This is a genomic window from Enterobacter cloacae complex sp. 277I4, from assembly GCF_050031465.1.
GTDB classification, from domain to species: Bacteria; Pseudomonadota; Gammaproteobacteria; order Enterobacterales; family Enterobacteriaceae; genus Enterobacter; species Enterobacter cloacae.
The window spans coordinates 224618-267638 of sequence record NZ_JBLGWC010000002.1 but is presented as its reverse complement, the minus strand read 5'-3'; the positions used below and the strand labels follow the sequence as shown (position 1 = coordinate 267638).

Sequence of the window (43021 nt, the reverse complement as noted above, 5' to 3'; positions counted from 1 at the left end):
CTTTCAACGACCTTCAAACGGTAACCTTATTCTTACCCATATACCAGGTTAATTTAAATAAATTGATTCTCACTGATATGAATGTATGCGGTTGCTGTTGTTCTAGCATACATATTTTCCTTTATCGCGACAATAGCGTTACTCAGGGTTAAAGTGTTATATCGATGTTCGGATCGAAAAAGTGATTTATACCATTTGAAATCATCAGGCATCTATCATTGATCACATAAAAACACACATAAGTCTGTCTCAGGAGGATTTATTTCATATTCAAAAAACATCTGACTAACCCATCCGCGATGATAAGTTTTATGATTAATGATATGCAGGAACATGTCACCTCGGGTCATCTCACCAGATTGACCGGAGACGAAGTTAAATTTCAGACATTCGCTAAAAGTTTCAATGGTCTGTTCACCTGCCCAATCGATATACCATTGATTAACCCGAGATTGCGCATCAATTAAATCATTAAATACTGGATGTAGAACATCTCGTCGTGTTGAAAAATTATGTTTTTCCCCAAGCAAATGTGCTCTCCAAATAAGGTCAACAACATAGTTATGGTTTAACGTGCCAACCATAGACTTGAAGAGAGTATTGCTTTTCTGATAAATAGCACCTTCGGGAAGTGATTTCATAGCAGTAAATAAAACTTGGTCTGCCCAGTTGCTGTATTTTGCTAAATTTATTGCTGTTTCGACTTTCATCATGATTTTATTCCTCGATTAAACTACTTACATTAAGATGGCTAATCATTAATCAAATTAAATTTATAACACGACTAAAACTATAAACAAACTTTTAGTTTAGGTGCCGCATTCTGCATTGCATTCGCTAATTCTTCTTCGACCACTGGGTGGTTGAAAGGTATTTCTAACATTCTGGAAATAGTGAGTTCTTGCTGATAGGTCCATGCCAGCAAATGAGCGATATTTTCTGCTCTTGGTCCGGACCACTCAGCTCCAAGAAATAGACCAGTTTTAATATCAGCATAAATATGCATCCTTCCACGGTTTTTTAGCATAACTCAGCTGCGTCCTTGATCTGTGAAATCCATTGCTTCCGTGACAATATTTCTTGGTTCCTGATCCACATAACGCTGCCCTACCATGGCGATCTGAGGGTCAGCGGATACGATGCTAATTGGTGCCCGCCTTGGTAAAACTTCGATATCTGGGTAGTGTGCTGCGTTCCGGCCAGCCATTTTCCCTTCATCAGCAGCCTCATGAAGCAACAGGAGAATATTGTTGGCATCTCCTGCGATAAACACAGGCGCGGTACCACATTGTAAGGTCTTAGCATCGAAAACTAGAATACCCAGCTTATTAAGCTGTAAGGTGGTGTTTTCGAGATTCAGTGAGTCCACATTGGATTTTCTCCCTGTACATGCGAGTACATAGTTGAATCGTCCTGTCACGACAGAACCATCGAGTTCGGTGAAAACAATTACGGCCTCGTTGTCATCAAGCTTCATCTCATGAATGGTTGCATCTGGATGAAGGTAGAACTCCTCGCCAAGGTCAAACTTAACTTGTTCGACAACCATCGGATCAGTTAACAGACCGACAGCTTCCTGTACATCAAATACACGAACCTGTACTCCTAAACGAGCAAATGCCTGTCCTACTTCAAGCCCAATCACTCCAGGACCAAATACGGCAATACGATGCGGCAAGTCTTCCCAGTTGAATACGTCGTCATTTACAACCAGACGATCTCCGAAAACAAGTAATGCCGGTGGAATGTAAGGGCCTGACCCCGTTGCGATGACGACGGAATGGGCTTGGACGGTAGCATAATCACCAATAGCCAGCACTGTATCATCGATAAAACACGCATATCCGGTATATCTGTCTTGTGCAGGAATACTTGCAGCTCGGCCTAGTACTCGGCCGACAAAACGATCACGTTCAGACCAAACCCGCGCCATGACCTCCCGTCCATTAATACGAATTTCACCCTCGATATGAATACCGAATGGTGTGGTATAACAAACTTCGTATGCCGCTTCTGGGGCGGCAATCAATAGCTTGGAAGGCATGTATCCAACACGTGCACAGGTAGTGCCCCCAACTCCGCCCTCAATAATTACGACGCGCTTTCTGGCCTCACGTGCTGCTCTTTAGGATGCAAGCCCGACAGTCCCTGCGCCAATGACTGCAACATCAGTTTCAACCTTCTCCAGTTGCCCATGTTCTTTGATATCAGCAGTCTTGATATTGTTGTTTATATAGCGATGATTACTCATCATCATTTTTCAAACAATTGATTTTTAATGTAAACATGTATGCTATTGATCGGCAAGATATGCTCTCCAGCCTCCGTAGTGAGTAATGTCGGTTGCATGTTCAATAGCGTAAGGTTCGCATACAAAACCTTTGGCCTGGCTGCCGTCTTCCAGTGTCAGAGTGCCTATTCCCAGGGGGGGAGGTATCTCGGCAACAAAATAGCCAAATGCAGTTGCTGACAGTTCCCAGATCTCGACTTCGATATACCCTGCAGCATTCCTGTCGCGGAGCAAACCGGGTTTTGGAGGATTGGAATCATTAATGGCATACAGCGCATAACCGGCGGATGTTTTCGTTGTCGCATGCAGGGTTCCACCGCGGCCGGTCAGCTGGTGATTCAGTGGCTGACCAGACAAATGAGCTCCCACAACAGCGATACGGATAGCGCTTTCCTGTAATGCCTCCCACGGAGATTCCTCCCGGTCCCTGGCCATAAATGCTTTACCCAGGCTCGCGATCGTACCATCTTCGAATGCCTGGCCGATGAAAGTAATACCGAACGGTAGCCCATCTGGACGAAAGCCAGCCGGAACGGCTATTGCTGAGAGATCCATTAAATTCACGAAATTCGTGTAGAAGCCCAGATTGCTGTTCAAGCACACGGGATCGGTTAACATATCTTCAACGGTATAAATCGTCGGAGCTGTGGGTAGCAACATCACATCGATCTGCTGCCAAAGAGCCTGTGTGCGCCGGTTCAGCTCGCTGAGACGGTAGCTGCCCCGGAATGCGTCAGCCGCGCTCATGTCCTGGGCCGACAGGATTATGTCCCGCACTACCGGGTGGATCGCACCAGGGTGTTCGTCAGTAAAACTTTGGATGGCCGCAAGCCGCTCGGCCACCCAAGGGCCGCTATAGAGCAGTTCAGCCGTTTCCTGGAATGGAGTATAGTCGAAACGTACACATTGCCCCCCCATCTTTTCCAGCTTACGAATAGCCTCCTCGAAGAGCCCCTCAGCTTGCATGTCATCAAAAAACTTGAGTTGTGATGCGGACGGCACTCCAAAGGTAAAGCGTGCTGGCCACTTCCTTTCGGTCCAGGTGGATGACTGAACCTGCCGTGAGAATGAGTCAGCCGCATCGTAGGCGGAAGCGATACGTGCAACAGTCAGCGCATCATCTACACTGTGCGCAAATATGGATATGCAATCCAGACTTCTCGCAGCAGGGACGAGTCCTCTGGTTGATATGGTACCTTTTGTCGGTTTGATACCTACCAAATTATTGAAGGCAGCCGGTACCCGGCCAGATCCTGCCGTGTCAGTGCCAAGTGAAAATGGTACAAAACCACTGCCCACTGCTACCGCGGACCCGCTACTGGAGCCACCCGATATGTAGCGCTCATCAAACACACAAGTTGGGATCCCATAAGGCGACCGAGTCCCATTAAGCCCAGTAGCAAACTGATCCAGATTAGTCTTTCCTATAGGAATAGCACCAGCAGCAATCAACTGTTCTACGACAAAGGCATGGCTCTGAGGCATATAGGAGAACTCAGGGCAACCCGCCGTTGTAGGCAGCCCAAAAACGTCAATGTTATCCTTCACTCCGAATGGGATGCCAAACAACGGAAGCTCCTCACCTCTGGCTTTTCGGGCCATAGCTTGTTCTAGCATGTCGAGGGCCACATTTAGTGGAAGCAGACTAATCCATACAGGATGTGTTCCAGCGATATCAATGCGGTGGTAAATTTCGCGCAGAACATCTTTTGGATCAGAACAATATGCATATGCATGTTTGAATGATGCCAGATTAAGTGGAGCCTGCTGTTCGAGTACGGTAGATGTCATTAAAGAATGTGTAATTGTCAAATTCATATTGCAGTTATATCCAACGTTATAGTCTAGAAAAGGTGATTGTTGGTATTTAGCTCGTTTCTTTTCACACTGCTTTGGTGTGTACCACATGGCTTGTTAACATCTCGGTTAACTGCTGACGCACGTCGTTAAACTCCGGCGCAGTAATGCAACGAGGTCTGTCGAGTGGCACACAAAAATCTGTTTCTACCCGTCCAGGACCGGCCGTCATTACCACCACGCGATCAGCCAGCAAGACAGCCTCCTCTACAGCATGAGTAACAAATACCACGGTAAGTCGGGTCCGTTCCCAAATTTCAAGTAGTTCCTGCTGCAGGGCGTCCCGGGTTAACGCATCAAGGGCACCAAAGGGTTCGTCCATAAGCAAGACCTCGCAATCATTGGCTAATGCCCGTGCAATGGAAACTCGTTGTTTCATGCCGCCGGAGAGTTGGCCTGGAAAGTGATCTGCAAATTTTGTGAGACCGACCATATTCAAATAACGATCGGTAATCTCACGTAGCATGGCTTTGGATAGTCCACGCTGCTTAGGGCCGAAAGCAATGTTTTGCCGCACTGTCAACCAGGGGAATAATCCATAATCCTGGAAAACCATACCCCGCTCTGATGCAGGTTCGGTAATCGGGGTGCGATACATACGCGCCATACCTGAGGATACGGATTCGAATCCCCCCATAATGCGTAACAGTGTGGACTTGCCGCAACCCGAGGCGCCAATCAAACAGATGAACTCTCCCTTCCAAATCTGCAGATTCACGTCTTTCAGAGCATGAATAGGACGACCATTCAGGCTGAAGACTTTGCTTACACCTGCGATATCGAGGATGGGCATCCCTTTTTGAGAAGGGGTGGCAAAGGCTGTGATAGTGTCAGGCATTGTGTTGTGGACTCCATTTGAGTAAACGATTATTGAGTGTTACCAAAAGGCGATCGGTGATAAAACCTGTGAGACCGATGACTACCATACCCGCGATAACCACATCGGTGCGTGAAAGCATCCGGCCATCCATAATGGCCGCACCCAGTCCTTCAGGTACTCCGGTCATTTCTCCAACAACAATCAAGAACCAGGCGATAGCATGCCCCATGCGTAATCCATTGAAAATTGATGGCATTGCTGCAGGCAATACAACCTGACGGAACATAGATGGTCCTTTACATCCCAACATTGCTGCCGCTTCGAACAGGCGTGGCTCTACGGACTTCACTCCGAAAGCTGTGTTAATAGCAATGGGGAAAAATGCCCCCAGGCAAACAAGAAAAATGGCTGCATTCGGCCCCACACCAAAAAAGATCATGGACAACGGTAACCAGGCCGTCACCGGAACCGGACGCAACAATTGCAAAGTAGGATCAACAAGCCGGCGAACCAGCGCATTCTTTCCGATAAGAAGACCAGTTGGAATGGCCAACAACACCGCCAAAGCAAAAGCGCCATATACACGCGACATAGATTTAATCCAGTGAATATAAAGAGTGCCACTGAATGCATCGTCGTATACACCACCTACAGCAAAATCCTTGAGCATTAGAGCCACATTTGCGGGGGATGGAACGAGCATGGTGCCACTTAGTCGCACGGCAAAATCCCATAAAAACAGTAGAATCAACGGCAGGAGCACCGGTGCCACCCAGCGCACAAGCCATTCTTTAACCCGACTGGGCGGTGAAGGCATCAGATCCTGATCCTGCTCTAATTTCGTCATCTCCTCAGCTTTGTGTGTCAAAGCTGCCTGATAATGAGGAGGAGTTGCTGCTGAACTGGTCTCATAGGCTGTGTCATCGCCAGATGAACCGGGAATTTTCAGTATTGGTGTGGCCATAACAACTCCTGCAATGAATGGAATTTTTGATGTGGCAATATCATCAATGTGGCCCCAGGTTTGTGACTAAGAAACTATCATTTTCGGGCAGGCGGCGTATCTGCTTACGTTCAAGCATCAGGGAGCCGTAGTTTTTACAATGCTGTAGCCATTCATCATCGGCTCTCCAGACAAATTTGACATTGTCTGCTGCAAGGCTGGCCACATCCTCTGGTAGGCCCAGTTTTGTATTAGCCATCTCCAGCAACTCTTTACGATTAGCCATTGCATATTCAGATGCCTTGCGATGTATTTCCAAAAATACTTTGACGAATTCAGGGTTGTTTTTAAGGGTGTCAGCATGTGTGGTCATGACCATATTCACGGAGCCCACAGAAGTGCTGTAGGGGTATTCCAGTACTTTGCCTATACCACGTGATACGCTAATGGAGGGACCGGGTTCGGCTCCTACGTAGGCATCAATATCACCACGTTCAAGAGCACCGGCCATTTCGCTGAATGACACACGGATCGGTTTCACATCTTTAATGGTCATGCCCTCAGATTTCAGGCGTTCGAGAAACACCGTTTCCTGAGTTGAACCGGTAAGGATACCTATACGTTTGTTTTTGAGATCTTTGAAACTACTGATCCCGGACTTATTGCTGACCACCAGACCCATGCCACCATTACTCATCGGAGAAATAACAACCACAGGCTCACCAGCAGCGCCCCCCAGAACGGCAGCAGCCAGACCATAGCCACCAAAATCAACTGAATGTGTCACTACGGCGTTTTTACCATCTGTAGGGGTTTCAAATGGCACAACCTCGACCTTATATCCTTTGGGGGTGAATTTATCGTAGAAATATGGAGTTATGCCGTGAATAAGTTTGAGGGTCCCTACTCTGATGATAGTGTCTGCGGCCTGAACAGGCATCACCGTACAAAATAATGAAGCAGTTAAAGAGAAAATCATGAGTCTGCGTAAAAACATATTAAGGTTCCCAATTCGACATAAATGATGGATACCATCTTGTGCACAAGAATCAAAACAAGCAAAGCAATTAATATGCCAATATGGAGATAACATGAATTTTAATTAATTAGTTCTTGTTTTCCTTAGTAACAATCCTACTCTGCGAAACACCTCTTTTCTGCCAGCGCGGAACTTATTTATTATCCTTATATGAAATGCACCAATTTAGGGAAATGGAAGGTCAGGATTGGTGCAGTAGAATTTACTGCGATTGCACTCACCGTTTCGCAAAACTGCAATAAACAAAGAGTCCGGGATACTCAAGGTAAAAAATTTGATACAGTGATGGTTAGACACTACTCGTTCTGATAATGTTGACATATGCGTATGATTCATAAGTACAACCTTGCTTCTACAGAGTCGCCATCCAATCGGACACGAGCGGATGACGTTTACGAAAAGATTAAAAACGAAATCTCCGAGTTCAGACTAATCCCTGGCGATCATTTTACTGAAAGTGAAATCAGCAAGCGTTTTAACGTCAGTCGAACACCTGTGCGACAAGCATTGTTTCGTTTGCAATCTGAAGGTTATGTTCAGGTGCAATTTCGGGCTGGCTGGCGAGTACAGCCATTCGATTTTGATATCTTCGAACAACTCTACGATCTACGTATGGTCCTTGAGGTGGCAGCAGTACGCCGGTTGTGTGATCAGGATCGGCGAGTGGATCTGGCACGCCTATCCTCACTTCAGCAAATATGGCTCGTGCCAGCCTCGGAACGATGTACGGACGGGTTACAGGTTGCCAGCTGGGATGAACAGTTTCATACCACACTTGTCGAAGCTTCAGGCAATAATGAAATGGCTCGTATGCATAAAGATGTAACAGCACGTATCAGGATCATCCGAAGACTCGACTTCACCAAAACAGATCGTATCACCACGACATACACCGAACATTCTGAAATTTTACGTGAAATTCTACGAGGCAAAAGCGAAGAGGCTATTTTGCTACTATGTGCTCATATTGAAGCCAGTCAAAAAGAAGTGCAAAAAATTACTTTGCATCAGATTCAATTAGCTCGCAAACAAGGGCTGGGTTTGGTCGAAACTTGATGCTCCACTCATAAAATAAATGCCCAAGTTATACAAAAATTAACATCCTCTTCCTCTAAGGGATGAGGACTGCTACAATCAGGTTATAATGTACTTTCACAAAAATAACCGTTGCAATATTTTCATTACACGGAAAAGAATATTTTTCCAATTCCAATCATTCTATTCATATTATTTATAAATCCGTTCTCTTTTTCTGGTGCTTTAACTGCTCCTCATTGTTATATTTCTGTATTTAGCCGATTATCTTTACAGTTATTTTTATCCGTTCAGAACACTGAATGAAGCACGGGAAATTACAGAGCGCTGGCTGGCTGAATATAACTGTGAGAGGCCCCATGAATCCCTGAATAACCTGACACCGGAAGAGTACCGGCTGATGGCTGAAAACCCGGAAATCTCAAAAAGTGCGTGGAACTAAAACGGGTGTACTTACACCAGCATACGCGATACGCGAGCTGGTACAGGATGGTTCCGCTCCAGCCAGATGGCCTGAAAATAATGCTGGTCGACGTTTTCCCAGCAGGGCGGATTTGATATGCCGAACGGGGATTTCACCCGCAAAAGCGCATCCCTGAATAGGCCATAAATTTCTGCGTCAGGCAGCAGATATAAATCCCACTCCGCTGTCAGTTGTTGTATTTTCTGCGGATTTACAGTATAGGAATTCAGCTGGCCAGTCAGAGAAACCGGCTGACCCAGCTGAATAGCCTGATAACGGGCTGCTACAAAATTATGAACAGTATCGACATTGTTCCAGTAAAGCCGTTCCGGTGCCCAGGAAAACTGGCTGAACACCATCTTCGACAGCCGTGCTGTGTAGTGACTGAGATTTCGCGCCAGCTGTTCGGAACTGACCGGTATTGTCATTTCAGAACATCGTTGTAATGCAAAATCATCCAGGTGAGATATTTTCAGATCATCATCTCCCGACGAGCTCAGCCCCCCGATACTGGAGATATCGCACCGATAATTTTCTGTAATCTCGCAGATTACCAGGTCGGCCAGCTGCGGGATATGGCGTTGCAGGTATTCATAATTACCATCATGGCCGGGTCGCAGGGAGCGAATAGTGTTTTTATCACGGCCGAACCATCTGTGCCAGCTGACAATTGAACGCAACCAGATAGTGTCCAGCCGCTGTGGTTTTTTTATTTCCAGAGCACCATTGTCGATCCGACGACGTAAGGTCGCTGGATATCCAACAGAATTCAGCACCCCATCCTGAATTGCCTGTAGCGGCTGACGCCACAGAAGGGGTCTACTATTGTCTGTCATATTGATAATCCTATGGGTTTTTAAGGGCAGCACCTGCTGCTGCCTATAACAACCAGACTACCGTAGAAAAATTGAGGCCGAAGAGGCTAAGGGGCCCAAAAGTGACTTTTAGATAAATTTATTATTTGGCATGATAATAATCAATTAAGTCATTGATATTTAACATAAAACGCATTAAGCGCAGTCATGATGTAATGGCTCAATAGTAATGTCCGATAATGGCTAAGTTAAGATGTCCGGCGTGTATAATCAAGTAAGGATTACCATGACGGCTCTCGCAGCGGAGTTTTTCACTTTGGATGAAGTTAACAGACTCAAGATCATTCAGGACGTCATCGACCGGCGTCTGACAACACAGATGGCAGCTCAGCAGCTTGGTATCTCCGACCGTCAGTGCCGCCGTCTGCTTGCGCGTTATCGTGAAGATGGTCCGCTTGGCATGACCAGCCGCCGTCGTGGTAAATCCAGCAACAATCAGCTGCCTCTGGGACTGGCCGCATACGCGCTGAATATTATTCGCGAGCGCTACAACGATTTCGGTCCGACACTGGCCTGTGAAAAGCTGTCTGAGGTTCACGGTGTTCATCTTTCTAAAGAAACCGTCCGTAAACTGATGACTCAGGCCAGTCTTTGGGTCCCACGTAAGCAACGTGCGCCAAAAATTCAGCAGCCGCGTTTCCGCCGTGCCTGTGCCGGTGAACTCATACAAATCGACGGCTGCGACCACCACTGGTTTGAAAACCGGGGACCTAAGTGTACGGCGCTGGTTTACGTTGATGACGCAACCAGTCGTTTAATGCAGCTTCTTTTCGTGAAATCTGAGTCTACTTTCACCTATTTTGAAGCGACCCGGGGCTATATTGAAAAACATGGCAAGCCGCTGGCACTGTACAGCGACAAAGCCAGTGTATTCAGGATCAACAATAAAAACGCAACCGGCGGCGACGGCGATACCCAGTTTGGCCGTGCGATGCATGAACTGAACATTCAGACCATTTGTGCAGAAACCAGTGCTGCCAAAGGCCGCGTTGAACGGGCGCACCTAACGCTTCAGGACCGCCTGGTCAAGGAGCTCAGGCTCCAGGGTATCAGTTCCATGGAAGCTGCGAACGCATTTGCCGAAGAGTTCATGAACGATTACAACCGTCGTTTCGCAAAAGCGCCTCGCCAGGCGTTTGATGTTCATCGGGAACTGGATGTCGATGATGATCTTGATATGGTATTTAACTGGCGTGAAGCTCGTAAAGTGTCGAAATCACTCACAGTGCAGTACGACAAAGTCCTTTATCTGATTGAAGACAGCGAATTCAGTCGTCGGGCGATTGGTAAATACATCGATGTCTGGCATTACCCGGATGGACATAAAGAGCTCCGGCTTAATGGCGTGTCACTTCCCTACTCCACCTATGACAAGCTTTCTGAAATCGATCAGGGGGCCATTGTGGACAACAAACGTCTGGGGCGGGCCCTGGAAATGGCGCAGCTGGTCCAGGCCGAGCGGGATAATAACCGGTCGCAGTCCGTTCCATCCGGCGACGGTCCTTCACGCAGGCGTAAAGCCCCCACAACGAAGAAATCTCAGCGCTCCCTTGATCAGGACGATATGTTCAATGCCCTGGTGAAACTTCAGTCACGCTCTGAAGAGATATTTGGAAAGAAACCGATTTAAAGCCCGGTAATCCATCCGGGCATGCCTGGCTGTCAGATTTTGGCCTGATTGACCCGTGCCGCGAGCTCCTGATGACTCTCTTTCCTTTCGCTGTAGCGGTCGGACAGGTAGGCTGTGTGCCCTTTCAGGAGTAACGTCATTTTGAACAACTCTTCGGTAACGTCGACAATCCTGTCATACCAGGGTGAGGGTTTCATGCGCCCTTCATCATCAAATTCCTGCCATGCCTTTGGCACTGACGACTGATTGGGGATGGTGAACATCCGCATCCAGCGGCCAAGTATCCGCATCTGATTGACCGTGTTAAACGACTGTGAACCACCACAAACCTGCATGACGGCCAGCGTTTTACCCTGGGAAGGACGAACAGCACCTTCACTCAGGGGTATCCAGTCAATCTGGGCCTTCATCACCGAGCTCATGGCGCCATGTCTTTCCGGAGAACTCCAGACCATTCCGTCACACCACCTGACCAGCTCGCGGAGTTCAAGCACTTTGGGGTGACTTTCGGGCGCATCATCGGGTAACGGCAGACCGGATGGGTTAAATATTTTCACCTCAGCCCCCATCTTTGCCAGCAACCGCCCGGCCTCTTCCGCTGCAAAACGACTGTAGGACCGCTCTCGTACTGAACCGTACAGGATGAGAATTCGCGGCATGGTTTCGTTGTTGCCCGTAAGTTTGCTGGCAAGCGCATCATCAAAATAAGCCGGTTCGATTGCTGGTAAGTCGGTCATAAAAAATCTCCATTTCATAAGCTATGCTTTAAAAGTTATCACATATGAAATACCATATGTATTGTTATTTTTTTACGAGGTTAAGCATGCTACAGCCTGTTCAGCTTTTTAAACTGCTCGCCGACGAGACCCGTTCAACTATCGTGATGCTTCTCAGGGAGTCCGGTGAAATGTGCGTCTGTGACATCTGTGCGGCAACCGCAGAGTCTCAGCCAAAAATTTCTCGCCATATGGCCCTTTTACGTGAAGCCGAGCTGGTCATCGACCGTCGCGAAGGAAAATGGGTGCATTACCGACTGTCGCCACACATGCCAGCATGGGCTGCGGGTATTATTGATACAGCCTGGAACTGTGAACGAGAAAACATACGCAACAAGCTCAGTAGCGTGGCATCTGTCTCCTGCTGATGGCGATATATATATCCGAATAAACAAATGTGAATGGAGTTTCTGATGTTACTGGCTGGTGCTATCTTTTTATTCACGCTCGTCCTGGTTATCTGGCAACCCAGAGGGCTGGGGATTGGCTGGAGTGCCTCACTGGGCGCAATTCTGGCATTGCTGACTGGCGTCGTTCATCTGGGGGATATTCCGGTGGTCTGGCAGATAGTGTGGAATGCGACCGCCACCTTTATCGCCGTGATCATCATCAGTCTTCTGCTCGACGAATCCGGCTTCTTTGAATGGGCCGCGCTGCACGTTGCCCGTTGGGGGAATGGCCGGGGGCGGCTGCTCTTCACCTGGATCGTCCTGCTTGGTGCGATGGTTGCGGCACTGTTTGCCAACGACGGTGCGGCACTGATCCTGACACCTATCGTTATCGCGATGCTGCTGGCGCTGGGATTCAGCCGGGGGGCAACCTTAGCGTTTATCATGGCCGCAGGGTTTATCGCTGACACGGCAAGCCTGCCACTGATTGTCTCAAACCTGGTGAATATCGTCTCGGCGGATTTCTTTAAGCTTGGTTTCTCAGAATATGCCGCCGTGATGGTCCCGGTTAACCTGGCCGCGATTGCGGCTACGCTGGTGATGCTGCATCTGTTTTTCCGTAAGGACATTCCCGCCGTTTACGACGTTTCTCTGTTGAAAGAACCGAAAGACGCTATACGTGATATGAATACCTTTAAAACCGGCTGGCTGGTTCTGGTGTTGCTTCTGGTGGGATTCTTCGGACTGGAGCCGCTGGGCGTACCGGTCAGTTTGGTCGCAGCCGCTGGTGCATTGCTTCTGTTTGCTGTTGCGAAAAAAGGGCATGCCATTAACACCGGTAAGGTGCTGCGTGGTGCGCCCTGGCAAATCGTTATCTTCTCGCTGGGGATGTACCTGGTGGTCTACGGCTTACGAAATGCCGGTCTGACCCACTATCTCTCTTCCTTGCTGAATCAGCTGGCAGAGCAGGGATTGTGGGCGGCAACGCTGGGTACGGGCTTCCTGACGGCCTTCCTGTCATCAGTGATGAACAATATGCCGACCGTGCTGGTCGGGGCGCTGTCGATTGATGGCAGCACAGCGACCGGTGTTATCAAAGAAGCGATGATTTACGCCAACGTCATCGGCAGCGACCTGGGGCCAAAAATTACCCCTATCGGCAGTCTGGCAACGTTACTGTGGCTGCACGTTCTGTCGCAGAAAAATATCAAAATTACCTGGGGATATTACTTCCGGGTGGGCATTGTCATGACAATCCCCGTGCTGTTTGTCACGCTTGCAGCACTGGCGCTTCGTCTGTCTTTCACTTTGTAATGAGATACTGATATGAGCAACATTACCATTTATCACAACCCGGCCTGCGGCACGTCACGCAATACCCTTGAAATGATCCGCAACAGCGGTACAGAGCCGACCGTTATTCATTATCTTGAAACCCCACCATCACGAGCTGAGCTGGTAAAACTCATTGCGGATATGGGGATCACGGTACGAGCGCTGCTGCGTAAGAATGTCGAACCTTTTGAAGCGTTAGGGCTGGCGGAAGACCGCTTTACTGACGAGCAGTTAATCGATTTTATGTTGCAGCACCCTGTTCTGATCAATCGCCCTATCGTGGTAACGCCGCTGGGTACCCGGCTATGTCGCCCTTCTGAAGTCGTGCTGGATATTCTTCCCGATGCGCAGAAAAGCGCGTTCACGAAAGAGGACGGTGAGAAGGTAGTTGATGAAAAAGGTAACCGGCTGAACTAAACGTGTTCTTGTGACGAAGGGCGAGAGAACTCGCCCTTTTTTATTTAAGATAATCAGTGCTAACGGAGGATAAGAAGCGGTTGTTGCGTCTTTTGCAGCATTTCGGAGGTATGACTACCGATAAAGAACTGCCGCAACCTGGAATGACCGTAGGCCCCCATCACTATCAGATCGACAGCATTTTCCTCGGCGTAACGAATAAGCGCGTCCCCGACTGATTGCCCGGTAAGATGTGTTGTGCTGTTTTCTATATCCGCGTCACGTAAAATTTGCTGTGCGGTCAGCAGCTCTTCCTTCTTACCGTTTACCATGACAAGGTGGCACTCCAGCCCCCTGAGTAAGGGACTCATCGTCAGACGTTCCAGGTTACTCCTGCTTTCTTCACTGCCATCATAAGCCAGCATGACTCTGGAAGGCACTGAGTAGTTCTCCGGAACAACCAGTAGGGGTTTCTTTTGCAGACGAATAACGCTTTCCAGATGAGAGCCTACCGGATGCTGGCTACCCCGACGCCCCAGCACCATGAGACGAAGGTCGCTCAGCTCTGCCAGAACTTCATCCGGTGTACCGTGTTTTTGCATCAAAAGCACATCCGGGCTTCCCTGTTTTTGAAGCAGTTCAGCACAACTTTCCAGTATTGCTTTCCCCTGGGCCATCAGCAGGCGATTACGTTGCCCTTCAATTTCTACCAGCTCATCGGTCAGCAATTGCTGACTGTCTATGCCGAGAGTGCCGGTCAGGTCTGACACTACCGGGGTGCTGTCTTTTTCGATAACGTGCAACAGTGCTAGCTGTGATTGCAAAGTGCGGGCTGCCCACGCCGCATATTCACACACTGACCGCGTTGAAAGTGAACCGTCCACACAGGCTGTAACAGTATTATTCATAGTTTTCCCTCCAGTCTGTTAATGACCGCCCATCAGTTTTTCGACTTCTTCAGGTTTATCGTGAACACCAAACCGGTCAACGATGGTGCGGGTGGCTTCATTCATCCCACGTACTTCAACCCCGGCGCCCTCTCTGCGGAACTTAATGACCACCTTATCCAGGGCGCTGACGGACGTGATGTCCCAGAAATGGGCATGTGAAACGTCTATCACCACATTCTCAATCGCTTCACGGAAATCAAAGTGGCTCGTAAAGCGGTCTGCTGATGCAAAGAATACCTGGCCGGTGACGGTATACGTCCGGCTCGTCCCCTCCAGAACTGAGGTTACACGCATGAACCGGGATACTTTAGTGGCAAAATTGAGCGAAGCAATCAGTACACCGGTCAGCACACCGAAGGCCAGATTATGTGTTGCCACCACAACCGCGACGGTGGCAAGCATGACCACGCTGGTTGAAAGGGGGTGTGTCCGCAGGTTGGCAATGGAGCGCCAGGAGAATGTCCCGATGGAAACCATAATCATCACCGCGACCAGCGCTGCCATCGGAATTTGGGAGACCCAGTTGCGCAGGAACACAATCAGGCAAAGCAGCACCACGCCCGCCGTGAGGGTTGAAAGTCGTCCGCGTCCACCGGATTTTACGTTGATAACAGATTGCCCAATCATCGCGCAGCCTGCCATTCCTCCGATAAAGGATGTGCAGATGTTCGCGATGCCCTGAGCTTTGCACTCCCTGTTTTTGTCGCTTGGCGTGTCGGTCATGTCATCCACGATAGTGGCGGTCATCATCGACTCAAGCAGGCCAACCACCGCAAGCCCCGCAGAATATGGCAGGATGATGAGCAGCGTCTGAAGATTTAAAGGCACGTCCGGGAGCAGGAAGACCGGCAGACTGTCGGGAAGTTTCCCCATATCCCCGACGGTTCGCACATCCAGATGCAGCCACATGGCAATCCCAGTCAGCACCACGATGCACACAAGCGGTGAAGGAATGGTTTTGTTGATATAAGGGAAGAGATAGATGATCCCCAGCCCTGCCGCAGTCATGGCATAAACATGCCATGTCACATTGGTCAGCTCAGGCAACTGGGCCATAAAAATCAGTATTGCCAGTGCATTAACAAACCCCGTGACCACTGAGCGTGAAACAAAACGCATCAGCCCGCCAAGCTTCAGATATCCGGCTATCAGCTGGAATACCCCGGTCAGTATGGAGGCAGCCAGTAAATACTGTAAGCCATGATCTTTCACCAGCGTCACCATCAGGAGAGCCATTGCACCGGTGGAGGACGAAATCATCGCCGGACGTCCGCCAAAGAAGGCCATAACGAGAGGAATACAGAACGCCGAGTAGAGGCCCACCTGGGGATCAACACCGGCGATAATGGAAAAGGCGATCGCTTCTGGAATGAGTGCGAGCGCGACAACAATACCGGCCAGAACGTCACCACGGACGTTACCCAGCCAGTCCTTACGCGTCGAGGACAGCAACATAGTAATTTCTCAGTTTTTAGATACAGTCAGCCCTGGAGGGCTACATTTTTACGTACGGTAAAGCACATCCGCAGACGGGATGTTATTGAGTGCGTGCTGAGGCTTGCTCAGTACGACAGAGGAAGGAAAAACTCAGGGTGGCGTAATACGCATAGCGGTTGTCAGATTCTCCATAGCGGATGTGTATATATTGTCGGCTCTGTTGTCAGGAAGAACTTACAGAACACGTCGCGTTTGAACATGAAACACTTCAAAGCAGCCCAATACTACAAATAAAGCGAATACGGGGTCAACCCAACAAGGTACTCAAACGAAGAGGTTAAGATGCGATTTTTATCCAGGAATTCAATATTATCAAAGGACATTTGAACTTTGCCCCACCCCGGACATCTCTACTTAGCTTTGACAAACATGTGTAACAGCAAAGTTGTAATGTCCGCCTTGGGCTAAGTTAAGATGTCCGGCGTGTATAATCAAGTAAGGATTACCATGACGGCTCTCGCAGCGGAGTTTTTCACTTTGGATGAAGTTAACCGACTCAAGATTATTCAGGAAGTCATCGACCGGCGTCTGACAACACAGGTGGCAGCTCAGCGGCTTGGGATATCCGACCGTCAGTGCCGCCGTCTTCTTGCTCGTTATCGTGAAGATGGTCCACTTGGAATGACCAGCCGTCGCCGTGGTAAAGCAAGCAACCATCAGTTGCCTCAGGGACTGGCTGCTTACGCGCTCAATATTATTCGAGAACGCTATAACGATTTCGGCCCGACGCTGGCCTGTGAAAAGCTGTCTGAGATTCATGGCGTACATCTTTCCAAAGAAACTGTGCGTAAGCTGATGACTCAGGCCAGTCTGTGGGTCCCACGTAAGCAACGTGCGCCAAAAATTCAGCAGCCTCGTTACCGTCGTGCCTGTGCCGGTGAACTCATACAAATCGACGGCTGTGATCATCACTGGTTTGAAAACCGGGGACCTAAGTGTACGGCACTGGTTTACGTAGACGATGCAACCAGTCGCTTAATGCAGCTTCGTTTCGTGAAATCTGAGTCTACTTTCACCTACTTTGAAGCGACACGTGGTTATATCGAAAAACATGGTAAACCGCTGGCACTGTACAGCGACAAAGCCAGTGTATTCAGGATCAACAATAAAAATGCAACCGGCGGCGACGGCGATACCCAGTTTGGCCGTGCGATGCACGAACTGAACATTCAGACCATCTGTGCAGAAACCAGCGCAGCAAAAGGTCGTGTTGAGCGGGCGCATCAGACCCTTCAGGACAGACTGGTCAAGGAACTCAGGCTTCAGGACATCAGCACCATGGAAGCTGCAAACGCATTTGCCGAAGAGTTCATGAACGATTACAACCGACGTTTCTCAAAAGCGCCTCGCCAGGAGTTCGATGTTCACCGGGAACTGGATGTCGATGATGATCTTGATATGGTGTTTACTTGGCGTGAAGCCCGCCGCGTGTCGAAATCACTCACGGTGCAGTACGACAAAGTGCTTTATCTCATTGAAGACAGCGAATTCAGTCGTCGGGCAATTGGTAAATATATTGATGTTTGGCATTACCCTGACGGACATAAAGAGCTCCGGCTTAATGGCATATCACTTCCCTACTCTACCTATGACAAACTATCTGAAATCGATCAGGGTGCCATTGTGGACAATAAACGTCTTGGCCGTGCGCTGGAAATGGCGCAACTGGTGCAGGCCGAACGGGATAATAACCGGTCACAATCAGTGCCATCCGGTGACGGCCCTTCACGCAGGCGCAAAGCCCCCACGACGAAAAAATCCCAGCGTTCTTTGGATCAGGACGATATGTTCAATGCGCTTGTAAAACTTCAGTCACGATCTGAAGAAATATTTGGTAAGAAACAGATATGAAAACCCGGAGGATAACTCCGGGTATATTAACTATCGGGGTAAAATTTTCAAGTTCTCTTCAAAATAATCATCATAAATAGCCTCATTATTCTTCCGCATGAATCTGTGGAGACAATTGGGCACAGGATTCGAGGTCGATCGATGGGCATAAACCTCATCCTGAATCGATCTTAAATCATGAGATAAGATGTCATCGTTTATAATGCCACTTATCTTTATATTCTGTATTTTTTTCTCAATAAAATCTTTAACACGCATAATTCGATTAATAGATTTGTTGTTTTCAACGTATAACATTATCACATGTCTAAAAAACGGGAGCATGAAAACAATATAAAACAAAAAATCTTCCAGCGAGGATTTAGACCATAAACCATATGCAAGAAGTACCAAAAAGGAAAGTAACATAGTGATAAAATATATTTTACTCATTACATCGCGCTGTGCCTTATCCCAGCCAAAATTTTTCGCATGACATAATAATGCCAATATGTTTTCATTAGCATGATAATCTTTATTTAGATACCAGTTAATAAACTCATCATTTTTGTTTCTTTTTTTGTAATACCTTGAAGCCTTAAAGACATTTTCTCTGCCAACCGGCTTCCCTACTTTTAATTCACTCCATGGAATGTGTAAGACATCACAGTCAAACATTTCCTGAATTGTGGCTGCACATTTTTTCATTGAGGAAATCATTGTGGAAAAAATAATTGTGATGACCAACACGATTATACCGTAATAACCGAGATAAGGAGCTATAGTCAAAAGAGGGAATAGCCCCATTTTCTATATCACTGTAGTAAATATTACAATAGCGACAGATATTACGACACTAAGAAAAAACACTACCCAGTTAACAAATTTAACCTGTGAGTAAGTCCGCCTCATTGCCATTAGTAACTCAATGTTTTTACTATCATTTTGGCGCAAAAATATTTGACTCATTTTTCATCCGTATGATGGGAAGTTGACACCAAAAACATCCTGCCATTTGTTAATGGACGCTCTGTGGTTATTTTGACTTTCGTAATTACGGGCTTCCGTTGCTTTTCCTTGGTCAAGATAACAGCGGATAGATATCTTTAATTTATCATCATAACTAAGGTTGTTTATGTTTCCTTGTATGCCTTTGTGATCGTATACCGGACTAAATATAGCAGAGGCTAAGTAACCTAAAACATTGACAATCTCTAAATCGACCCATTGATAACATTCTGATCGACCGTTGAAGTAGTTAAGTAGCATTGTCTCTAACAAGTAACTACTCATTGAAGGCATGGTGGGACGTTTTTGCCAATATTTTATTACACGAATGACATTTAACATGTTTCCTGAGAGTTTAACATTAAGATCAGTAACTTTTTGCTTGTCAATTCGTGGATCTGTCTTCTTCCAATGACCATTCCCATCTGGTATTAAATAATATGTCTTGCCAAATGAATCTGGAGTAGTAATGAATGCAGGAACTATATCAAAATTCCAGTCATAGGATTTTAGCTTCAGAGTAGCTGCTTCCTGATTTCTTTTTACATCAGCCTTATCATACTGCGGAATTTGATTTAGGCTTGAGATAAAACTGTTTATTATTTTTCTAGAGTTAATAAAATTTGTGCCATCATGCTTATAGTATTTTAAACGAACGGTTCCTTCACGCGCAGTGATTATTATTTTTCCATCACTCTCGCTGTATACACAATCATCACCATCGAGACCAAACATAAGATCTATATCATCTAAAGGGCGAATTTTTGTGCGTCTAGCAAAGGAACCAAAACCTGTATGTATATCAGGGTATATTATGGGGAAATAAACATCATTATTTGGAAAAGTGTTCATTCTGCCCAATAACCAATCTCTACTGGCTCTGGCTCGATCAGTCTGAGAGCTATCTAGATTTACAATATTGCGCTGAAACTCGTTAAACGCAGCAGTCACCGTAAGAGCCATAGCATCCCTCTTCTAACAGCTAAAAGCTAATTTTACCATTAGGTTATAGGCTGTCTCCACATGAATTTACTTCTGCAATCTACTGAGTATTGGAGGACATTTGAACTTTGCCCTGCCCCGGACATCTTAACTTAGCCTTGACAAACATGTGTTAGGACCATTTAGTAATGTCACTTTTTATCCAGATAGAAACGTCACCTTAGAGTAAGCTAAACTGAATGCAATTCTAAGGGACTCAACGGATGTTGGTCACCATGTCAGATAAAGAGATCCACCGTTTGCCGGTAATACAGGCAGTTTGCGAAAAGCGTCTACGGCGTCGCGATGCAGCTTCACAGCTTGGCATCTCGGAACGTCAGGCGCAACGGCTTATCAATCGTTACCGGGTTTCTGGTGCTGAAGGACTTGTCAGCCGTAAACGCGGCCAGCCAAGCAACCGCCGGTTGACCGAATCGCTTAAACTACGCGTCCTCAAACTGATACGTGAAAACTACAGTGACTTTGGACCCACGCTGGCCGCTGAAAAACTCAGGGAACGCCATGATATCCGGCTTTCAATCGAGACCGTCCGCAACTGGATGACGTCTGACGGACTCTGGGTCCCGCATGCTCGTCGCAAGTCACGGGTTTATCAGCCCCGACATCGTCGTGATTGTCTCGGAGAGCTTGTCCAGATAGACGGCTCCCATCATGACTGGTTTGAAGGTCGTGCGCCGAAATGCTGCCTGCTTGTATTTATAGATGACGCTACTGGCCGCCTGATGCATTTGCGGTTCAGCGAGTCAGAAACAGCCTTTGATTACATGCTGGCAACCTGGGAATACATTGAGCAGCATGGGAAGCCGGTATCGCTGTACAGTGACAAACACGCAATATTTCGTGTCAGCGGTCCGGAGAACCGCAATACCACCGTTACCCAGTTCGGACGTGTGCTTTATGACATGGCAATTGAGCTCATTTGTGCCAACAGCTCGGAAGCTAAAGGCCGCGTGGAACGTGCTAATCAGACACTTCAGGATCGACTGATCAAGGAAATGCGCCTTGAAGGCATTACCGGCATTGAAGCCGCAAATGCCTGGCTTTCGAATTTCATCGAAGACTTCAACCGTCGTTTTTCGCGTCCGCCAAAGTTCCCCAAAGATTTGCATCGTCCGGTACAGGAAAGCCCCGATGAGTTAAGAGACATCTTTGCCTGGCATGATGTCCGTACCGTGTCGAAATCACTGACATTCCAGTACGATAAGATCCTTTATCTCATGGACCCAACAGAAGAAAATAGCCGTCTTGCCGGTGAAAAAATTAAAGTACTGGATTATCCCGATGGCACCCTCGCCTTCCACTATGGACACCGGATCCTCAAGTGCCAGGCATTTGATAAGCTGGCCTGTGTCGACCAGGGGCAGATTGTCGATAACAAACGTCTCGGGACTGTACTCAGACTGGCTCAGGTAAAACAGGATGAGCGGGAAAGCGAAGGCAAACGGGAACGAAGCAAAAAATCGCCCAGCCGTAAGGCTCAGGTGCGCGTCCAGGAACAGCTCCGGGCTATCAATCCCGTTCTGGCAGACCCGAGCTTGTTTGTGGCAAGTTCAAAGCGGTAGAATCGACCATCAGTGCTACAAAGTACCGGAACAGTGAGCACCCAAAAGGATACTTGAGATGATTAAATTCCCGACTAAAAAGCGCATTGATTTGTATAAAAATGCTGTCAGTTCTGAGCAATTACAGCTGGATCTGGCTGCGGCTCAGGAGTTTATGTTCGATGCCTGGGAAACTGATGACCTGGACGTTGTGCTGAAACTCATCAGAAAAGCTATCAAGAAATCCCCGCTCTGTGCTGACGCATACTCATTCTACTGCGAGATATCTCAAGAACCTCCTGAGTCAAAAATCGTTAATCTGGAGACGGCTTTGTACGCAGCCAGCATTGCTCTGGGCGAGGATTTTCAGGAATTCGCAGGCCGTTTCTGGAGATGTGTCGAAACACGCCCATATATGAGAGCAAAAGCTGCTTTGGCTGATGCCTTGTGGGTGTCAGGTAACTTCCACCCGGCCATGGCTCACTGTCGCGAAATGCTTAAGCTCAACCCAAACGATAACCAGGGGATTCGTCATTTATTAGCGAACTATTACCTTGAGCTTGAAATGGTGGATGATCTGGCCTTCCTTTTAGACGATTATCCTAGGGATATGCGACCGTTCTTTCAGTATACACGCGCCCTACTCGCCTACCGACAGTCATCCCAAGATGCTGATGATATCGCTAAAGCTGCAATTGATTCTAATAGACACATCCCGGGGTTGTTATCGAAGTGCAGATTGCAGCCCAAATCTAACAGTGGATTTATCACGTTAGGTGGAATGGATGAAGCCATTTATTACGTGAATAATAATATAAAGCCTTGGATTCGCACTCCTGGTGCAATTGAGTGGATAGTTGGATATTAACAACTGGAGCGAAAGAGGGCGTTGCTAATGACAGAGTTGGAGGTGTCGCTAAATCGGATTTATCAAAGTTTTTGGATAATGGAAGGCCTCATTGAAGAAACCGAATCCCTAATCAATAAATCCTTGCGCGACTTCGAAAAATCAGGCCCGAGAATATGCTCTTACGACCACGACTTTGGTAGTGATGAGTATTATAAATTTCGAAGTTTTGCAAGTTATAATTTTGACGAGGTTGTTGAAAATTACGCTACCTTAATGCCAAGCAGGCTTAGAGCCTCAGCATTTTTAACAATGTTTGGAATGTTTGAGTGTAATATTGAATCACTCACACAAGCGATTTTAAAATTCAACGATCAAATTTGGAGAGTTTCGGATTTTAACCAAAAGGGCTTAGAACGTTGTAACTTAATTTTAAAAAAGTTACTTCCCATCACTCATTCAGAATCAAGAAACTTGATATCTTGTATTGTTAAATTAAGAAACCTATGTGCACATAACAATCGGTATGTAAGTGATCATATTTTAAAGGATGGGAACATAAAACGGTTAATTTCAGAAAGCGGATGTATTGATACAAAAAGGTTAAATGGAGAGCATGAGTTGATTTTTAAGAGAAGCTCGCTTCACTTTATTTTAGAATGTTTCATAAACTTTCATAATGAAGTAATTAATTCTTTGAATGGCCCCGGATTTATAATGAACTATAAATTCAGACAGCTTTAAAAAATTAATTTTTAAATGGATATGCTATAAAAGGTTAGATTATGAATAATAAATTCAACCGTGCAATTGAGCACTTGATTAAATCAACTTCCAGAGGGTCATCAATGCAATTCAGGCAGTGGAAGATCTTTTTAGCATGGCTGAGTAAACAAGAAGGACATAGACTACAAAAGTTATGGGCCAGGCGGGATGTCCTGTCCACATCTGAATTATACTCTTTAGGGAAATCTATAATTAATTTGAGTGTTAACAATAAGAAATGGCTTGATGGAACTGCTAAAGAGATAAAGAAGGATACTGATAGTTCACATGGTTTGCTTACCGAAATGATAATAATCGGGTCTTTGTCAACAAGCAACGGGACAGTTTCCCCTTGTCCTAAATGATTTAAAATATACGATTATACAGTTGATTTTGAAACTGGATTTAGACATAAGGTCTCTATAAAAAATTATGACATAACCAAACATGAAAAAGACTTCAATACAAGAAGTGAAGTAATTCGGTCCACGTTCAAAAATCATCTTAAAGCTAGGAGGTTGTCTGGAAGATTAACGATTCTACTAGAGCATGATATCCTAACAGATGAACTTACAAGAGAAATATGCTTTTTCATTGCATTTCAAATGAAAGATTATGGTTTTTACCCATTTAGTAATGGAAGCGGAGGTATTGGATTCCATGAAATAACTGAGTTTGATAAGAACAGACTAGTTAGTCCTTCCGATACAATACTTATCATTGCAAAGCACCACTTCAATGAACAGAGGAATATCATCGATAAAATAGATGAAGCAAATGACAAACTCTTATCTGACCCAGACGACTCAAAATCATTAAAACAATTAGTAATTCGGTTGGGTTCGACAGCTAACATAGAATGATCAATGACCACTTGACCAACTTAGGGGCTAATTGGGAGAGATGTGGGTTTGACATGTACTTTCTGTTTCAACCTCAGGTTGTATCCAAATTGAAAAAAATAGCACAATGATCACGACATCAATTAAGAGTGGGGTCAAAGGTTTTTTTCCCTTCAACCTCAGATATTAAAAATAAGCTTGAAAATATGAAATGTCTAAAAATGGAATTTGGCATTGGTGCAATAAGCTCTGAAAGTTCACCCATGATTCTAATGATTAATGATACTCAAACAAATGTTTCGATACAATCACACTATGTATTTCAGAAAGGTGATGTATATCTCCGGGCAGAAAAAAAGGAAGCGGTTATGAAGGCAGTCTAGCTAAGATGGCTCCAGGTATTATCACACATGCTGTATTTGATAATATGACAATATCTCCAATTTGTTACTCACAAGATGATAGAGTATTAATCATATAAACGAATGTTATGTAACAACAAAAATTAATACTTATTGACAGCGATTTGTGAATAGACGACTTCCAATCTTTAGCAAAGTGCCACTTCTATCTTGCAAATATAGGTGACACTTTAAAACCGCATTGACATATTGATTTATAAGGGTAAGTTGCTCATTTTTACATGAAATACGCACTAATGAATGCGTTTAGAGTGATTCAGGAAGGCACCTAAAACCTAATAAAATAGCCCAGCCATAAGGCTCAGGCACACGTCCAGAACATAAATCCCGCAGCAGACCCTGGTTTGTTTGAGGCAAGTTCAAAGCGGTAGAATCGACCATCAGTGCTACAAAGAACTGGGTACACTAAAATTTAAGAGCAATGAATCCGGCCATTGTTAATCTAAGTGCCAGTATGATTAAAATTTACTCGCATGGATAACATCCATTATAAATACAACTAAAGTATGAGATGCATTAACTGCGAGTCTAGCTTCGGCAACTACTATCTGCGGAGGATTTTGACCACGCCCATGAGCACTCCCTATATGTGACCGGAATGCGCCAATACCGTCGATTAGTGATGAAATTCCTTTTAAAATTTTGTGCTGGTCACCCGCTAAAGTGGGATCGGAATTAAGGTCCAAGTCTGGCTGTACGACAGACCAAAGTGGTGCAACATTCAATTTTTGTGGCATAGGTAAATTGAATTTTTCTATGTAGCATTTTAATGCAGATTCAATTATAGCGCATGCGGCAGTGACTGATGCATGTGGATCGGTTTGAATATTCTCCACTGCACGAAGAAACTCATTTTCAATGGATGAATAGTCACCAGACTTTAGATAATCCTCTAACGTCTTAGAAATCGGAGTAGACCCAGACTTAGTTATAAATCCATTGAGTCTGTAGACTAATTGGTTCTTGGATAAAGCATCAATTATTCTTTTTTGTCCACTTTCGACTGTAGACCCAGCTCCTGCCCTAGAGAATGAATTTGGAGGTAAATCCATATATTTTTGGATAATTATCCCCAGTACTGAAATTGCATCTACTGAGTCATCTTCATTGCAAGCTTTAAGCCAATTGCTGCATTTTGTTTCACAGTTTCCTAGAGGCACCTCACCAGGTGCGCCCGATTCCATAAACAGTGAATTTAAAGTTGAATGGCTAAAATAATGCTCACCCAGTACTGAAGACACCGCGCCAATTACATTGTTAGGTATTTTATTATTCATTCTTTCCTACGGGATTATTCTATTGTTAATTTCAATTAATTATTATAACCGAAAAATGAGGTACGATAAATGCCTGGTTTTTTACATAACCACATTGGCAAGCTGTTCCTGATAATTAATGCTCTGGACAAGTCCGATTGTCAGGTGGGGTTTGAGTACCTGGGCAGTCATATGACCGCCCAGGATTTGTTTAGAGATAGCCGAGGTACTTCGTAACAAGAGTCAAAAGACCAGTAATCGACACGATGACCGCCGCTACATCCACTTTTATCTCAATTTTCAAATCGATATTCATCGCTTATGCTCTGATATGATCTGGGGCCCCAGACACGTAATATCTGGCGTATTTATACTGCCGCAGCCTTGGAAAGTTCGTGGTTTACATAACCGGTATTGTTCCCACGTTCCGAGTTTCCTGAAACGCTCTTTAACCCTCACCATCAGCCCTGCCAATGATAGATTTGCCCACAGGGCAGTCTCCGAACGTCTTTTCGACCCATCAGCAACTTATGCCTAAGTCACCGGAGGCATCCAGAGCCACATTTGAACATTACAAATATTCGCCACTTTCACCGGGTGAAGATGTTGAAAGGTTTTGTATTAGTTCGAAGAAGAGGTTTTGATCATGAAAAGATTGGTGGCTGGCGAGGACTCGAACCTCACATCCCCTTCCAATAGATTCAGTACCTAAACCTATTGGAAGGCCCTTCAAAATTGCTTATGAAGGGACCCAGGGAGCTCTACCAACTAAGCTAACCAGCCATTAAATGCATTCCGGATTCTATCAACCTCATCTTTATCTTGCAAGTAATTGTTGATTAATGTCTTTGTGATTGCATTGTCTTTACGAGGACCAGTAAGGTGTTTATATTTTATGCAAAGTGATTTTGCGATTTTTTCAATGTCCAACATTTTTTGGCAGATATGGTGGGCGACCTGTTGGCATACCTGAGAATACAGAATTACATCACGTATTGTTAATTCAGCTTCTTTATTAACTTCATGCTTGTATTTTTTACGCATTTAAATTAAGTCAGATTCTGAAAACATTTCTTCCCAAAGATTAGTGTTTTCTCGGCTATGTGCGTTAATATTACGAACAAGTCTAAAGTAATCCAATAATTTTAAATCAAGTTCATCTATGTAAATTGACAACTCATTATGGTTTAATTTAGGATGCGTAAATCTACCATTTATTTTGTTCACATGAGCATGGTGAATTGCTCTACGTAGTATGTCTACATTATCAATATTGAATAACCCATATTTCCATCACTATATTTTTTTTGACAAGGAAATGTAGTCTTTCAAAAATGATTCTAGGCAGCTATATATAAATGCAATGTGACTTTGTGTTACGTAGAGATGTTTTGTAAATCTCTAAATGTGCAACTTTTAGTTTTGCATTTTTATGCTTTTTAGTTACGTCTTCAATTCGATTAATGTTAATGCGGCCAGATTCATCTTTGCAAAGGAGTTCCTTTACTGCTACATCCAATCAGAATTAAATGTGGTTTTACTGTCCCTAAAAGTTTTCTGATTTTATTATCAAATTCGAATTCGTGGCTGCATATCTTCTGTCATAGGTAACGCCTCCTGTGTTGAGATTGATTTTATAAAATACACGGCAAAGATTAACTATCACTTTGATAGTCAGAGACCGTTTAAGCGAGCTGTGGCTAAAGATAAATTATTAATCGTCTGAATCCTCAGGCCATTGATCTACAACGATATCTTGCTTCACGGAACTTAAATCAATCTCTGGCTGTAAAAAAGCGACCAGTGTAACCCCATACTCACAGGCAATTTCTCAGTTTTGAGCCCGCACTGCTCCAATAATGGAAATATATGCCCATTATAGGAACGCCAGTTACACGCACCCTAAGTGGCAATATAAGATTTCCTGATTCTGTAAATCAGCTATGGAGTTGAGATTTCTGTGTATACACAGCCGATACATCTGTACCGCATTTCCAACCATCCTGCCACTCGGTATCGGATAATAGGTGATCCTCCAGCCCATTGAACGTAGCGTGTCAGATCCATCCCAGGTGAATCTGAACGGCGCAGTTTATGATTGGCTAACTCACCAGAGCTTGCCAGCCAGATATACTCCACCTTGCTGTAAAGCCGTGCTGATGGCCCTTTCAGTTTCCCTTGTTCCTGTAACCAGATTATGTCAGGCGCCAGAGATTTCGCGGAAAAACCTTGCGTTTTCTGAGCTGTTGAAAGCCACTACATTATCAACATGTGTGTTTGAAGAGACGTGAGAGATCTTCCCTCTTTCCGTGCAAGCTTTACCGCTACGATGATGCGCCAGGGGCGGAGATGAGCTAGTTCAGTATCAGGGCGCTTAGTAGTTAGCTCAGTCAATACTTTCTCCACGACTGTTAAGGAAAATTTTAAGGCCGGAGATTATCATGAAATTGGTTGTTGGCGAACCGGCGAAATGAGGTCAAGTTTCAGGTTCGGAGTCGGTAGGGATGAGGTGTATGAAGCCAAACCGGCGCGTCTTCATCATTGCTCGCCTGGGTATTTATAACCCAAAATCTATTTTTGGTTGTTTGACGTGGCCATGATGTTCGGATTATCCAGTTGCCTGAGCTGTAAGATGTCCCCGGTTGAGCAGGTCTCGGGACAGCGGTTGATCCTGCGGGGAATTTTGCAGTTGCCGGATTAATTTCAGAGTTGACACTTTCGTTTAAGGACTTTGATATAGAGAACACAGCCGTTTTAAGCTCACTAACAGGTCAGGTATTTGCCCTTCTTCTCATCAGTCCATTCATGTTCCTGAAGCGTCTGAAGCTCAGATACTCCCCTGTACCAACCTGAGGATGAGGTGGCATTGGGCAAACTGTTGGCTTGCAGGCTTTGATCGCCAGTCCGCCGACAACTCCTCTGCAAATTTGGCGTTAGGGTAAAGATGGCGAGTTTGTCTACCAACTGATTACCGTATTGCAATGGCCAATACGGTGAAAGAGTGCTCAGTTCGTTCAGACGGGAAGTTAATTGTTTGGCGTAGGTATCGCCACTGGATTCAAGCCACGTCGGAGCGTCCTGGCGTAGCTGATGGACCGCCGGAAGAGGCATGCTGGTGGGTAAAGCTGCGCAGAGAGTTGTTCAACGCATCTTCTCCGGGGTGGCTGAATACTATTGGCGTGAAAATATAGGTGACTATGCCCAAGTCCGGCAGCTGTTAAAATACCGCCGAAATAAGCCACTAATGGAGTGACCCTTGAGGCTGATTTTCTGATTACTTCAACTTCAACTGCTGGTTCAGAATTCACCACATATACCCAGCGCTGACTATTCTGCCTTTCTGCCTTAACCGGTAGTGCTACGTCAGTTAGATTGCTATCCGTCTGGCTTGACGTGACATCACTATTTTCCAGCCTGATAATTGTGTTTTGCAGCATCTGACGAAGCAGCTCAAAACCACTTGCTCTGTGCAGTTCGAGCCGTTGCAAGGCTTCACCAGTTGAGCTCAAAAGCCTTATTCCCTGGTTCAGGCCTAAATAGCTGTTCGCGGAATCGTCAATCACTGAAAGGGAACTCCAGCGCCCGGATTGCGCGATCTGATCATTCGCCAAACCAACCAAAACCACCAACCGGACTGAGCGATGCCGATCATAGCACCAATACCCCGTGGCGAACGACGCCTGATGCAGAAAGCTATTCATAAAACGCGCGATAAAAATCATGCCGCAGACTCACGGCCATGCTGATGCTTCATCGGGGTGAACGGGTCAGCGATGTTGCCAGAACTCTCTGTTGTGCCCGTTCATCCGTTGGTCGCTGGATTAACTGGTTCGCCTGCGGTTATTCAAGGCCTGAAATCCTTACCCGCAGGGCGCTCCCGACGCTGGCCTTTTGAACATATCTGCACCCTGTTACGTGAGCTGATAAAGCATTCTCCCGGCGATTTTGGTTATCAACGTTCACGCTGGAGCACCGAATTACTGGCAATAAAAATCAATGAGATAACCGGTTGCCAGTTACATGCAGGAACCGTTCGCCGCTGGTTGCCATCTGCGGGGCTTGTATGGCGCAGGGCCGCGCGACTCTGCACGTACATCGTACCCACATAAAGATGAAAAGATGGCGGTAATCCACAAAGCGCTCAATGAGATCCGAACGCGGGGCACCCAGGATCTATGAAGATGAAGTGGATATTCACCTTAATCCTCAAAATCGGTGCGGACTGGCAGTTGCGCGGACAGCAGAAACGGGTAGTGACGCCGGGGCAGCAAAAATGCTATCTGGCCGGCGCACTGCACAGTGGCACCGGTAAAGTCAGCTACGTCAGTAACAGCAAAAGTTAGCGCTGTTTATCGCTCTGCTGAAGCACCTGAAAGCCACTTACCGGCGGGCGAAAACAATCACGCTGATCGTTGATAACTACATTATCCATAAAAGCCGCGAGAAACACAGCGCTGGTTGAAAGCAATTGCAAGTTCAGGGTAATTTACAGCCGGTTTACGCCATCGTGAGAATCATGTGGAACGGCTATGGCAGGCACTTCATGACACGATAACCCGCCATCATCAGTGTCACTCAGATGGCAGTTACTGAAAAAGGTCCGCCATTTTATGGAAACCGCCAGCCAGTTCCCCGGAGGAAAACATGGTCAGGCAAAAGTGTAGCGGTATTAGGCGCAGCTATTTAGTAAATCCGCCCTATGGAGGGATAAAGTCCGGAACAGCTGCTGAAGACGCTTACTCAGGCTGCTGAGTATTTCTATTCTGGCATGTGCAGAAGCGGGCCACATTGCTGACCATTGATAGCGTATCAGGGCATCCAGAATCGCCATACCTTCATTGAAACCCTGTATACCTGCCTGTTGTGCCCTTGCCAAGGTATACCACGCCGCCGTCTGAAGCTCGACCCCATTGATATCGAAAAGGTTTAACGCCAGTTTTTCAACATTCCCCCAGTTCACATCCGGACGGGCAGGATGGGTGAGTTTAGCTAGTTCTTCACGTAATGATGAATAATCAGGCATTGAGCGCGGATCGTTTCCAGTCTTAAGATGGCGTTCGGTAGTGTAGGACATTGTGAAATCCGTATCGAATGAGGGTATGAGTTGATTAGATAAATTGATGGTTTTCCAGATGCTGCTGTTGTTTCAAGTGCCTGATCATCACTTTTCCCTCTGGCATAAACTCGGTCCCATACCGTACAAGTCCAATACCTCTCAGTTCCGCATCGATGGCGTAACGCAACTCACCTGGTACTTGCTGTTCAAGTAGGGTCACATTGAGTGACTGCAAACGAGGTTCATACTTGAGCAGGACACCGGCCAGCATTTCGATCAGCTCGTGGGCTGTCCCGGGCATGCCTTGCAGAATTTTGGTCATATCCGGCAAACCATAATCTGGTAGATGGGATACGGTACCGGCCCGGGCGTTCAAAATTCGCTGGATGTTATCCAGTACAGATAAAATGACCGGGTCTTCTTCGTTTACAACTTCAAGGGGAAGATCTCCTGTAAAGTTGCCAGTAAGAATTTCATATAATGAAGGTGATTTTCGGTCCATATTGATTTTTTTCCACACTCTATGCTGGTAATGGATAAGGCAAATCAATTTCGGGTGCGTCTGGTAACCAACGGCCTGATTTTTTCATTAAATACCCCAAAATCTCATCATTAGTTAAATTGACGTCAGACATTGAATCAATTTTGAACCAGTATTCAGGATAGTAGAATAGGTCTGAGGCACGTGGCTCTGAGAAATTCAACTCTATCAGGCTAAGAGCATAACCTTGTATCCTCGATGTCTTCAACGATGACTTTGGCATCGCGAAGCGGGTGTGAAGCCTGGAGATCATCGCCCGGATCGGTCATCTCGGTCACCAGACCTTTCACCCAGGTATTGAGCTCCAGCTCAAGCAGGCGACGGTCTTTGGTGGTACCGATATTTTCACGCTGGATGAGCTTCAGGTAGTGCGCGATACGTGACAACAGGAAGATGTATGGCAGACGGGAATTGATGCGGCTGTTGGCGGTCGCATCCGCAGTGTCGTACAACGCAGGCTTCTGGGCGGAGTTTGCGCTAAAGAAACAGGAATAATCTCTGTTTTTATAATAGCTTAGCGGAATGAATCCCAGATTCGAGAATTCAAACTCACGGGTTTCCGGTATCATCACTTCGGACGGGATTTTTACCTGATTACCGGTACCGAGGTCGTACAGATGGATAGGCAGATCCTGAACTGCACCGCCAGCCTGAGGGCCACGAATCTGGACGCACCAGCCATTATTGATAAAACTTTTCACCATATTGGCAGCAAAGGCAAAGGATGCATTCGTCCATAAATACTTCTCGTGATCAGGTCCCTTCACTTCCTCCACATAATTGAAACTGCGCACCGGGACGGTATCCGGACCATACGGCAAACGGCCCAACACACGTGGCATAGTCAGCCCAATGTAGCGGGAGTCCTCAGAGTCACGGAACGCTTTCCATTTGATATATTCAGCTCTGTCAAAATAGTTACCGATGTCTTTGATGGCCGCGACTTCTTCCATGCTGGATTTATGGAAGAATTTTGGTCCTACAGAACCAATAAACGGCATATGAGCGGCAGCTGAAACTTTTGATATATTACGGAGTAACGCTACATCCTGAGCGGAGGAATCGAACTCATACGACGAAATGATTGCGGCAATGGGCTCTCCGCCCGGTTGATCGTATTCCATCGAATAAGTATGGTGATAAAGACCGCTCTGGATAATCTCCGGAGCGTCTTCAAAATCCTGACGCAGATCGTCTTTAGAAACATCAAGTATTTCTATTTTTACATTCTGGCGGAAATCTGTGCGATCAACCGTGTGCTTAAGCCCGCGCCAGAGTGATTCTACGCGTTGAAACTCCGGGTGGTGCATAACTTCATCGAGCTGGCGACTGATTTGATAATCAAGCTCTGCGATATGCGAATCAAGCAATGATTTATCAAGCTTCTCAACTTTTTGGCCTGATTTTGAAATAACCTGCATAAAAACCTGAATGGCTGCGGTCACTCGCTCATCTGCCGAGGCATCGGCCATGACGCTGTCGTCTTGATATTCAGTAATGTCACCCAGGCGAGAAACTGGATTCAGATTAATTTTTTCAAACAGCGAGGCATACACGCTGTCTGGGTTATTCTCAAGTACAGTAGTGTTCCCCTGCACCGATTGTGTTTCAGTATTCACAGACATCAGCATCCTCTCTGTTAATCCATTAAAAAAACATTTTGCTGTTATTCGGCGGGTGCAAGGGCATTCAGCTCTTGTCTTAATTCTTCGCTCAGAGCCGGGTCTTTCAGTATGGTTTCAAGAGATCTGCGGAACTCGGCGTTATCCAGGAGGTTAGACTTTAGGTCTCTAAGGAGATTGCGCATGGCTAACATGGCACGAAGTTGAGGAATTTGCTTTGCTATTGCTTCAGGCTCGAAATCTTTCATTTCAGAAAAGCTGAGTTTGATATTTTCTTCAGAACCATCACCTCTCAGGGTGTTAGCAACATCAATGCTGACCTCTGGGTTAAGCTCGGACAGAACGCTATTAAAGTTGTTTTTGGAAATATTTAACTTACTGCGTTCAGAAAGCGGGAGGGTTTCTTTGCCGTTACTGAAGTCTCCCAACGCGAGAAGTTTTAAGGGCAACTCGACTTTCTTTTGGGCGGAACCCGTGTGCAGGTCAAGCTGGATGTTGACACGTGCTTTTGGCACTTCATTCTGGAAGCTGGAATCTGCCATATCATTCCCTTTGTTGGACAGTGGTGATAGTTACCACAAGGTATCTTTACAAAGCGATGATAGAACATATTGCTCACATAGATCAACTTTGCAGATCAAAGATCTGCAATTGGAATTTTATTAAGAGTTTTCCTCTGTTTTGTAACAGGGTGCACCTCTAGGAATTGGGGAAAAAGTGATCTTGACCCGCCATTTCCGGACAGCTTTTGTATCTTAAGTTAACGATGCCCGCTGCCGCCGGTATTCTCTCGGAGAGTGATATCCCAGCGCACTATGCGGGTGATTTTCATTGTAATGCGTGAACGCCGCTGCAAGGTTTCGCAGGGCTGTTCTCACATCCGGTTTCGGCATGAACGCGATATAGTCTTCCTTCATCGTCTTCACGAACCGTTCGGCCATGCCATTGCTCTGCGGGCTGCTCACCGCTGTTGTACATGGCTCCAGATTCAGCTCTTTGGCGAACCTCCGCGTTTCATGCGCGGTATATGCTGAACCGTTGTCCGTCAGCCACTGCACCGCTGTGTCGGGCAGCCTGTCGCCGAAGCGCTTTTCCACCGACCTCAGCATCACATCCTGCACGGTCGAACTGTCATAGCCTCCCGTGCTTGCTGCCCAGTCTATGGCCTCACGGTCGCAGCAGTCCAGCGCGAACGTTACCCGCAGTTTTTCGCCGTTGTCGCAGCCGAACTCGAAGCCATCTGAACACCAGCGCATATCGCTTTCTGCCACCGCTATCTTGCCCTTATGTTCACGCTTCGGTCGCTCTGGTTTGTGATGCAACAACAACAGGTTATGCTCGCTCATTATCCTGTAAAGCCGTTTGGCATTCACAGGTGGCTGTCCCTCTGTGCGACGTTGCTTGCGCAGGATGCCCCACACGCGTCGATAACCATAACTCGGCATATCGCTGATAATGTTGAGGATAGCCGACAGTATTTCTGCGTCTGCTTCTTCATTACGCCGGTTACAGCGCCTGTCCTGCCAGTCGGCAGAACGGTTAATCCGCAGTGACAGTTGCGCACGCGACACGCCCATGGTCCGGCTGACCATGGCTATTCCCCGTCCTTTGGCAACAAGGGCGCGTGCGCTATCCATTTTCGCGACTGACCGTACTCCACGGCTTCTTTCAGGATCTCAACTTCCATCGTCTTCTTGCCCAGAAGGCGCTGAAGCTCCCGGACCTGCTTCAGAGCAGCAGTAAGCTCAGAAGCAGGAACGACTTCCTCTCCAGCCGCAACGGCGGTGAGGCTGCCTTCCTGATATTGCTTCTTCCACTTAAACAGCAGGCTGGGCTGGATACCATGCAGGCGGGCGACATGGGAGACATTCATACCCGGCTCCATCGTCTGCTGGATAATGGCGATCTTCTCCTGAGGAGTTTTACGTTTACGGACTTCTTGCCCTAACAGGATCCCGGTCATCTCAAAATTGGTGTTAGTGTTAGACATATATTCAAGCCTATCTCTTATCTGGAGATACAGCTACTGTCTGGTGTTTCAGGGGGCTACATCAGAATTGGGGAAAAAGTTGTTTTGTTAACTGCTTATGTCGTCATTTGCAGGGCTATTAACTATAAGTAACTGTCCTGATGGTTGAATGTTGCATATGTGATCTTTTATTGACTTAGATCAATGCAATTGGTGTGGTCCCCACCTGGTGCGGATGTGTGCATTTGTACTGATAACTAACTGTAACAGTTACATTTTTTGTTACATGTCGGTGTGATGAAAAGTCCGAAAACTGACTTATAGGAAAAACATTTTAAGTAATGGAGTGGGCTTTATTTTAAAGATAATTAAGTGTTAAGAGTTGTCTGTCTAACTACCCATGGGTTTTGGCGAACAAAATCACGTACTCCACTTATACATGCGCTTGAGATGATGTCAAAATTCGGGTGATTTGATGAGACCATATTCCCGGTATTATCAAGAAGCATAATAGTACCCAAAGACCGAACCAGTTGATATTCATTAAACTTATGCTTTAGCATAGTTTGTAATCTATAAATTGTTTCACCTGAACTGTTACCTTCTATACCTACAACGGAAACAGTGCAGTTAAGTTCCGCACTATCAGATTGATTGTCGTACCAGAAATTATCGTTATAATTGGTTTTCTTTGCTAAGTCGAGTTTACCAGGCCATTTTACCCAAGCAGAAGAATTATTTTTTGACCGGAAGATTTGCTTCAACTGTTCTATTGGTGCGATCTGTTCAACAGACCATGAAGAATTAAATTCGTTAAGCAATAACTCTGGATCAATAACAGCAATAAAATCAAATTCCTCTTTAGTAATAGAGCTAGCTCGATCTTTAAGATAAAAAAGGCCCAGTTTATAACCCTTGTCACTTTTCCAGTTTGCCCCTACAGGCTGATAGTCTGTATTTATAAATGGCTTAAATGTGTGTGTATCAGGAGAAAAAATCACTGATGGTGCCAGAGTTCGCCCTCGGTTTCGGATTGGACTTACATAAATTTTTTCTCCATCACTTAACATTTCTATGATTGCTTTTGTCACAACTACTGAAATAGAAGGAACACATTTAGTTTGATTTTCGTGCCCGACATGCGACAACCTTCCATCCTCACTCTTCAGTACCTTTGCAAGGCAAGTCGGGCAATACTGTTGGTCTCTATCATGAACAGGCATAGCAAGACGACCGGAATCGTTAAGTACCAACTGAAGTAACGGATGATCCTCTTTCATCATGGTCATTTCTTCTCTTTCACCTTTCTGGGCTTTTCGTTTAACTGTCTCCATTGCCATGGAGGGACAGGGTTGGGGTCTGCCCATAACCCCTTTGCATCCTTGCGTGCTGCGGATTCATACTTGAGGTAGCTCGGGACAATGGCGTTATCTTCGAACCGATATACCCACGCATATCCGCTGTCCACCATAGAAGCGTTAATGTCATAACCATCTAACCAAATGGTCCCTAACATTCGGCCATAGATATCTACACCATGGTCGTTCACGGTAATGATTTTGGTTGCAATAGCTGTGGTTAAGGCCTGCTTTGCTTTTTGCCCAAAAGCTTGTTTGGATTCAGGAGCGTCTATACCATACATCCGTATTTTGATGGTTGTATTTTGAGCATCCAGCGCAGTTATGGTGTCACCGTCAACAATCTTAACCACCTTTGCCTCAAATGTTGTTGAGTTCCCCCAGGACGCCGCAGGGAATACAACGATCATGATTGGCAAAAGTAACTTTTTTAGATAACCCATCATTTCACCTGAATTTGTTGAGTGCAGACATGTATACACAAGGCAATTCACAGGCACTATTTTAACAAGTCATAAATTCCTGGACGGGCTAAAAACATATCATTTTGCAACTTAAAGCCAGAAAAATCACAATGAATTTAGAACCTGTACCAAAAAACAATCCAAATTAAGAGTGTTAATCTATCTCAAAGATATTATTCCTGAGAGAGTTTGGATGAAACGTAACACTCATGATCAAGAAAAAGACCTGAAAGATGTGGGTAAAGCTCCATCTTTGATCCACAAAACATTGTTAATAGCATCGACCATTTATGATCTTAAATATCTGGCTCAGGTTTTAAATGGGCTTTGTTGAATAAATAAGATTTCGTGCGAACGACCCTGTAGCTGGCTGGATTTTCAGGCAATACGCACGCTTTCAGGCATACCTGCTTTCGTCATTTTGTTCAGCGCTCGTACCAGGGCCATAGCTTCCGCTACCTGACCATCGTAGTCACGCAGCGTCAGTGAATCTCCCAACAACTGCTTCATTCTGTACATTGCCGTTTCCGCTATCGAGCGACGGTTATATTCCGTTGTCCATTTCCACCGCGCATTACTCCCGGTCATTCGCTGATTAGCCACTGCACGGTTACGGTCTGCATATTCACCGGGCCAGTAACCTGCACCTTTTCGGGGCGGGATAAGCGCGCTGATTTTCTTACGCCGCAGTTCATCGTGACAGAGCCGGGTGTCGTAAGCCCCGTCTGCCGCGGCTGCCCTGATTTTTCTGTGAGTCTGCCGGATAAGGCCCGGGAAGGCTTCTGAGTCCGTGACGTTATTCAGCGACAGGTCTGCACAGACAACTTCATGTGTGTTGCTGTCAACAGCAAGATGCAACTTTCGCCAGATACGACGGCGCTCTTTGCCGTGCTTTCTGACTTTCCATTCGCCTTCACCAAAGACCTTCAGCCCGGTGGAATCAATCACCAGGTGTGCGATTTCACCCCGGGTGGACGTTTTGAAACTGACATTAACCGACTTTGCCCGCTTACTGACACTGGTGTAATCCGGGCAGCGCAACGGAACGTTCATCAGGGCAAAAATGGAATCAATAAAACCCTGCGCAGCCCGCAGGGTCAGCCGGAATACGCGTTTAATCACCAGAACGGTGGTGATGGCGAGATCAGAATAGCGCTGGGGCCTTCCTCGTGATGAAGGCGTTCCCGACTCATACCAGGCCTGAATCGCCCCATCATCCAGCCAGAAAGTGAGGGAGCCACGGTTGATGAGAGCTTTGTTGTAGGTGGACCAGTTGGTGATTCTGAACTTTTGCTTTGCCACGGAATGGTCTGTGTTGTCGGGAGGATGCGTGATCTGATCCTTCAACTCAGCAAAAGTTCGATTTATTCAACAAAGCCTTTTAAATGATGAAAATGGCAGTAATTGGTCCCGTGCCTCGCTTAAGCGTCAGGTTAAAGGAAAGCCTGAGCATTGTGAGCTGAGTATCACTGATGGACGTTATCTACAGTCTTTAATTCCTTCCCGACCTACTAATTACGAGGACAGGAAATTTAGCTTTATCGATTTGTTTGCAGGGATAGGTGGACTACGAAGCGGATTCGATGCCATCGGTGGAAAATGTCTTTTCACGAGTGAATGGAATACTTATTCCAGCCGTACTTACCGGGCGAACTGGTATTGCGATGAGAACGAGCACCGCTTCAATTCAGATATCCGTGACATCACGCTTAGCAACCGGCCCGAAGTTTCTGATGAAGAGGCATACAAGTTTATCGATACATCTATCCCGGATCATGATGTACTTCTTGCGGGGTTTCCGTGTCAGCCATTCAGCATTGCCGGTGTCAGTAAAAAGAACTCTTTGGGACGCAAACACGGTTTCGAGTGCGACACTCAGGGTACGCTCTTCTTTGATGTGGCCAGGATCATCCGGGCAAAACAACCGGCAATTTTTGTTCTGGAAAACGTTAAAAATCTGAAGAGTCACGATAAGGGTAATACTTTTAACATCATCATGAAAACGCTGGAAGAGCTTGGCTACGACGTCGCAAACAGCGAAAGCATGGGCGCGGATGATCCTAAAGTCATCGACGGCCGTCATTTCCGACCCCAGCACCGTGAGCGTATCGTCCTTATTGGTTTTCGCCGCGACCTGCGCCTGAAAGACGGTTTTTCTCTAAGAGACATTAAAGACTTTTATCCGGACAAGCGCCCTTCTCTCTCCGATTTACTGGAACCGACGGTAGATAGTAAATACATCCTCTCCCCTAAACTCTGGGAGTACTTATACAACTATGCAAAGAAACATGCAGCAAAAGGCAATGGTTTTGGTTTTGGGCTTGTAGATCCTTCCAATGTTAATAGTGTCACCAGAACCCTCTCAAGCCGCTATATGAAAGACGGATCTGAAATTCTTATTGATCGGGGTTGGTCCCATGAGCTGGGAGAGTCTGATTTCCATAACCCGGACAATATGGATCGTCGGCCACGCATGCTAACGCCACGTGAATGCAGCAGGCTTATGGGCTTCGATAAACCCGGGGAAAGTGTTTTCCGTATACCTGTGTCCAATACACAGGCTTACAGACAGTTTGGGAACTCAGTGATAGTTGATGTCTTTGCAGCCGTCGCTAAATTGTTGAAGTCACGAATTGATTATGTTGCTTCCTTGCGATTGCGGAAGTCATACGATGAAGTGTGCTGAACTAAGCTCATTTATCAATTTAAATGCTTAAGATTGTTGTAATAATGTCAGAGGTCAACCATGACGTATTTCGAATCAGCTGAAGGTGAGACGGTATCTAAAGAACGAGCATTACAAGAACTGTCCAGGCATTGCGTTCCCGAAACAGATTTCGAAGAATTCTTTAGCGACATGGGCGTAAAGGAACAGTATGACGCTCAGGAAGTGTTGCTCTGGTTGGGATATTAAACTTCCTGTTTAGGAGACTACTATGAGCCAAAAATTCGCAGTGATGATTGCTTACGACGACGATCCAAACGTCAAAAGGTATTCACCTGACTTTCAAACGCAGGATGAGTTTGCTAAAGGGTGGCAGTCGGCTCTTAAAAAAGCACACCACACCTCAGGTCAAAAATCAGTCATCACCTGCGGATGTCGTGGAAAAGGAGAAAAGCGACTTTATGTTCGTGCTTTACCGAACGGTGATGCCTTTATTCTCGTCAAAGCCGCTAACACGGGCATTGAGCATGATCCTTCCTGTGTATTCTTCTCCCTTGATGCCCGGCATACCGGCCTGAAAGGATATGCGAGTGGTGTGGTCCGGATTACAACCGAAGGTGATATGGCTGTAAGGCTCGGTATCGGTATGACAGAGAAAGATCCTCCTGAAAAATCAGAAGTGCCTCCCCTGCCCCATCTTCAGCGACCAGAAGGTGGTCAGGCCTCAATGACCCTCCTGGGCTTGCTTAGTCTTTTGTGGACAGAGTCTGGTCTGAATGTCTGGTACCCGAAAATGGCAGGGAAACGTAACGATTCACTGGTACGGTATCGTCTGCTTGAAACCGCTAAACAAATTCGTACCGGCAGAGCCTGCATAGGTGACCATTTATTCATTGGTGTACCTGACCCGAAACAACCTGTCGCTCAGTCGCAGATTCAGCGTCTTTCATCACAGGCGATGAGTGATAAACGTCTCATGCTCCTGTCAGTTTTACCTCGCTACGATGCTGAAAAGCATGAGAAGCCACTTAAATTTTTACCCCTGCGGAATTTTGGGGGGCTACCGCTGATTTTTTTCAATTCAGAAGGCCATTGGGACAGCGTAAAGAAACGATTTTCATCGGAGTACGCAGCATGGAAATCCGGAGCGAAAATAGTTGTCTTTGCGTTGACGTCACCAGCTGCGGTAACCGGCAGAGGCCCTTCTGTAAGAGCTCATCAAATTGTGCTGATGCACGTTAGCGAGAACTGGATACCTCTGGACTCCTCCTATGAGGCGGTTGTTGCAGAAAAGCTGGATGCAGAGCACCGGCAGTACGTTAAGCCCATGCGTTATGATGCGAGTATTAGTGAGGTGTTCCCTGACTTCTACCTGCTCGACACAAAAAGCGATAAGCCGTTCCCGATGGAAGTATTTGGTATGGCCACTCCTGCTTATCTGGCCCGAAAGCAACTCAAAAAAGATTATTACAACCGTGAATATGGGCCTTATGGATGGTGGCACTGGGATGCGACCACAGCATCTGAAACTATGGTGCTGCCTCATTTTCCAGATTCACGCAAACCTCTTTCAACTGACACACCTGCTTAAAATGGAGAAAAAATGTCCTACATGCTTTCGCTAAGCGAACAGACAAAACTGAACGCTTTCCTGTCAGGGATCCTAGATGATTACAAGACTGGGGTTATCACTCAGATACAAGCTGTTGGTAAAATCGGTAACGTGTTTTCTGCTCTGGAAAGTGGAGACTCAAAAAAGGTAGTGCATTTGTTGACTGAAGGACGAAAACTCCTGCCGACGGGCTGAATGTCCGCAGAAGTTCTACTGTGCCAGGGGATACAGAGAAGTGTATCAACCTGGCTTCATTTATCATGATGTTTTTCTGCTACGCGGCTGTTTTGACTTTCCAGTACCTCCCCCTGCCATTGCACCAGTCAATGTATCAATGGTGCCTTTTAGGGATTCTGAGATTGTTTTCTCCGCCTCCAGGGAAGCTTCCAGCTTCATTACTTTGGCCTGGAGCGTTTTGAGTTCATTGATTTGTTCAGCCACTTCCGCTTCATAGCCCTGGCTGACCAAAGTTACTTTATTCAGGTCGGCGCTCAGCGACTCGTTTAGTTTATGGAGTTCAGTAAGCTCGGCATTCACCGCCACCAGGTCACCCTCCTTCCCGGATAGTGCACTTTTCAGCTCAGAACAAAGGGTCTGTGCAGCAATAAATTCCTGTTCAAACCTGTCCCTCTCTGCCTTTGTATCTGACACTGTCTGACTTAACTGGTCGCATTGTCTTAAAAGACCAGCATTATCAGAACGCTGAGAGTTGATCTCTTCGTTCAGTTTTTTTTGATATTCAAGGTGACCAGCGATCTCTGTTTTACGTTCAGCCAGTTGCTGGGAGAGTGAGTCATTAGACTGCTGTGCGAGGCTTAATTCATGCCGTGTGCTATCTAACTGGTGATGGCAGGTTTCGAGTTCTGCTTCGGCAACATTCAGCCTTGTTTCTAACTCCTTGACGGTACTGTCCCGGATCTCTAATCGACCCTGTAGCGCCTGATTCTCAAGTTTCAGCTCATCCATATCGGTAGCGCTTTGCTCAAGCCGCTGTAACAGCTGCGTTACCTCCTCCTCCAGCTGCATGCTACGTGCTTCAGCTTTTTTAACACTATCATTCTGTATTGCGGTATAGCTTCTACGGTAGTGCCAGGTGATGTACGAGATAATATCGCCGAGTGCAACCTTTACCTCATCGGGTATATCCAGGTAACGGGCCTCTTCAGGAACCTCTTTAACATACTTCTGGTACTCCGCGAACATCTCCTGTGACCTTGCAAACGAGCCGCCAACAGCGTTTCTGAGCCAGTGAACTTTGAAGCTCAGATCGATATTTTCCGGGTTAATTTCTTTCTCTTTGCACAGACGTTCGATTGCATTGAAGTAATCGATCATCGCGATAGATGAGTGCCTTGAACGACCCATTTCCTTTGATTTTTCAGTGGATTCGCTGCGGATGTCATTCTGCACCTCTGGCGGGGTAGCATCGTTCAGGCTTTTTTCTTTATCATTTTCGATCATCATTTTTTTCCTGCGGCCGGAAGCTGGTTTGCAAAATAAATGCTGATAAGATCGTTCAGAGCATTCAGAAGCGAGATACTGTCGATGCAAATGTGAACGTTTCCATTCTCAAACAGGCGACACCGCCAGCCATTCTCATCACTGACCTCGCCTGTGAATTCTGTATTTCTCATGGCCGTCAGCCTGTCGACCATACTCAGCCCACCGCCGGTTGCAGGTGTTGGAGTATCAGAACAGATGCATACAATATTCTCAAAGTCGCGTAAACAAAAGTGATTGTCCTGCGAGAAACCGTTGTACCTCAGCACTTTCACACCAGGAAAAATCCCCCGAAGAACAAGCTTTTTTGGCATTGTATATTGCCTGGCATTGCTTTTGAAACTTCGGTCTAGCTTGTTGAGAACATCAACGAAACCTTCTGCAAGCGTGTCTCGTCTGTTAGCCAGTGCATGCTGTAATGTTCCC

General features: G+C 46.2%; 37 protein-coding genes, 1 tRNA gene and 6 pseudogenes (1 of these 44 only partly in view). 17 read left to right on the top strand and 27 right to left on the bottom strand.

Features of this window, described 5'->3' with window-relative positions:
* Positions 1-215 precede the first annotated feature (215 nt).
* The 6 genes and pseudogenes from ACQG19_RS26435 to ACQG19_RS26410 form a co-directional block, all read right to left on the bottom strand.
* Positions 216-713 (bottom strand): DinB family protein, encoded by a 498-nt coding sequence (locus tag ACQG19_RS26435; protein WP_044257530.1) that lies wholly within the window; start codon positions 711-713, stop codon positions 216-218.
* A gap of 77 nt (positions 714-790) precedes the next feature.
* Positions 791-2188 (bottom strand): annotated as a pseudogene (locus tag ACQG19_RS26430) (dihydrolipoyl dehydrogenase).
* Between the two features lie 105 nt (positions 2189-2293).
* On the bottom strand, positions 2294-4198 hold the full coding sequence (gene atzF / locus ACQG19_RS26425; protein ID WP_197069157.1) for an allophanate hydrolase: 1905 nt from the start codon (positions 4196-4198) through the stop codon (positions 2294-2296).
* Positions 4173-4985 carry an ABC transporter ATP-binding protein gene (locus ACQG19_RS26420; RefSeq protein ID WP_032489966.1) on the bottom strand — a complete coding sequence of 271 codons (813 nt, stop codon included), beginning with the start codon at positions 4983-4985 and terminating at the stop codon, positions 4173-4175. Before ACQG19_RS26420 ends, atzF begins: the two co-directional genes overlap by 26 nt.
* A complete protein-coding gene (locus ACQG19_RS26415) occupies positions 4978-5931 on the bottom strand; it encodes an ABC transporter permease (RefSeq protein ID WP_197069158.1) in 954 nt (317 codons plus the stop codon). Before ACQG19_RS26415 ends, ACQG19_RS26420 begins: the two co-directional genes overlap by 8 nt.
* A gap of 43 nt (positions 5932-5974) precedes the next feature.
* Entirely contained in the window at positions 5975-6907 is a 933-nt protein-coding gene (locus ACQG19_RS26410) for an ABC transporter substrate-binding protein (RefSeq protein ID WP_044257535.1), read from the bottom strand.
* A 363-nt stretch (positions 6908-7270) separates the two neighbouring features.
* On the opposite strand from ACQG19_RS26410, the gene ACQG19_RS26405 reads away from it, so the two are divergent.
* Positions 7271-8005 carry a GntR family transcriptional regulator gene (locus ACQG19_RS26405; RefSeq protein ID WP_044257537.1) on the top strand — a complete coding sequence of 245 codons (735 nt, stop codon included), beginning with the start codon at positions 7271-7273 and terminating at the stop codon, positions 8003-8005.
* A 259-nt stretch (positions 8006-8264) separates the two neighbouring features.
* Positions 8265-8426: pseudogene (locus tag ACQG19_RS26400) on the top strand (integrase core domain-containing protein); the annotation flags it as partial.
* An 11-nt stretch (positions 8427-8437) separates the two neighbouring features.
* On the opposite strand, the gene ACQG19_RS26395 reads toward ACQG19_RS26400, so the two are convergent.
* Positions 8438-9283, bottom strand: coding sequence for a DUF6685 family protein (locus ACQG19_RS26395; protein WP_044257539.1), 846 nt, complete (start codon positions 9281-9283; stop codon positions 8438-8440).
* Between the two features lie 265 nt (positions 9284-9548).
* Here ACQG19_RS26395 and ACQG19_RS26390 point away from each other — a divergent pair, with 265 nt between their 5' ends.
* Positions 9549-10952 carry an ISNCY family transposase gene (locus tag ACQG19_RS26390; protein ID WP_058687697.1) on the top strand — a complete coding sequence of 468 codons (1404 nt, stop codon included), beginning with the start codon at positions 9549-9551 and terminating at the stop codon, positions 10950-10952.
* A gap of 32 nt (positions 10953-10984) precedes the next feature.
* On the opposite strand, the gene arsH is transcribed toward ACQG19_RS26390, so the two are convergent.
* Positions 10985-11689, bottom strand: coding sequence for an arsenical resistance protein ArsH (gene arsH, locus ACQG19_RS26385; protein WP_000130816.1), 705 nt, complete (start codon positions 11687-11689; stop codon positions 10985-10987).
* Positions 11690-11775: 86 nt separating this feature from the next.
* On the opposite strand from arsH, the gene ACQG19_RS26380 reads away from it, so the two are divergent.
* From ACQG19_RS26380 to arsC, 3 genes are read left to right on the top strand one after another with little or no spacing between them, the layout of a single operon-like run.
* Positions 11776-12096: a transcriptional regulator gene (locus ACQG19_RS26380; protein ID WP_000941305.1), complete on the top strand. Its 321-nt coding sequence runs from the start codon at positions 11776-11778 to the stop codon at positions 12094-12096.
* 45 nt (positions 12097-12141) lie between these two features.
* Entirely contained in the window at positions 12142-13431 is a 1290-nt protein-coding gene (locus tag ACQG19_RS26375) for an arsenic transporter (protein WP_054628791.1), read from the top strand.
* Positions 13432-13443: 12 nt separating this feature from the next.
* The gene (arsC, locus tag ACQG19_RS26370) at positions 13444-13869 is read left to right on the top strand and encodes a glutaredoxin-dependent arsenate reductase (protein ID WP_000065802.1); all 426 of its coding nucleotides are present in this window, start codon (positions 13444-13446) and stop codon (positions 13867-13869) included.
* A gap of 59 nt (positions 13870-13928) precedes the next feature.
* On the opposite strand, the gene ACQG19_RS26365 is transcribed toward arsC, so the two are convergent.
* Complete coding sequence (locus ACQG19_RS26365; protein ID WP_001066652.1) at positions 13929-14756, bottom strand: universal stress protein; 828 nt, start codon at positions 14754-14756, stop codon at positions 13929-13931.
* An 18-nt stretch (positions 14757-14774) separates the two neighbouring features.
* Positions 14775-16253 carry a SulP family inorganic anion transporter gene (locus ACQG19_RS26360; RefSeq protein WP_054628790.1) on the bottom strand — a complete coding sequence of 493 codons (1479 nt, stop codon included), beginning with the start codon at positions 16251-16253 and terminating at the stop codon, positions 14775-14777.
* A 489-nt stretch (positions 16254-16742) separates the two neighbouring features.
* Between ACQG19_RS26360 and ACQG19_RS26355 the strand changes: the two genes are divergently transcribed.
* The gene (locus ACQG19_RS26355; protein WP_008786701.1) at positions 16743-18146 is read left to right on the top strand and encodes an ISNCY family transposase; all 1404 of its coding nucleotides are present in this window, start codon (positions 16743-16745) and stop codon (positions 18144-18146) included.
* Positions 18147-18176: 30 nt separating this feature from the next.
* Here ACQG19_RS26355 and ACQG19_RS26350 read toward each other — a convergent pair.
* A pseudogene (locus ACQG19_RS26350) lies at positions 18177-19094 on the bottom strand (S-4TM family putative pore-forming effector).
* Between the two features lie 3 nt (positions 19095-19097).
* Positions 19098-20096 carry a hypothetical protein gene (locus ACQG19_RS26345; RefSeq protein ID WP_008786703.1) on the bottom strand — a complete coding sequence of 333 codons (999 nt, stop codon included), beginning with the start codon at positions 20094-20096 and terminating at the stop codon, positions 19098-19100.
* A 254-nt stretch (positions 20097-20350) separates the two neighbouring features.
* On the opposite strand from ACQG19_RS26345, the gene ACQG19_RS26340 reads away from it, so the two are divergent.
* From ACQG19_RS26340 to ACQG19_RS26320, 5 genes are all read left to right on the top strand, one after another.
* On the top strand, positions 20351-21697 hold the full coding sequence (locus tag ACQG19_RS26340) for an ISNCY family transposase (RefSeq protein ID WP_080398136.1): 1347 nt from the start codon (positions 20351-20353) through the stop codon (positions 21695-21697).
* 58 nt (positions 21698-21755) lie between these two features.
* Entirely contained in the window at positions 21756-22544 is a 789-nt protein-coding gene (locus ACQG19_RS26335; protein ID WP_008786705.1) for a tetratricopeptide repeat protein, read from the top strand.
* 27 nt (positions 22545-22571) lie between these two features.
* Positions 22572-23267: a hypothetical protein gene (locus ACQG19_RS26330; protein ID WP_426726009.1), complete on the top strand. Its 696-nt coding sequence runs from the start codon at positions 22572-22574 to the stop codon at positions 23265-23267.
* Positions 23268-23308: 41 nt separating this feature from the next.
* The gene (locus ACQG19_RS26325) at positions 23309-23653 is read left to right on the top strand and encodes a hypothetical protein (protein WP_426726008.1); all 345 of its coding nucleotides are present in this window, start codon (positions 23309-23311) and stop codon (positions 23651-23653) included.
* A 153-nt stretch (positions 23654-23806) separates the two neighbouring features.
* Positions 23807-24151 carry a hypothetical protein gene (locus ACQG19_RS26320; protein WP_426726007.1) on the top strand — a complete coding sequence of 115 codons (345 nt, stop codon included), beginning with the start codon at positions 23807-23809 and terminating at the stop codon, positions 24149-24151.
* Between the two features lie 859 nt (positions 24152-25010).
* On the opposite strand, the gene ACQG19_RS26315 is transcribed toward ACQG19_RS26320, so the two are convergent.
* From ACQG19_RS26315 to ACQG19_RS26295, 5 genes are all read right to left on the bottom strand, one after another.
* Entirely contained in the window at positions 25011-25829 is an 819-nt protein-coding gene (locus ACQG19_RS26315) for an abortive infection family protein (RefSeq protein WP_008786707.1), read from the bottom strand.
* 635 nt (positions 25830-26464) lie between these two features.
* Positions 26465-26591 (bottom strand) — tRNA-OTHER (locus ACQG19_RS26310).
* Positions 26577-26852 (bottom strand): hypothetical protein, encoded by a 276-nt coding sequence (locus ACQG19_RS26305; protein ID WP_426726006.1) that lies wholly within the window; start codon positions 26850-26852, stop codon positions 26577-26579. Before ACQG19_RS26305 ends, ACQG19_RS26310 begins: the two co-directional genes overlap by 15 nt.
* A 1719-nt stretch (positions 26853-28571) precedes the next feature.
* Positions 28572-28919, bottom strand: a complete 348-nt coding sequence (locus ACQG19_RS26300) for a VasL domain-containing protein (RefSeq protein WP_426726005.1) — start codon at positions 28917-28919, stop codon at positions 28572-28574.
* Entirely contained in the window at positions 28835-29530 is a 696-nt protein-coding gene (locus ACQG19_RS26295; RefSeq protein ID WP_426726010.1) for a hypothetical protein, read from the bottom strand. Before ACQG19_RS26295 ends, ACQG19_RS26300 begins: the two co-directional genes overlap by 85 nt.
* Between ACQG19_RS26295 and ACQG19_RS26290 the strand changes: the two are divergent.
* A pseudogene (locus tag ACQG19_RS26290) lies at positions 29450-30472 on the top strand (IS630 family transposase). The gene ACQG19_RS26295 and the pseudogene ACQG19_RS26290 overlap by 81 nt on opposite strands.
* A 23-nt stretch (positions 30473-30495) precedes the next feature.
* Here the strand turns inward: ACQG19_RS26290 and ACQG19_RS26285 are convergent.
* The 8 genes and pseudogenes from ACQG19_RS26285 to ACQG19_RS26250 all read right to left on the bottom strand — a co-directional run.
* A pseudogene (locus ACQG19_RS26285) lies at positions 30496-30882 on the bottom strand (type VI secretion system ImpA family N-terminal domain-containing protein); the annotation flags it as partial.
* 34 nt (positions 30883-30916) lie between these two features.
* On the bottom strand, positions 30917-31366 hold the full coding sequence (gene tssE / locus ACQG19_RS26280; protein WP_008786711.1) for a type VI secretion system baseplate subunit TssE: 450 nt from the start codon (positions 31364-31366) through the stop codon (positions 30917-30919).
* Between the two features lie 212 nt (positions 31367-31578).
* Entirely contained in the window at positions 31579-33036 is a 1458-nt protein-coding gene (tssC, locus tag ACQG19_RS26275) for a type VI secretion system contractile sheath large subunit (protein WP_008786712.1), read from the bottom strand.
* 35 nt (positions 33037-33071) lie between these two features.
* Positions 33072-33569, bottom strand: a complete 498-nt coding sequence (gene tssB / locus ACQG19_RS26270; RefSeq protein ID WP_047748139.1) for a type VI secretion system contractile sheath small subunit — start codon at positions 33567-33569, stop codon at positions 33072-33074.
* 213 nt (positions 33570-33782) lie between these two features.
* A protein-coding gene (locus ACQG19_RS26265) for an IS3 family transposase (RefSeq protein WP_087776199.1) occupies positions 33783-34990 on the bottom strand; the annotation gives its coding sequence in 2 pieces (ribosomal slippage) (positions 33783-34669 and positions 34669-34990; 1209 coding nt in all).
* 374 nt (positions 34991-35364) lie between these two features.
* Positions 35365-36279: a hypothetical protein gene (locus ACQG19_RS26260; protein ID WP_058687698.1), complete on the bottom strand. Its 915-nt coding sequence runs from the start codon at positions 36277-36279 to the stop codon at positions 35365-35367.
* A gap of 2 nt (positions 36280-36281) precedes the next feature.
* On the bottom strand, positions 36282-36797 hold the full coding sequence (locus tag ACQG19_RS26255; protein ID WP_058687699.1) for a thermonuclease family protein: 516 nt from the start codon (positions 36795-36797) through the stop codon (positions 36282-36284).
* Positions 36798-37196: 399 nt separating this feature from the next.
* Positions 37197-38165 (bottom strand): IS5 family transposase, encoded by a 969-nt coding sequence (locus ACQG19_RS26250; RefSeq protein ID WP_074142348.1) that lies wholly within the window; start codon positions 38163-38165, stop codon positions 37197-37199.
* Positions 38166-38196: 31 nt separating this feature from the next.
* Between ACQG19_RS26250 and ACQG19_RS26245 the strand changes: the two are divergent.
* From ACQG19_RS26245 to ACQG19_RS26230, 4 genes and pseudogenes are all read left to right on the top strand, one after another.
* A pseudogene (locus ACQG19_RS26245) lies at positions 38197-39504 on the top strand (DNA cytosine methyltransferase); the annotation flags it as partial.
* Positions 39505-39564: 60 nt separating this feature from the next.
* Positions 39565-39732: a hypothetical protein gene (locus ACQG19_RS26240; RefSeq protein ID WP_000220758.1), complete on the top strand. Its 168-nt coding sequence runs from the start codon at positions 39565-39567 to the stop codon at positions 39730-39732.
* Positions 39733-39754: 22 nt separating this feature from the next.
* Positions 39755-41074 carry a DUF1173 family protein gene (locus ACQG19_RS26235; RefSeq protein ID WP_058687701.1) on the top strand — a complete coding sequence of 440 codons (1320 nt, stop codon included), beginning with the start codon at positions 39755-39757 and terminating at the stop codon, positions 41072-41074.
* A 12-nt stretch (positions 41075-41086) separates the two neighbouring features.
* Positions 41087-41290 carry a hypothetical protein gene (locus ACQG19_RS26230; protein WP_058687702.1) on the top strand — a complete coding sequence of 68 codons (204 nt, stop codon included), beginning with the start codon at positions 41087-41089 and terminating at the stop codon, positions 41288-41290.
* A gap of 63 nt (positions 41291-41353) precedes the next feature.
* Here ACQG19_RS26230 and ACQG19_RS26225 read toward each other — a convergent pair whose 3' ends face one another.
* Positions 41354-42559 (bottom strand): hypothetical protein, encoded by a 1206-nt coding sequence (locus ACQG19_RS26225; RefSeq protein WP_058687703.1) that lies wholly within the window; start codon positions 42557-42559, stop codon positions 41354-41356.
* Positions 42556-43021, bottom strand: partial view of a DUF4942 domain-containing protein gene (locus tag ACQG19_RS26220; RefSeq protein ID WP_058687704.1) — the 3' portion only. 353 nt of this gene lie beyond the right edge of the window; only the last 466 of its 819 coding nucleotides appear in the window; the start codon falls outside the window, past its right edge; the stop codon is at positions 42556-42558. Before ACQG19_RS26220 ends, ACQG19_RS26225 begins: the two co-directional genes overlap by 4 nt.

What these genes read in the sequence shown, in the direction of transcription:
- ACQG19_RS26395 (WP_044257539.1), bottom strand. Translation starts at nt 9,283, where the DNA reads ATGACAGACAATAGTAGACCCCTTCTGTGGCGTCAGCCGCTACAGGCA.
- ACQG19_RS26330 (WP_426726009.1), top strand. Translation starts at nt 22,572, where the DNA reads ATGACAGAGTTGGAGGTGTCGCTAAATCGGATTTATCAAAGTTTTTGG.
- ACQG19_RS26365 (WP_001066652.1), bottom strand. Translation starts at nt 14,756, where the DNA reads ATGAATAATACTGTTACAGCCTGTGTGGACGGTTCACTTTCAACGCGG.
- ACQG19_RS26380 (WP_000941305.1), top strand. Translation starts at nt 11,776, where the DNA reads ATGCTACAGCCTGTTCAGCTTTTTAAACTGCTCGCCGACGAGACCCGT.
- ACQG19_RS26415 (WP_197069158.1), bottom strand. Translation starts at nt 5,931, where the DNA reads ATGGCCACACCAATACTGAAAATTCCCGGTTCATCTGGCGATGACACA.
- ACQG19_RS26435 (WP_044257530.1), bottom strand. Translation starts at nt 713, where the DNA reads ATGATGAAAGTCGAAACAGCAATAAATTTAGCAAAATACAGCAACTGG.
- ACQG19_RS26315 (WP_008786707.1), bottom strand. Translation starts at nt 25,829, where the DNA reads ATGAATAATAAAATACCTAACAATGTAATTGGCGCGGTGTCTTCAGTA.
- ACQG19_RS26225 (WP_058687703.1), bottom strand. Translation starts at nt 42,559, where the DNA reads ATGATGATCGAAAATGATAAAGAAAAAAGCCTGAACGATGCTACCCCG.
- ACQG19_RS26410 (WP_044257535.1), bottom strand. Translation starts at nt 6,907, where the DNA reads ATGTTTTTACGCAGACTCATGATTTTCTCTTTAACTGCTTCATTATTT.
- ACQG19_RS26405 (WP_044257537.1), top strand. Translation starts at nt 7,271, where the DNA reads ATGCGTATGATTCATAAGTACAACCTTGCTTCTACAGAGTCGCCATCC.
- ACQG19_RS26345 (WP_008786703.1), bottom strand. Translation starts at nt 20,096, where the DNA reads ATGGCTCTTACGGTGACTGCTGCGTTTAACGAGTTTCAGCGCAATATT.
- tssE (WP_008786711.1), bottom strand. Translation starts at nt 31,366, where the DNA reads ATGGACCGAAAATCACCTTCATTATATGAAATTCTTACTGGCAACTTT.
- ACQG19_RS26390 (WP_058687697.1), top strand. Translation starts at nt 9,549, where the DNA reads ATGACGGCTCTCGCAGCGGAGTTTTTCACTTTGGATGAAGTTAACAGA.
- ACQG19_RS26240 (WP_000220758.1), top strand. Translation starts at nt 39,565, where the DNA reads ATGACGTATTTCGAATCAGCTGAAGGTGAGACGGTATCTAAAGAACGA.
- tssC (WP_008786712.1), bottom strand. Translation starts at nt 33,036, where the DNA reads ATGCTGATGTCTGTGAATACTGAAACACAATCGGTGCAGGGGAACACT.
- ACQG19_RS26340 (WP_080398136.1), top strand. Translation starts at nt 20,351, where the DNA reads ATGTCAGATAAAGAGATCCACCGTTTGCCGGTAATACAGGCAGTTTGC.
- ACQG19_RS26360 (WP_054628790.1), bottom strand. Translation starts at nt 16,253, where the DNA reads ATGTTGCTGTCCTCGACGCGTAAGGACTGGCTGGGTAACGTCCGTGGT.
- ACQG19_RS26235 (WP_058687701.1), top strand. Translation starts at nt 39,755, where the DNA reads ATGAGCCAAAAATTCGCAGTGATGATTGCTTACGACGACGATCCAAAC.
- ACQG19_RS26255 (WP_058687699.1), bottom strand. Translation starts at nt 36,797, where the DNA reads ATGGGTTATCTAAAAAAGTTACTTTTGCCAATCATGATCGTTGTATTC.
- ACQG19_RS26295 (WP_426726010.1), bottom strand. Translation starts at nt 29,530, where the DNA reads ATGATTTTTATCGCGCGTTTTATGAATAGCTTTCTGCATCAGGCGTCG.
- ACQG19_RS26230 (WP_058687702.1), top strand. Translation starts at nt 41,087, where the DNA reads ATGTCCTACATGCTTTCGCTAAGCGAACAGACAAAACTGAACGCTTTC.
- ACQG19_RS26300 (WP_426726005.1), bottom strand. Translation starts at nt 28,919, where the DNA reads ATGCCTCTTCCGGCGGTCCATCAGCTACGCCAGGACGCTCCGACGTGG.
- ACQG19_RS26325 (WP_426726008.1), top strand. Translation starts at nt 23,309, where the DNA reads ATGAATAATAAATTCAACCGTGCAATTGAGCACTTGATTAAATCAACT.
- ACQG19_RS26375 (WP_054628791.1), top strand. Translation starts at nt 12,142, where the DNA reads ATGTTACTGGCTGGTGCTATCTTTTTATTCACGCTCGTCCTGGTTATC.
- ACQG19_RS26260 (WP_058687698.1), bottom strand. Translation starts at nt 36,279, where the DNA reads ATGATGAAAGAGGATCATCCGTTACTTCAGTTGGTACTTAACGATTCC.
- atzF (WP_197069157.1), bottom strand. Translation starts at nt 4,198, where the DNA reads ATGTGGTACACACCAAAGCAGTGTGAAAAGAAACGAGCTAAATACCAA.
- arsH (WP_000130816.1), bottom strand. Translation starts at nt 11,689, where the DNA reads ATGACCGACTTACCAGCAATCGAACCGGCTTATTTTGATGATGCGCTT.
- ACQG19_RS26305 (WP_426726006.1), bottom strand. Translation starts at nt 26,852, where the DNA reads ATGCGTAAAAAATACAAGCATGAAGTTAATAAAGAAGCTGAATTAACA.
- tssB (WP_047748139.1), bottom strand. Translation starts at nt 33,569, where the DNA reads ATGGCAGATTCCAGCTTCCAGAATGAAGTGCCAAAAGCACGTGTCAAC.
- arsC (WP_000065802.1), top strand. Translation starts at nt 13,444, where the DNA reads ATGAGCAACATTACCATTTATCACAACCCGGCCTGCGGCACGTCACGC.
- ACQG19_RS26335 (WP_008786705.1), top strand. Translation starts at nt 21,756, where the DNA reads ATGATTAAATTCCCGACTAAAAAGCGCATTGATTTGTATAAAAATGCT.
- ACQG19_RS26420 (WP_032489966.1), bottom strand. Translation starts at nt 4,985, where the DNA reads ATGCCTGACACTATCACAGCCTTTGCCACCCCTTCTCAAAAAGGGATG.
- ACQG19_RS26355 (WP_008786701.1), top strand. Translation starts at nt 16,743, where the DNA reads ATGACGGCTCTCGCAGCGGAGTTTTTCACTTTGGATGAAGTTAACCGA.